Origin of the sequence: Thermodesulforhabdus norvegica (assembly GCF_900114975.1) — a bacterium.
GTDB lineage: Bacteria > Desulfobacterota > Syntrophobacteria > Syntrophobacterales > Thermodesulforhabdaceae > Thermodesulforhabdus > Thermodesulforhabdus norvegica.
In genome coordinates, this window is sequence record NZ_FOUU01000014.1 from 1 (window position 1) to 47,838 (window position 47,838).

Below are 47,838 nucleotides of genomic sequence, written 5' to 3' on the forward strand. Positions count from 1 at the left end.
GTTTATGTAAACTACGTAGAGATCATCCGTTCTGGGTTTGCCCTCAAGAACGATTGCCGCATAACCCAGCCGGGCCAGTACCTGAGCAGGCTGACCTCCCGCATTGGCTTCCTTGATTGTGCCCGTAAGAGGACTCTTGCAACCCACCGAGATCCTTCCCGTCATGGCTCCCGTGGTTCCACTAAGAAGCCCGGGGGCTATGACAAGCTTGTTTTCACCGCTCAAAGGATGACAGTCAGGCGGAACCTCCCGGGAAACAATCGCAGAAGTCAGCCCACGGCCACCAAAACCCTCATACTCCCCAAGACCGCTCTCCACAACCCTGGGTCCACCTTCCGCCCCCATGTCTATCCGTAAAATCTTCATGGCTACCTCCTCGTTTCCCTGTAAAAGTTCATGAAATAACGCACAGCCGACCAGTAGCCCAGAATAATTGATATTCCTACAAAAATCTGCCCCAGAATGACTAACTTTTCTTCCACGCCCGGTATCGACAATAATAGTAACAGCATGGCAATTGATTGGGAAACCATTTTGTTTTTTCCCAGACGGCTTGCATTTATGATCAATCCGTGAGATGCGGCCAGAGAACGCAGACCCGTGATAATGATTTCGCGGCTTACGACCATAAAGGTCATCCATGCCGGGATTCGTCCCAGGGGGATAAGCATGATAAAAACGGCGGACACGAGAAGCTTATCTGCCAGAGGATCCAGTAGTTTGCCCGTGGAAGTCACCCGATTGTGTCTTCTCGCGAGAATTCCGTCAAGGTAGTCGGTAATCAAGGCAAAAAGGCACAGTAAAAAGGCACAATTATAGGCTACAGGGCTGACGGGAGGGATCAGCAATAAGATTACCAGCGGGATGGCGCATATCCTAAGGCAGGTCAGGATGTTGGGAAGATTTAAAAACTCTGCTTTTCGCTCATTCTGTCTTGTCATCTCGGGTGTCGTTTTTACTCAACTTCACCTGTCGCGTCTCTTGTACTGAAGATAGTACTGTAGCACTCGCCTGACGTAATCCCGCGTTTCACTATACGGAGGTATCCCACCGTAGCGTTTCACAGCATTGGGACCCGCATTATACGCGGCGAGTGCCAGAACAAGATTGTTATTAAACTCCTGAAGCATTTGTTTCAGATACCTTACGCCTCCGACTATATTATGCACGGGATGATAAGGGTTGAACACTCCCATTTCTGCCGCAGTATCGGGCATGAGTTGCATGAGCCCAATGGCTCCTTTACGAGACACGGCATGGGGATTGAACCCCGATTCGGCTTTGATCACCGCTTTAACCAGTTTGGGATCCAATCCAAAGTAGCGGGATATTTGCTCGATATAACGTTCAAAGGTTTTTTCATAATAGGATACACGGGAAGGCGACAGGGGCTGTCTTTCTGGCTTGTAAGATCTTTTTTGAGGAGGTCTGATTGAGCTACTTCCCGGGACAGGAACATTTGTAAAGTGAATTACTCCGTTTTCGTCAACATATTGATATATTTCAGCACAGCAGTCACCGTAACACACCAGCCCCACTATCAGCATTGCCGTCACAAGCCAAGGGATCCTCATTGCAGAAACAGCCCCCTCTTCATGATTATTTGCACTCTTCCACCTTCTTCCAGTCACACATGAACTTTTCTATGCCTGCGTCGGTGAGAGGGTGCTTGAGCAGTTGCTCGATGACCTTAAAGGGTATGGTTGCAATATCTGCCCCCATTTTTGCGGCCTCCAGAACATGGAGAGGGTTCCGAATGCTTGCTACAATGATCTCGGTTTCTATCAGGTAGTTTGAGTATATGTCCACAACCTCTCTTATCAGGTTCATTCCCGGTGACGCTATGTCGTCAAGCCGGCCCACAAAAGGGCTTACATAGGTTGCTCCGGCTTTGGCTGCAAGAAGAGCCTGGAGAGGTGAAAACACAAGAGTTACGTTAGTTTTTATGCCTTTTTCAGAAAGAACCTTCACCGCCTTAAGACCTTCTTTGGTCATGGGGATTTTCACAACCACATGAGGATCTATGGCCGCAAGTTCTTCAGCTTCGGCAATAAGATCTTCTGCCCTTGTGCTTACGGCTTCTGCGCTCACCGGACCTTTAACCAGCTCGCAAATGGCCTTGATGTGTTTCTTGAAGCCCTCACGGCCAGATATGCCTTCTTTGGCTACAAGTGTGGGATTTGTGGTTACTCCGTCCAGAACTCCCAGTTCATGGGCAGCCCGAATTTCGTCCAGGTTGGCCGTGTCGATGAAGAATTTCATGGGAATCTGCCTCCTCAGCTTTTTTATCTCTCTTCGGAAGTGCCCGTGCGTGCAAGAAACGCCTTGCGGCACTCTTCACTGCAAAAGTAATAGGTTTCACCGTTAATATCGGTTTTAACTCCGCGATCCTTCACGAAGTAAACACCACACTGGGGATCCTGCACCAGCTCTGCACTTTCAAGAGGTTTCCTTCCTGACATGGTATCCCGAATTTCATCCTTTTTTCGCTTTGATTTCCACCATCTGAAGACCAGATAGGCGACTGCAAGATAAATTATCAGCCGAATCATAGATACTCCACCTTTCTTACTTCCTGTCCTTCTTCTGAAATTCCGGTAAGGAGTTCTTTAACCGTAATTCCCAGGACGGGGTGTCTGAGCTCGGGGACGAGTTCGCAGAGTGGTACCAGAACGAACCTTCTTCTGTGTAGCTCTGGATGAGGGATTGTCAGGCCCGGTAGTTCGACGATCTCGTCCCCGTAAAAGAGAATGTCCAGATCGACCGTTCTGGGTCCCCACTTGAAGTCCCGGACCCTTCCCATTTCGGACTCTATCTTCTGAAGGTTCTCCAGCAGTTGTAGAGGTGCGAGAAGGGTTGACCCTTCAGCCACTCCATTAACGAACCAGGCCTGTTCTCTATATCCTACCGGCTCCGTAAAGTACCAGGACGATACGCGCTTAAGCTGAAATCCCTCGAGCCCGGAAAGCCTTTCAACTGCTTCTTCACACATCCTGTGGGGGTTGTTCATATTGCTTCCTATGCCGATGTACACATCAACCAAGGTTTTTCAAACTCCCAGTTTTTTGATTCTCTCGATGGCTTCCTCAATTCGCTCCACCGGAACCGTAAGGGCAAACCTTACGTAACCTTCACCGGGTTCTCCGAAACCGTTTCCGGGGGTTGTTACTATCCCGGCTTCTTTCAAAAGCCTCATCGAAAAATCCGTTGAGGTCGTGTTTTCAGGTATTCGGCACCAGACGTAAAAGGTTGCCTTCGGAACTATTGGCTTAAGACCGGCCGATCGTAAACCGGCCACCAGCACATCCCGCCGCTCTTTGTAAATCCTGCAGTTTTCCTCAACACAGGTCTGATCACCTTCCAGTGCGGCTATGCCGGCCATCTGAACGGCATTAAAGGCCCCGGAGTCAATGTTGCTTTTAACCTGTCCCAGTCCCTGTATGACTTCGGCATTACCCACGGCAAATCCCAGCCGCCATCCCGTCATGTTGTAGGTCTTCGACAGGGAATGAAATTCAATTCCTACCTCCTTTGCTCCTTCTACCTGGAGAAAGCTCATAGGCTTATAGCCGTCAAAAGCGAGTTCGGAATAAGCCGCGTCGTGACACACGATTATGTTGTAGGTTCTGGCAAAATCCACCACTCTTCGGAAAAAATCCTCTTCTGCCACCGCACTCGTCGGATTGTTGGGATAGTTTATGAACATCATCCTGGCTTTTTCTGCCACATCTTCGGGTATTGCGTTCAGATCGGGCAGGAAATCGTTTTCTTCAAGGAGCGGCATAAAATAGGACTCGCCCCCGGCAAAAATCGTTCCCGTGTGATATACGGGATAAGCCGGAGTAGGGACGAGCGCCAGATCTCCGGGGTTTATAAAAGCCAGAGGAATGTGGGCGATGCCCTCCTTTGACCCTATCAGTACGATCACTTCCCGGGCAGGATCGAGATCCACTCCGAAGCGTTTTTTATACCATCGGGCTACACAGTCCCTGAAGTCGTTCATTCCGGAGTAAGACGGATACCTGTGCGTGGACGGATCTTCCACGGCCTTCTTCAGGGCTTCAACTATGTGATCAGGGGTCGGTAGATCCGGATCTCCAACCCCGAAATCGATTATATCGACACCCTGAGCTCTGACTTCATCTCTAAGACGATCCAGCTCTTTGAAAAGATAGGGAGGAAGCTTTTTGAGTCGTTCAGCCCTCTCAATCTGCATATGGAGCCTCCTTTCAGACAAGACCCAGGACATTTTGCATATCGTAGAGCCCTGGAGCTTTACCGACCACCCATCTAGCCGCTCTCAATGCACCACGGGCAAAATTGTCTCTGCTGTGGGCTCTGTGGGTTATCTCAATACGCTCTCCGAGGCTTGCAAAAAGCACCGTGTGTTCACCCACTATGTCGCCGGCCCTGAGAACCTGAATACCTATCTCCTCTGGCTTTCGTTCTCCAACTATGCCCTTCCGGACATAGACGGCCGAATTATCCCAGCTTCGTCCCGTTGCGTCAGCAAGGATCTGTCCCAGCTTTATTGCCGTTCCGCTTGGAGCATCTTTCTTGAATCTGTGATGGGCTTCGACGATCTCAATGTCGAAGTCCGGCCCGAGGAGCCTTGCAGCAAATTCCACAAGCCTGAAAAGCACATTGACCCCCACACTCATGTTAGGAGCCACAACCATGGGGATCTTTCTGGCACATTCCTCAAGGATCTTTCTGTCGGTTTCGGATAGCCCCGTTGTCCCTATGACGGCGCATATTCCCATGGATGCGCAGATTTTTGCGTGTTCTACCGTTGCCTCCGGGACCGTGAAATCGATAACAACCTCGGCATTTTCCACCGCCTTTTCGGGCGATTCTGAAACCATCAGGCCCTCGGGAGCCCAGGCTACGGCGCTTTTAAGGGGCTTGCCGACCAGAGGATGATCCTTACGCTCCCAGCAGCCGACCAGCGTCAAATCTTCCGCTTCACTGACCAGCTGGGCAATACGGCTTCCCATCCTTCCCGCAATTCCCGCAACGGCAACTCGTATCATTTCATCCCCCACGGTTAGCTCAAAAGACCGTATTGTTTCAGCACGCTTTGCAGTTTGTTTCGGTTATTTTCGGAAAGTGGGGCGAGGGGAAGTCTAACCTCGTCACTGGGGATCTTTCCCATCATGTGAAGTGCCGCCTTGACCGGAACGGGATTGGTTTCACAGAAAAGAATGTTGCAGAGGGGGAGTAGTTTGTAATGGAGACTGCGGGCTTCGTCCCATTTTCCTTCCAGAGCGAAATTGCACATGTCCGCCATGTCCCTGGGGGCTACATTGGAAACAACGGAGATGACACCCTTACCGCCGAGTGAAAGAAGCGGGAAGGTTATGTAATCTTCTCCGGAGAGAACATCAAAGTTCTCTCCACATCTCGCAATGATTTCCATAACCTGCTTTATCGAGCCCGACGCTTCTTTTACGCCAACAATGTTTTCAATCCTGGAAAGGCGTTCCATCGTTTCAGGCTCTATGTTCACGGCGGTTCGCCCGGGGATGTTATAAACGATTATGGGAATGTTTACGGAGGCTGCCACCTTTTCAAAGTGCCTGTATAACCCTTCCTGAGTGGGCTTGTTGTAATAGGGGCTGATCATCAACGCCCCGTCTGCCCCCACTTTCTCGGCATGCCTCGTAAGTCGTATTGCCTCCGCGGTGTTGTTTGAACCTGTCCCGGCAAGTACGGGAACCCTTTTGTTGACATGCTCGACCGTTATTTCAACGACCCGTTCGTGCTCTTCGAAGGACAGAGTTGCCGATTCCCCCGTGGTTCCGCAGGGCACAATTCCGTGTGTTCCCTGCTCAATCTGGTAATCTATGAGCTTTCTCAACGCATCTTCGTCAACCTTGCCGTCTTTAAACGGCGTTACTATGGCAACAAAAGCACCCTTAAACATGGTTTGCTCCTATTTGAACGGCTTTGGTTAAACTCTTTTATCGTACCGTTTCATCCCAGAGGCTACCCTCATAGACTACGAGGGCAGGACCCTCGAGGAACAGATTTTCGAACCGGCCGTCATCGTATTCAAAAAACACCCTGAGTATTTCTCCTCCGCGGGTTACCAGCGACACCGGTGGGTCGGTTAATCCCAGAGCAACCGTTATTGCCGCGGCCGCAATACTGCCCGTACCACAGGCCAGAGTTTCGTCTTCGACTCCTCTTTCGTAAGTGCGGATGACTACGGACTGCCTGTCTTGCACCCAGATGAAGTTGGCATTTGTTCCGGCAGGGCTGAAATTTTCGTGAAAGCGTATCCTTCTTCCGAGCCCCACCACATCCACCTTTTCCAGCTCTTCTTTTGTGTCCAGAATCCACACCACATGAGGCACTCCACTGTTTACGAAGTGCACCTTCGCCGTCCTGTTCTCGTCTAATCTTAAATCGATGTTTAGCTTCAGACCGTGAAGTTCCGGAATTTGAACCCTTACCCTTTCTCCTGCAACCTCCGCTTTAATCAGCCCGGCCAGAGTTCTGAAGGTCATGGATGGGGAGTCCACTATGCCTTTAAGCACGGCAAAGCGGGCGGCACAGCGCGCACCGTTTCCGCACATTTCCGCTTCGCTCCCGTCGGAATTGTAAAACCTCCAGGAAAAGTCAACTTCACCGTCTTTTTCGATCAGGATAAGGCCGTCGGCCCCAACCGAAAGCTTGCGACGGCAGACTTTTTTTGCAAATAGAGGGCCCTCTTCGGGTTTGATTAGGCCGTTGCGATTGTCCACGAGAATAAAGTCGTTACCGCTTCCCGTCATTTTTACAAAGGGGATGCGCTCAGCCCGTTCCATCACAAACCTCGCTAAAAAGACGGTATCCTTTCCAGTCTGACCAGATCTTCCCAGCTTTCCCGCTCCCTTATGACTTCAAAGCTGCTGCCTTTCACCATAATTTCTGCAGGCCGTGGTCGAGAATTGTAGTTGGAAGCCATGGTGAAACCGTATGCTCCTGCGCTCATTACCGCCAGAAGATCCCCCGAAGTGCTCTTCTGGATGGCCCGCTCCCGGGCGAGAAAATCTCCTGATTCACAGATAGGCCCAACGACATCCACCACTTCCTCGCCGGCTTCGTCGTTCTTTATTACGGGCCGGATGGCGTGGTAGGAACCGTAAAGGCTTGGTCTTATAAGGTCGTTCATCGCCGCATCCACTATGAGAAATTTTTTCGAGGGGGTCTGCTTCGTGTACAGCACTCGGGTGAGCAACACTCCGGCGTTGCCTACTATTACACGGCCGGGTTCAAGTATCAGGGTATAAGGGGTATTCCTGAGTTCGTTTATTAATGCCTCGGCGTATTCTCTGGGATGAGGAGGAGTTTCCGATTGATAGGGAATACCAAGTCCTCCTCCCAGATCCAGGTATTTTATGTGGATGTTTCGCTCTTCCAGCCTGGATATGAGCACCTTCAGTCTTCGCAGTGCATCCACAAAGGGAGCAAGTTCCGTTAGCTGGCTTCCTATGTGACAGTCAACTCCGACTATCTCGACGTTTTCAAGCTTCGAGGCTCTCTCATATTCCTTCAGAGCCAGGTCAACATCTATTCCGAATTTATTTTTCTTAAGCCCCGTCGATATGTATGGGTGGGTCTGCGGATCCACATCGGGGTTGACCCTTATGGCAACCGGAGCCTTTAAACCCAGAGCGCCCGCACGGCTGTTGATCAACTCCAGTTCTTCGGCAGATTCGATATTGAACATCAGAATACCTTCCCGGAGGGCATAGTCGATTTCTTCCACCGTCTTTCCCACTCCGGAATAGACGACCCTTTTTGCCGGAATGCCGGCTCTCCGTACCCTGAAGAGCTCTCCTCCCGAGACAATATCCATGCCCGCACCAAGGCGGCCCAGCAAATTCAGAACGCCGATGTTGGAGTTGGCCTTGACGGCGAAGCACGTCAGATGAGGAACGGAGGAGAAGGCTCCGTCAAAGACCTCGAAGTGCCTTGTAAGAGTGGCATAACTGTAAACATAACAGGGAGTTCCCACCTCAGCGGCTATCCTCTTTAAAGGAACCTCCTCACAATAGAGCTCTTTCCCTACGTAGTGAAAGTGATGCATAACCCGTTTACCTCTCTTCTTTGCCCGAAAAGACGTTGCGTATCTCAACCCAGGACGATACCAGTCCTTCCCTGTAAGGAGGGTAGGGCGAAAGTGATGAAACTGCATAGAAATATACGACGTTTTTTTTAACCCCTTTGTCAATAAAGGGAGGATGCTCCACGGGTTGTTGAGTAAGCCTCAGAATGGTTCCATCTTCGTACTTTCGATACACATGATACCCCTTTACGGGTTTTGTCACTTCAAGCCAGTGAATCTCGAGCCCCTCTTTGCCCGGAACAACCCATACAGTTTTCGGAGGAGGAGGCAGCATTCTATCCTCGGCGGCTATGGGAGGCAATACAAAGGGCGTTCCCCATACGGTTACCGCGCCCTTCTTTAGGTAGGGTGTAACGCGATACTCATAGGTCATTCCCGGTTTTACCTCTGTGTCCAGATAACTGGTATTGCCCAGATCTCCCGCATCCACACGCTTCCATTGTGATGCCTCGCTTCTTCTTTCCACAGCAAATCTGATCTCCCCGGCATTTTTCTGGACGCTGCCGTTGGCAGGCAAAAACCATGTTAAGAATATACCTTTTTCGTCGGATTTCGCATTACCCTTTTCAATGGAAACCGGTGGTTCGGAGACAACGAGATCGAAGGGAGAACTGTAAACAAGGGGTCTCTGAGTGCCCACGTCATACACGACCACGCGATACCGGTATGCATGTCCTCTTCTAACGTTCCCGTCCTTCCATTTCATCGTCCTTCCGTCAAAGGCTGCAGGGCCGGGAAATGCAGGGTGTAAGCACGTGGATTGTTCCCAGGGTAGATCGGGGCATTCCATACAAAGGGTCCCACCCCGTGAAATTTCGGCCTTTTCCACAACAAAGCAATAGGGATAGTTTTCAAATCTCCCGGTTTCGTTTTTATGCTTTTTACCAGCCGGCGATCGAATTTCACCGGTTTCCGGAAGCTTCCACGATATTACTATGCCTTCACCGGTAATGTCGGCTTTTTCTATGGATATCTCCGGGAGAACCTGCCGGACTTCCGGCAGAGGCAGAGTCTTTTTCCCACAGCCCTGGAATGCCAGAAAAAGAGGTATCCAAAGAATTGCTCCGATGCAAAAGGCGTAGCGATGCACCCGGCATATCTCCTTGTGATGTTACTCGTTGACCACTTCTCCCCATTCAGAAGGTATCTTTGATCTCAGACCGATTAGATCTTCCTTACGGATTGTGAGTTCCCTTCGCACTTCCTCTATTGCTTCTCTCACGCGAGAAAAAGCCGTTCCACCGATGGAAGTCCTTCGCGAGACGGCAGCCTTCACATCCATGACTTCTTTTACGTCTTCTTCAAAGGATTTGTGAAATTTCCTGAGTTCTTCAACACTGAGCCCCGTAAGCTTCTTGCCGGACTCGATGGCATACTTTACGATCTGGCCTACCGTATGGTGAGCCTTCCGAAAAGGTACTCCCTTGCATACCAGGTAATCTGCAAGCTCGGTGGCAAGGAGCCATCCATCTTCCAGCACCTTTGCCATCCGGTCAGTTCTGAAGGAAATTTCCGGAAGCAACATGGTCAGTATTCTGAGAGAGTTAATGATGGTGCTGGCGGTGTCAAAAACCGGTTCCTTGTCTTCCTGCAGGTCCCTGTTGTAGGTAAGAGGTAGACCCTTGAGGACGGTCAACAGGGTAACGAGGTTTCCGTAAATTCTGCCCGCTTTTCCGCGCATGAGCTCCGCAACATCCGGGTTTTTTTTCTGCGGCATTATGCTCGATCCCGTACAGAAGGCATCGCTCATCTCCAGGAAGCCGAATTCAGAAGAAGACCAGAGAACAAGCTCTTCCGCCAGACGGCTAAGATGCATGGCCGTTATTGCAGAACAGCCGAGGAATTCGACGGCAAAATCCCTGTCCGAAACCGCATCCATACTGTTCCGGGTTACCCTGTCAAAACCGAGATATCGGGCCGTCCACTCCATGTCGATAGGGAAAGTCGTTCCGGCAAGGGCAGCACTACCCAGAGGCAGGACGTTTACTCTGGTGAAGCAGTCCCGAAATCTTTCATCGTCCCTTGCAAACATTTCGCAGTAAGCCATCAGATGATGGCCGAGGCTAACAGGTTGAGCATGCTGGAGGTGGGTATAGCCCGGTAGCACGTCTTCCACGTGCTTTTCCGCAAGGTCGGTGAGAATCCTTATGACTTCCAGGATGTGTTCTCTTATGGAAAGTATGACATCCCGGAGATAAAGCCTCAGATCAAGGCATACCTGATCGTTTCGGCTTCTCGCCGTGTGGAGCTTTCCACCCACGTCACCTATTTTCTGGATCAGCCTGTGTTCAATTGCCATGTGAATGTCTTCAAAGGCAGGATCGAAGACAAACTCACCCCGTTCGATTTCTCTCTGGATTTCTCCGAGAGCCCCGACTATCTCAGAAGCCTCTTCGTGGGATATGATCCCGCATTCGGCAAGCATCTTACAATGGGCTATACTTCCCAGGATGTCGTACTTGTAAAGAACTCTATCAAAGCTCAAGGACTCGGTATACTTTTCCACTTCTCTGTGTGCGGATTTTTCAAAGCGACCCTGCCAAGGCTTGATTACCATCATTCCGGAAGCCCTTTCTGTTTCTTCAAAAGCGACGCTATCCTGAGCCTTAGCCCCTGAAGCCTTATAAATCCCGTTGCATCCTTCTGATCGTACACGTCGTCTTCTTCAAAAGTGGCAAAGCTGGGCTGGTAGAGTGAACGATCGGATTTGCGGCCGAGAACATAAACATTGCCCTTATAGAGCTTTAGCCGCACAGTTCCCCATACCGTCTCTTGAGCCATGTCCATAAGACTTTGAAGCACTCTTCTTTCCGGTGCAAACCAGAAGCCGTAATAGATAAGTCTTGAATATTCCGGTATCAGCGAATCCCTTATGTGGAGCACTTCTCTGTCCATGGTTATGGATTCTATCGCCCTGTGGGCTACGCGAAGAATGGTACCTCCGGGAGTCTCGTAAACGCCCCTTGATTTCATCCCAACGAACCGGTTTTCCACTATGTCAACACGCCCAATACCGTGCTTCCCTCCAAGTTCATTCAGCCGGGCGAGCAGATTTGCAGGACTGAGCCGTTCTCCGTTGATTGCCACCGGGTCGCCACGCTCGAACTCTATCTCGATGATCTCCGGCCTGTCGGGCGCACGCTCCGGGCTTACCGTCAGGGTAAACATATCCTCAGGGGGAGCCGCCCAGGGATCCTCAAGGATACCGCCTTCGTAGCTTATGTGGAGAAGGTTCCTGTCGGAGCTGTAAGGCTTTGCTTCCGTAACGGGGACCGGAATACCATGCTTTCTAGCGAAATCCAGAAGCTCCTTCCGGGATCTAAAAGACCACTCTCTCCAGGGGGCAATTATGGTAATGTCCGGGTCAAGGGCCATATAGGTCAGTTCAAACCTGACCTGATCGTTACCTTTGCCCGTAGCACCGTGACTTACGGCGTCTGCCCCTTCGGCATGGGCAATCTCTATCTGGCGTTTTGCTATGAGAGGACGGGCTATGGAGGTTCCAAGCAGATACTGACCTTCATAGATCGCATTTGCCCTGAACATGGGAAAAACGAAGTCCTTAACGAATTCCTCCCTGAGGTCTTCAATGATAACCTTGGATGCTCCGGTTTTGAGCGCCTTTTCTTCGAGCCCGGCCAATTCTTCACCCTGACCGATGTCAGCCGAAAAGGCAATCACTTCACATCCGTAGGTCTCAACGAGCCATTTCAGAATTATCGAGGTGTCCAGCCCACCCGAATAGGCCAGAACCACCTTTTTTACTTCAGCCATGAGCATCTCTCCCGTGTTCTTCCTTTAAGAGCCGATTAAAAGCCACTCAAGCAACGCCATCTGGGCAAACATTCGGTTTTCCGCCTGATCGAAGATAACACTGCCGTATCGTTCCATGACCTCGTCGGTTATTTCTTCGCCTCTGTGAGCCGGCAGGCAGTGCATAACGATTGCCTCAGGATGGGCGTGTTTCAGCAGACCTTCATTAACCTGATAGGGTCTGAAAACCTCCCTTCTTGCCTCTGCTTCGTCTTCCTGCCCCATGCTGGCCCATACGTCCGTATTTACGACCTGAGCACCTTCAACGGCTTTAACGGGATCGTTAAGCAGTTCAATGCGCCCCTTACCTTCCCGAAGAGCCCGTTCCACGATGGATTTATCGGGTTCGTACCCTTTGGGAGTGGCAACCCGAAGGGTTAAACCAAGGCGGGCTGAGGCCACAATCCAGGAGTGAGCCACGTTGTTTCCATCACCAACCCAGGCAATGGGGAAATCAAAGGAACCTTTTTTCTCCCAGACCGTCATTATATCGCTCAGGACCTGACATGGATGGTAGAGGTCCGTAAGGCCGTTTATAACCGGTATCGTCGAATACCGGGCCAGTTCCTCTACTTCATGGTGGCCGTAGGTTCTCACGACCAGTGCATCAATGTATCGCGAAAGGACTCTTGCCGTGTCCGAAAGTGGCTCCTTTCGTGCAAGCTGAGTTTCTCTGGAAGTCATGAATATGCACTGTCCGCCCAGACGATACATTCCGGCTTCGAAGGATACGCGGGTTCTCGTCGAAGGCTTTAAAAAAAGAAGCCCCAATACTTTGCCCCTTAAAGTCTGGATTGGAGAACCTTCTCTGCAGGCTTTCTTCAGCACCTGAGCCCGTTCAATAAGTGCCCATATCTCTTCTTCAGTCACATCCCAGAGTGTAAGAAAATGCCTTTTCATGCCTGCTCCTTAAAAACCCCGTCCAGTATTTCGACAAGCCAATCTATTTCTTCCCGTTCCACAATCAGAGGCGGGGTGAAACGCAGGATTTTTTCCTGAACACAATTTATTAACGCCCCCTTTTCGAGACAGGACTTTACGATCGGAGCCCCCGGAATATCGAGCTCCATTGCTACCATAAGCCCCCGCCCTCTAACATCTTTTACAAACGTGTATTTTTGTTCAAGTTTCTTCAACTTGTCCAGAAAATACCTTCCCATGGTCTTAACACGATCAAGGAAGGTCCGCTGGGCTATGGTTCGGACCGTTTCAAGGGCTGCAGCGGCTACCAGAGGAGTCCCGCCGAAGGTTGATGCGTGAGAGCCGGGGCCAAAAGAGGAAGCCACGTCTTCGCGGGCCAGCATTGCTCCCATGGGAAGACCGTTTGCAAGGGCCTTGGCAAGGGTCATGATGTCGGGTTCTACCTCCTCCTGCTCGTAGGCAAAGAGAGATCCGGTTCGACCCATTCCAACCTGAACTTCGTCGAAAATGAGCAGGAGTTTCTTTTCGTTGCATAACTCCCTTAGCCCTTTCAGGTAACCGGGAGAGGGGATGCGAACACCTCCTTCACCCTGAATGGGTTCGACCATGACGGCACAGGTCTTATCGGTAACGGCCGCTTCCACGGCTTCTATGGAATCAAAGTCCACATAGACAAAACCATCCACGAGAGGTTCAAACCCTTTATGAACCTTCTCCTGACCCGTTGCCGATAGGGTTGCGAGAGTTCTCCCGTGGAATGAGTTCTTCATGGTGATTACGTGAAACCGACCGGGCCCGAAGCGGTCACGGCTGTATTTACGGGCCAGTTTTATGGCCGCTTCGTTTGCTTCTGCACCGCTGTTGCAAAAGAAGACCCTGTCGGCAAAGGATCTCTTTACCAGTTCTGCCGCGAGCTCTACCTGAGGTTCTGTGTAGTAAAGATTTGATACGTGCACCAGTTTTCTTGCCTGATCGCATATAGCCTTTGCGACATTTTCAGGACAGTGACCGAGATTGCACACCGCGATGCCTGCAACGAAATCCCGATATTCGTTGCCTTTCTCGTCCCAGAGGCGGCAACCTGAACCGCGCACGAAGGTTACTTCTTCTCTTACGTAGGTGTTGCATATAACCGAATCGGCGAGTTGCTGAATTGGGCTTCTCATTTTCTCTTCCCTTCGTTCTCTACAATTTCCGTACCTATACCCGAGTCCGTGAATAATTCAAGCAGGACTGCATGGGGGATACGCCCGTCGATAATGTGGACCTTTTGAACGCCTGATTGAACCGCATCTACGGCACACCTGACCTTGGGGATCATCCCTCCGGTGATTGTTTCGTTTTCAATCATCTCCAAAGCTTCTGAAACGGTCATGCTGGAAATGAGGTTTCCGTCTTTATCAAGAACTCCGGGGACATCGGTCATGAGGATGAGTTTGCTTGCCCTGAGGGATGCTGCGATGGCTCCGGCCACAAGATCTGCGTTGATGTTAAAGGTTTCACCTGCAGGTCCCACTCCTACAGGAGCAATTACGGGGATTATCTGGCTCTGCTCGAGAATCCTGAGAATGTCCGTGTTTATCCTCCGGACTTCTCCCACAAGGCCTATGTCTATTATCTCAGGAGGTCGGTCATCACCCTGATAACGGAAAATCTGCATTTTTGTGGCTTCGATGAGCTGACTGTCCTTTCCGCTAAGCCCCACGGCCTTTCCGCCATGTCTGTGAATCAGCTGGACTATTTCTTTGTTAACCTGCCCGGCAAGAACCATTTCCACAATGTTCATGGTTTCTTCGTCGGTAATTCTCATGCCGTCTCGAAAGAGCGTCTTCTTTCCGATTTTTTTCAGCATGTTGCCGATCTGAGGCCCTCCGCCGTGGACTATAATCGGGTTGATGCCAATGTACTTCAGGAGGACCACATCGCTGGCAAAAGAATCCTTCAGGGATTCTTCCACCATTGCATGACCGCCGTACTTTATGACCACATTCTTGCCGTAAAAAGCCCGAATGTATGGCAGGGCCTCGCTTAAGACCTTCGCCCGATCCTGAGGAGAAATCTCTTCCATAATTTTTTACCTCACCTGATCGTTACAGGATGTATCTGCTGAGATCCTGATCTTCCACGATGTCTCTCAATGTTTCGCGCACATATTGCCTGGTTATGCGAATAGTCTGCCCCTGGAGATCGGGGGCATTAAAAGAGATATCCGATAAAAGTTTTTCCATTATTGTGTGAAGCCTTCTTGCACCGATGTTTTCTGTTCTGGTGTTAACTTCGTAGGCAATCTCGGCGATCTCTTCAATCGCATCGTCCTCGAACACCAGTTCCACGCCTTCTGTGGCAAGAAGGGCACGGTACTGAGTGATGAGAGCATTTTCGGGCTCCGTTAAAATCCTGACGAAATCCTCTTTGGTGAGGGGCTTGAGTTCCACCCTTATGGGGAATCTGCCCTGAAGTTCCGGAATTAGATCCGACGGTTTTGACATGTGGAAAGCGCCGGAGGCTATAAAAAGTATGTGATCTGTCCTGACCATTCCGTATTTTGTCATCACCGTTGATCCTTCCACAATGGGAAGGAGATCCCGCTGTACGCCCTCACGGGACACATCGGGCCCGCCCGTAGCTTCCCGACCCGCTATCTTGTCTATCTCGTCGATGAAGATAATTCCGGAATGCTCAACCCTTTCAATAGCGGTGCGTATGACCTTATCCATGTCTATAAGGCGCTGGGACTCCTCTTCGATTAAAATCTCTTTAGCCTCCGGTATCTTCACCTTGCGGCGTCGGGTTCGTCTGGGCATCATGCTGCTCAGCATCTCTCTGAGATTGTAATCCAGGTCTTCAAGACCGGCTCCGGCAAACACTTCTATCATGGGCATGGAGCGATCGGGTACATCTATTTCAACGTATCTTTCATCCAGCGCACCGTCCCTCAAAAGCTTCCTGAGCTTCTCTCTTGTGGAATCCACCTGCTGAACTTCAGATACCTCGGCCGAATCTCCCGCCGCCGGGGCGGCACGGTTCTTCCGTCTTGACTGCGGCAGAAGGATGTCGAGAAGCTTTTCTTCTGCCAGTTCCTCTGCCCTTGCCCGAACCCTTTCCATCTCTTCCGCCCTTACCATATTGACGGCGATATCGGTAAGGTCTCTAATCATGGACTCCACGTCCCGCCCCACGTATCCCACTTCGGTAAATTTTGTTGCCTCCACTTTCAGGAAAGGGGACTGGGCCAGTTTGGCAAGCCGGCGGGCAATTTCCGTTTTTCCCACACCGGTGGGACCGATCATAATGATGTTCTTCGGTGCTATTTCGTCTCGAAGATGCTCCGGAACCTGCTGTCGTCTCCACCTGTTCCTCAGCGCTATGGCCACCATCCGCTTTGCTTCCTGCTGGCCGATAATGTATTTGTCGAGCTCCCGGACAATCTCTGCCGGCGTAAGAGGCTTATCCATAATCACAACTCCTCAATCACGAATTCCCTGTTGGTATAAATGCATATGGATGCCGCAATTTTCATTGCTTCTTCAACTATTTCCCTGGGACTCAGTTGCGAATGCTTAATGAGAGCACGGGCTGCGGCCAGCGCATAAGGGGCACCGGAGCCTATTGCTGCAACGCCGTCGTCGGGTTCTATCACGTCTCCTGTTCCGCTGATAATAAAACAGTCGCTACGATCCATTGCAATAAGCATTGCTTCCAGCCGTCTCAATACCCGATCGGTACGCCAGTCCTTGGCCAGTTCTACCGCCGCTCTTTTGAGATTCCCGTTGTACTGTTCGAGTTTGGTTTCCAGCCTTTCAAAAAGCGTGAAGGCATCAGCGGTTGCTCCTGCAAACCCGGCAAGTACCCTGCCGTGGTACATGCGCCTTACTTTGCGGGCTCCGTGTTTTACAACCGTGTCCCCCAGCGTAACCTGGCCGTCTCCTGCCATAACGGCGCCGTCTTTGTGCCTTAGCGCAAGCACCGTCGTTGAGTGAATTTTCACCTGAGGCCCCATGCTTCAGAACTCCTTTCTCTTCCTTCCTCTGGGATGTGCTCGATCGTAAAGCTCCATTATTCGATCTATATGAAGATGTGCATATCTCTGAGTCGTTTCAAGTCTGCTGTGGCCCAGCATTTCCTGAATCACTCTCAGATCGGCTCCGGCGTTGAGCAGGTGGGTGGCGAAGCTGTGGCGTATTCCATGAGGTCCAAGACCGTCGCGTAAGCCGATGCCCGTTTCCAGGAGAGATCTTTCCAGGATGCGGTTTACGGACCGGGTGGTTAATCTTTTACCGAAACGATTTTTGAAAAGAGCCCTGCTGACGTGGCGCTTACGGGGCTCCTGAGCCTGGAGGGCAGAAAGATAATCTCTGACTGCTTCGAGGGCAATCGGCGTAGCCGGAACTATCCGTTCTTTACCGCCTTTACCTTTTATGCGCACGATTAAGTCCTCGTAAAATACGTCATCTTCGTCCAGCCCGCAGAGCTCGGAAACGCGAACCCCGGTTCCGTAAAGAGTTTCGAAGAGAGCCCAGTTTCTCACGATGCGCCAGCTTACGCCCGCTTTTTTCGCTTTGCCTTTCAACGCTTCAAGAAAAGCGTAAATCTCATCAACATCAAAATGAGGTGGACTGTTATAGCCTATCTTGGGAGATCGAATTACCTCTGCGGGGTTTTCTTCTATTATCGATCTGTCCTGAAGAAACCGGAAAAAGGTTTTTATGGCCGAAAGCTTTCTTGCTCTGGAGCGGGCTTTGAGCGCCCCAAGCCCTGCAAGAAAGCCGAGAACAGCCCTGTGATCGATTGATTCCGCTTCAGATCCTTTTGAGTTGCAGCAATTGTTTTTTCCGATCCAGTCGATGAACTGTTCAAGATCGGATCGGTAAGCTCTAACGGTCTCTGGGCTCAACCTCCGTTCACTGCGAAGATATTCTATGAACTCGTCCTTCCACTTCGACCACCGCTCCATGCACGATACCCCCCGTTATTTTGAGACCCGGCTCTACAAGTGTAAAATAGTTGTAGAGTTTTTTCCAAGCCCAAGTCTTCAGGCGGATCAATTTGTTCGGATCGGCTTTGACCAGGACAGGCGATTGAAATCAGGGAATACCCCCTTAAAAATCTCTGAATCTGTTCGAAGGCCGACAGGCTTACCATAATTACGAAAAGTTATACTACCAGCGATCTGGGTTTAAGGAAGATCTAATATTGTGTGGCATCCTTGAAAACGGATATGCCCTCGTCAGGGATCGGAGTAAAGTTAGCAACTCCTGCATTTCCATTTGAAGAATTTCCAAAATTTGTTTAATCATCCTTCGATTTTGACTGAGGTCGGAGGATTTATGAGGAAAATACCTTTTTACCAGGTTGACGCCTTTACCCTTAAGCCTTTCAGGGGCAATCCTGCTGCGGTTTGTATAATCGAAGAATGGCTGCCAGATCGTATAATGCAGCTTATTGCACGGGAGAATAACCTGAGTGAAACGGCCTTTGCTCTTGAGAGAAGAGAGGGCTTCTACGAACTCCGGTGGTTTACCCCCCTTGTCGAAGTGGACCTTTGCGGGCACGCGACACTTGCCACGGCCTTCGTCATCTACCGTGAACTCAGGCCCGGATACGACGGGCCAATCGAATTCAGCACCAGGAGCGGAATCCTTACGGTTTTTAAGGATCACGATGTTATCTACATGGATTTTCCGTCAAGAAAGGGGACGCCTGCCGAAAAGATCCCTTTGCTTGAAAGAGCTCTGGGTTCGGAGCCGGCAGAAGTTTACAGGTCAAGGGATCTTCTTGTCGTTTTTGACGACCCCGATGAGGTCATCAAGATGAAACCCGATTTTGCCGAATTGCAGAAGCTCAACGACGTTCTGGGGGTGATCGTCACGGCACCACACTATGAGTACGACTTTGTATCCAGGTTTTTTGCTCCCAGAGCGGGAGTCCCCGAGGATCCGGTTACCGGTTCGGCTCATTGCACCCTTATCCCTTACTGGTCGGCCCGATTGGGTAAGAAGTCTCTGAGAGCCTATCAGGCTTCGGAGAGAGGAGGAGAGGTCATCTGTGAAGATCGAGGGGAAAGAGTTTTGATCGGCGGGCATGGAGTGCTCTATGCGGCCGGGACGATATTCGTTGACGATGAGGAGGCTGAGATAGGATGAGCTCAAGCAAGGACGTTTTTTTTGATGAACCTCTGACGCCGGGTATGTTCAGAAGAATTCGGGCCAGGTCCATCTTGTATTCGGCCAATTCACCCTATCAGCAGATAGATGTTGTGGAAACCGAAGAGTACGGAAGAGTACTTTACCTGGATCGGCGATTCCAAACTTCCGAAGCAGAAGAATACTTCTATCACGAGAGCCTTGTCCACCCTGCTATGGTTATACATTCCGTTCCCCGCAAGGTGCTTTTGATAGGAGGAGGCGACGGAGGAGCCCTCGAGGAAATATTGAAGTACAGAACGGTTGAGCGCGTGGACATGGTTGAACTGGACGGGAAGGTTATAGAGGTCGCCAGAAGGTTTCTGAACAGGATTTGTGCCAATGCCTTTGAGGATCCCCGGCTGAATCTTGTCGTAGGTGACGGGAGGGCTTTCATTGAAAAGTCTTCCGATAGCTATGACGTTATAATACTGGATCTTACGGATCCAATGGGGCCCTCTAAGTACGTGTACACAAAGGAATTCTACGATCTCTGCAGGGATCATCTCAATCCCGGCGGCCTCTTATCCCTTCATAACGATTCCCCCTTTTTCTATCCGGAAGCCTTTGCCGTTATCGTCAATACTCTGAAGGCCGTATTCCCTCACATGGTCCAGTTTGTAACCTTCATTCCCGGCTATCTCCTCGATTTTGCCTTCTCCGTCTGTTCTTCATCTCCAATTCCCGAACGCTCGGGGGAGGAAGCTGAAGCCATTCTCAGGAGACAGGGGCTTGATGCGAGCTCTTTAAAATGGTATGAGCCCGAGCGGCATGGAGAGTTGCTTAAGCTTCCTGCATATGCCAGAGTTCTTTTGAAGCAGGAGGTAAGAATATCCACCGATGATGATCCTTACTCTATTCCCGAGATGTAAAGGGGCGTGAAATCTATGGGTAGAAAGCCTGACAGACCAAGCTATGGGGAACTGCCGGCAAAAAGCAAGTGCACGCGGTGCAGGGAACGGGCCGTCATCCATCTACCGGCTCATCACGCCAACTTCTGCGAGGATTGTTTTCTCCATTTTTTTCGCACTGCCGTAAAAAGAGCTATGAGGCTTTTCCCCTTCAGGCGGGGAGAAAGGATCATGGTCGCGGTGTCAGGTGGCAAGGATTCTCTGGCCACCTGGCTCGTACTGAGCGAACTGGGCTACGAAACGAAGGGAGTTCATCTGGACCTCGGGATCCCTGAATTTTCGGAAGCATCACGCCGGGCCGTGGAAAATTTCTCGGGTCGTTTTGGACTTCCCCTTTCTATCTTCAGTCTCAAGGACGAATTCGGTATGAGCCTTCCCGAGATCGAAAGACGATCCAGAAGAGTAATTTGCGCCGTCTGCGGGACTATAAAGCGGCATCTTCTGGGAAGAATAGCGGCCAGAGAAGGATTTCGCCACGTTGCTACGGGGCATAACCTAGATGATGAGGCGGCGAGGCTTCTCGGAAACATCGTCAGGCACAGGGATCAATATATTGAGAAAGCCTATCCTTACCTTCCTCCCATCGGTGACATGATTCCGGGAAAAATCAAGCCCCTCTTCAGGGTTGAAGCCGCTGAAATAAGAATATACTGCAGGGTACGGGGGATAGACTTCTTCGGTGGAAGCTGTCCCTTTTCCCGGGGCGCAACAAGTCACGTGTTTCAGGAAGCTCTGGAGTTTCTGGAAGAAAAAATGCCGGGCACCAAAAGAGATTTCTTATTAAACTACCTCAAAAAACGAACCTTCCCACCACCCGAAAACCCCCAGGCCAGATGCGAAGGTTGCGGTTATCCCAGCTACAGGTCTCTTTGCAGCCTGTGTAGCCTGAGGCAGCAGATGGGTTTGGCGGATCGGCGTTAACCTCCGGATATTTCTTCTCTTTTCTTCCAGGAAATCGGTCTTTGCTCATCTGCCTTCAAATGTTAGATTAAAAAATTAAAAGTTAAGATTGGAGAAGGGGGTCGGTAGAATTATGTTCAAGGAAGGAGATCTGGTGTTTTATCCCGCTCACGGGATAGGGAAGATAGAAGCAATTCAGGGTAAATCTATAGATGGGTCCAGGCAGGATTTTTATGTGTTAAGGATACTTGAAACGGATACCAGAATAATGGTTCCCGTCCAGAACGCCGAAAATGTTGGAGTCAGAGGACTGGTTGATCCTGGAGTAATTCCCAGGGTCTTTGAAATTCTGAAGAAAAAGGAGGTTTCGGTTAGTGCTTCTACATGGAACAAGAGGTACAGGGAATACATGGAAAAGGTTAAATCCGGGTCCATTCTGGATTTGGCTGAAGTTTTCCGTGATCTGAATTTGCTGAAGGAAGATAAAACTTTATCCTTTGGTGAGCGGAAGATGCTGGAGACGGCCAAGGCGTTTCTTGTTAAGGAGATCTCGATTGTTGTAAACGAACCGGAAGAGGAAATTGAAAGAAGACTTTATGAGTGCTTCAATAACGAATGATCGAAAGGGAAAAGAACCGGTAAAGGGGTGAGTTCATGGGAGTACGGTGGTTGTGGCTGTCCGTTAAGATTCTCATAGTGATCGTCTGTGCCCTTGGGGGATACTTCATTGCTTCTCAGATAAACGTCTTTTCCGGCTATACCTGGGCGAAATGGTGGGGTGCAGGGTTTGGTATTCTTTTCGGCGGTATTGTGCTGGCTTTAGAAAAAGTCATCAGAATGATACCCCTTAAGGTTATCCTGGGAGGCACTTTTGGTCTTATTCTCGGTCTTTTCGTAGCACGTCTTATTGGGGGAAGTTTCACGAGCCTGCAAAATCCAACCGTTCAGGTCAGTGTTTATGTGGTATTGTCCTGTATTTTCGGTTACATCGGAACGGTTCTGGGCAGTATTAAGTTTGCCGAACTCACGACAGGCCTTCCGTGGTTTGGCAGGATAACCGGAAAAGCCGCTTCGCCCAAGATTTTGGATACCAGTGTGATAATAGACGGCCGAATAGCCGATGTGGCAGAGGCCGGTTTTATCGAAGGGCCTCTTATTGTGCCGGAGTTCGTGCTTCAGGAGCTTCAGCACATTGCCGACAGTCAGGACCAGTTGAGAAAAGCCAAAGGGAGGCGTGGTCTTGAGGTACTGAAGCGTCTTCAGGATATGCCTCACATGGATGTGCGTATAGATAAACAGGCCGTGCAGAGCGGTCAGGACGTTGACAGCATGCTGGTGTCTCTTGCAGAAAAGCTGAATGCAAAGATTCTGACAAACGATTACAATCTTGCAAAGGTTGCAGAACTGCACGGTATTCAGGTGCTTAACATGCACAGGCTGGCCCATGCCATGAGGCCCCAGGTTCTTCCGGGAGAAACCCTCAGACTGCAGATACTTAAAGAAGGTCGTGAAGAAGGGCAGGGGATCGCCTATCTGGAAGACGGCACAATGGTGGTGGTGGAAAACGCCAGCAAGTATCTGGGGCAGGAAGTCGAAGCGGCAGTAACGAGCGTGCTTCAAACTCCCGGCGGCAGAATGATTTTTACAACTCTGAAGAGCGTGCAGGACGGACGGCAGCACTGATTGATGGCCAGCTCTACGGAAACCTTCAGGGTTACGCCCGAAGAAGCCGGCATTCGGCTGGATTCACTCCTGGTTGGACGGCTTGAGGGCTACTCTCGCGGCTTCGTTCAGAAGCTGATCAAGCAGGGTTTTGTCAGGGTTTGCGGTTCGGCCAGGAAATCGGCCTATTGCGTAAAACCGGGAGATCTGGTGGAGGTTGAAATTCCCGAGCCCGATGGTGCCGATGAACCGATAGTGGTCCCCGTTCCGGTTCCCCTTGATGTGCTCTATGAAGACGAACATATCGTCGTGGTTAATAAACCTGCCGGAATGGTAGTCCATCCAGGAGCGGGGAAGGAAAGTGTATCCCTTGTCCACGCACTGCTCTACCGTTATGGGAGTCTGGCCTCCGTAGGTGCACCGGAACGACCCGGGATCGTGCATCGCCTCGACGAAAATACCACGGGAGTAATGATCGTTGCGAGAACGGATAGGGCCTATTGGGAACTCGTAAAGCAGTTTGAAGGCCGAACCGTTCAAAAAGAATATCTCGCGTTGGTCTGGGGTGTTCCTCCGGAAGAAACCGGAACCGTGAGTACTCTTATAAACAGGCATCCCCGGGAAAGAAAAAAAATGGCCGTAACCCAAAACGGCCGTGAAGCGGTTACTAAATGGAAGGTTTTAAAGACATGGAAGGAGGTATCACTCCTTTCGGTAAAGCCCATTACGGGGAGGACTCATCAAATAAGAGTCCACATGGCTTACATACATCACCCCATTGTAGGGGATCCTCTCTACTGCCGCCATGAAAGAAGGGTTAACCGACTGACTGACTTCGCATTCAAGGATCTTCTGAAGGACATAAAAAGGCAGATGCTTCACGCTCGAATGCTCCGATTGAAACATCCGGTTTCCGGAGAGATTCTCGAATGGCAGGCACCTTTGCCTCCCGACATGGAAAGGCTGCTGAAGTCCCTGGATGCACTGGAGGGTGTGACGAGTTAACCCTTGAAGGCCGGAAGGATCTCTCTTATCGTCTCCAGTAGTTTATCCACGGTGAAAGGCTTTGAAAGACATGCCGACGCTCCATAGGCCCTGTAGTTTTTTATCACATCATGGGATATATACCCGCTGGCGACAATTACCGGAATATCCGGGTATTTCGTTTTCAATATGTTCAGGCATTCTCGCCCTCCCATTCCCGGAAGACCGAGGTCCAGTATTATGAGGTCGGGCTTCTCTTCAGAGTTTTCCAGGAATTCAAGAGCCGATTCCGCTCTGGGATAGTAGTGAACCTTGTGCCCCTTCTGTTCAAAGAATTCTTTCACGAGTGATCCAAAAATCTCTTCATCGTCTATCATAAGCAACGACAAGGGTTTCGTTTCGTGAGAAGTTCCTTCTTCTCGATCTTCTTTGTCTTTTTCCGTCTTCTCTGTTGCCTCCTTTTCCGCAGAAGGCAACAAAACCGTGAAGGTAGTGCCTCTGCCGACCTCGCTTTCGCAAAAGATTCTTCCTCCCAGGCTTTCAACAATACCCAGTATAACCGAAAGACCAAGCCCCGTTCCTCTTCCCACTTCTTTGGTGGTGAAGAAGGGATCGAATATTCTCTCTTTCACGTGAGGCGCCATACCCGGGCCATCATCTTCCACGTCTATACGAAGGTAAAAGCCCTGAGTTGAAAGACCGAAGGTTTGTGGTCTGTCGAGAAAGATGCGCCTGGTTTTGACCGCTATGCGGCCCGATCTGTCCCCAATGGCATCCTTTGCGTTGCTGACCAGATTCATCACTATCTGCTCCACCTGGCCTGTTTCTGCAACAATTCGATCATCTTCGGCGTCGAGATGTTCTTCCAGGGCAATATTTTTAGGGAAGGAAGCCCGGGATATGGTCATAATTCGACGGATTTCGTCGTGAGCGGAGACTATTTCCCGGTCTGCTCTTTGCTTTCTGCTGTATGTAAGAAGCCCCCGAACCAGTTTCGAGCCTCTCCTGGTAAGATGATAGAGGTTTTCCAGGTAGTCTTTGAATTCAGGCCGATCTCTAAGGCGGCTTTTCAGTATATCGACGTTCAGGACTATTCCGTGCAAAAGGTTGTTGAACTCGTGAGCAATACCCCCCGCCAGAACTCCAACGGCTTCCAGGCGCTGCATATGCCGGAATTTCTTCTCGTACTCGAATTTCTCTCTAACGGCCAGGACCTGGGAAGTTACATCCACGGCTACAAGAAGACCGGCGGGACGGCCTGAGACCTCAACAGACCCCACGGACACACGAAACCACTTCATATCGCCATCTTTAACCACCACCGGTAACGCATCATAATGAATGGGAGCCGCCTTCATGGTCTGGCGTATTAAAATCCTTTCTTTTACCTGCTCTCTGTAGTCGGGATGTACCAGTTCCCAAACTTCGATATTTTGCAATTCTTCAGGTGTGTAACCGGTCAGTCTCTGGGCTTCTGTGTTAGAATATATAAAGACGTTATCCTGGAAAATTCCAAGAGCTACCGGGGCGTGCTCGGCTATTGCACGAAATCTTTCTTCACTTTCCGCCAGAGCCTGCTCCTGAAGTGTTAGCCGTTCCACCGTAGAAGCAATTGTTCTGAAGCAGATGTCTATTTCTGAAATGGAGCTGTAGCGGCTTTCTCCTTCACCTACTCGTTCCAGCAAATCCTCCCGTGTGCTTGTCATGGACCTTACTTCCCGGGCCAGGTTTTCTACGGGCTGTACGACCGTTTTGAGCAACCACCGCCTTGTTAAGTAGAAAATCGCGGTACAGAAGGTTACGCAGGCAAACAGGATGATGAGCTGCATCTTCAAATAGGGCAAAAGGATAGACGAAAGCGGAGTTGCCGCAAAGCACCACCATCCCGAGAAGGCATCCGTGAGACCCGCAATTATATACCATCGCCCCTGATGTATGGCGATATGCACTCCCCTGGGATCTTTCTTTGCACTGCGAAACCATGCTTCATGGGCGAAGTTCTCACGTCGTTCCACAAGTTTTATATCCGGATGCACTATCACATTTCCGAATCTGTCGGTAATGAAAAGCAGGGTGTCCTTAAAGGCATGAGAAAGAACGTTTATCTTCAGCATCTGTTCAAGCTTTGCTTCTCCTATGACTATATCGCTTCCGTTCCTTGATGCAAAAGCCACTGTGACAGATCCCGAATAGGGCGAATAATAGGGTGGTGATACATAACATACCCCATCAAGACCTCTGCTTTTTACTAGTCTGGAAAAGTGGTTGACCGCCGGAAGGCCGTAAACTCTGGCAGAATAGACGGGATAAATCCGGCTCGCCCGGTCGTTGGCAGGATCGTATATAATAACATTTCTTAAAACCTGCTGAAACTCCAGAAATTTATTGGTGTAAAGATATCCCTCTATATCACCTTCTGCCGATTGTCCTGATATCGATGCCAGTAGCCTGCAGATGCTGTTGATGTGCTCCTGTAAAAAGCCTATTCCTATTGTGGTCAGAATAATGTGCTGTCTTCTGAACTGTTTGTAGGCCAGGGCGAAATAGATGAGGTTTGCAAGAATCGATAATAATATGAGGGGAACAAATACGTTGGCAAAAAGCTTTTTTCTGACTATCGACTCCAGAGTTTGCCTCTTCTGTATTCCCTCCATGAGTTTTGGTTCTACACTCCTTCCTCACAGAATTTTCCGCGGCAAACGGAATATATGAAAGTAGGTCTCCGGGCGTCTCCGTATTCGTCTATCGAGATAGGCGAAAGGAGGCCGGGGAAGTTTTCTATTTTTGAGAGTTCCGTTTCTAATTCGGAGCCTCGAGTTCGCGATTGCATCACTGCAGCGGCAACGACTTTCATGGTGTCGTAACCCTGCACGGCCGCAAAGGATGGCGGAAATCCATAGCGGGTTTCATAGCGAAGCAGAAATTCTTTTAAATCCGGGGATTGGTTACCGGGTTCGATATCTTCAAAGAATATCTTTGAGTCCGAAAGACCGAAGGCCGACAAAAAGGCACCGGTTTTGGCCCAGAGAGGAGCGGCTATAACGACCTGAGGCAGATTGTCTATAAGACTTCTCGCAACAATTGCCGTGTCCAGCGCCGATGTGGCAAGGAGAACTGCATCGGGGTGGTAGGGGATTAGATGATTCAGGATTCCTATAACGCTGTTGGTATGTAACGAAGGGTGCTCTTCAAGTCTGTACAAGCACGGGTGGTTCTTCAATTCCAGGCCAAGAGCCTTGAAGAAGTGACGGGCAAAGTCTTCCGTGTAGGTCCTGTTTCCCTGGTCTATGACCACACAAAGGCGCACAGGTGAAAATCTCTTCTTTATGTATTCGGCAAGCTTTGTTGCTCTGGTTGAAGAGTCAGAAATGGTTCTGAAGAAGCAGTCTTTCTGTCCGGTAAACTCTGAAGACGACACCACAGGGCTTATCCATATCGTATTCTGCTTACAGACCCGGGGTATGATCGATCCGGTCAGGGTGCTCAGGACGGGACCTATTATGACCCGCACATTCCTTCTGATGAGCAACTCGGCGGCTTTCCGTACCCCCTCCTCGGTACCTTCATCGTCGATGTAATAGACCTTTACTTTAAAGCCGTAACGTTTCGCGTCGGCGTTTATTTCCTCTTCGGCAAGTCGGACCCCGTTTCGAACCTCAACCCCCAGATCAGAATAGGATCCGGAGTAAGTGCCCACACATCCGACTTCCACGACTTCTTGAGAGCACGAATAAAAAAATGCTATCGGCAGAAACAGGCAAACGTATATTTTGTTATACCAGATACTTTTCATCATACCCTCTGGGGGTAACCATCCACCCCCGCCACACATAAGTGCGGGCGTTTCCTATAATAAGAATGGTTTGCATGTCAATATCTTTTGTGACAATTGATTCAAGTTTTGTAATAATTCTCTCCTGTCCATCTCTCATGGCTCTCTTTACAATTCCTGCCGGGGTTTCCGGTGATCTGTACTCAAGAACAATCGAAAGGGCTTTATCCAGAAGCTTCGGCCTGGTTTTGCTCCGGGGATTATAAAAAACTATAACGAAGTCTGCCATTGCAGCAGCGTGAATCCTTTTTTCTATTAAGGACCAGGGCGTAAGATGGTCGCTCAGGCTTATAGTTGCGAAGTCATGCATCAGCGGAGCGCCTAGGACGGCGGCGGCAGCATTAAGGGCCGATACCCCCGGAACAATTCTCACGCTTAATTCCCACTCCTGAGACTCTCGATCCGTCTCCGGGTATCCGAAAGGAGCCACCGCTATGTCTTCTTTCCTGCATACGTCAAATACCAGCCCGGCCATCCCGTATATCCCGACATCCCCTCCGGAAACCAGAGACACCCGCTTTCCCTTTCTGGCTTCTTCTATGGCCATCAGAACTCGTTGAAGCTCCTGCCGCATTCCCTTGACCAGGAAGGTTTTGTCGGGATAGAGGGGCTTTATAAGGGATACGTAAGTTGAATAACCCACTATGAGATCACTTGAGTCAAGAGCTTCCCGGGCTTCCGGTATCATGTACTCCGGAAATCCGGGACCCAGACTCACCAGATAGAGCTCGCCTTTCCGATCGCTACCGTTACGTTTCCCCTTTTTTTCTTCGTGACGATCAGACGAGCCCGAGGGTTTGATGCCAGAACCGATGCTTCGCATACGCTTGACACTCCTACGTAACGTTTAACCACTTCAGATGGATTGGGTACCCGTATCCTTTCAAGAAGCTCAGGGCCGTGAAAAAGGATGTCCCGCCCGAAAAACCTTACCGCATCTAGCAGGCCCGGTTCCCGGGACTTAAGATCAACGGAGGCAAAATAAAGTATCGCCGAGAGTGCGAGGCGGTGCTCATCGAAGACGTCCGTTACGGCTTTTATGATCTCCTCGGCAGAAGTGCCTCTATTACACCCTATCCCCACAATTAAGTTTCGAGGATAAAGCGCAACACAGGCCGCATCTTCCGGTGGTTTTTCCTCGCATACCCAGATTCCATACGACGAACCACCGCCCTCAAGGGAATCGACTTTTACCAGATTTGGATAATCTGCTGAAAGTCCGGGATAAATCCTGTCCTCCGGATCAAAAATCCATACCCGCTCTCCATCAAGCAACCTGACCATAAGGGTAGGCAACAATTCTTTCCTGTCGATCTCAAGCCCCTTCTCGATAGCCGTCAAGTCCAGAGACCTTTTGCCGGAAACATCGGATGCGGTTGTGATCACCGGTGTGGCGCCGATAAGGTCGGCGATCTCAACCGTCCATCTGTTGGCTCCGCCTACGTGACCGGAAAGAAGACTTATTGCATAGTTACCCGCTTCGTCCACCACAATTACGGCGGGGTCCTCCATTTTCGATCTCAAAAGCGGAGCAACCGTTCTCACCACGATACCTGTTGCCATTATGCAGACGATAACCTCGAAAGAGTTCCATACTTTATTAAAGACCTCGCGGAAGTCGTCGAAAAAGCTAACCCCCTGGGTCTCATCTACTAGCACCTCTCCGGATAACCTTTCAGGAATGAAACACGTGGCTCCGTCAATTAGTCTGCTTATGCGGAGTGCCAGCTTTGCTCCCCTTCGGGTAAGCGACAGAACGGCAACGGAGGCTTTACCGGATTTACTCATGCCGAAGAGCCTCTCGACTTTCTGAATCCGTGTGAAAAATCCGGAGCATAAAGGCGGGAACGCTTTCCGGGGCGTTCTTCTGCAAATGATTCACCTACCAGTATGAGAGCCTGCCTGCGTATCCCGGCTTTTTTTACCCTCTCGGCAATGTCGGCCAGGGTGCCGAAAATAAAGGATTCGTCTGGCCAGCTAACCCTGTGAGCCACTACCACCGGCGTGTTTTCGGGGTAATGCTTCAAAAGCTCCGCTACAACGTCCTCTATGGCATGAACGCTTAAATAAAGAGCCACGGTGGCGCGGTGAGAAGCCAGAGACGCGAGAGATTCCCTCTCCGGTACGGGCGTTTTCCCGCTTTTTCTTGTTATTATGAGGGTCTGGGATATTTCCGGAAGGGTCAGTTCCCTTTTCAATGCCGCCGCTGCGGCAAAGACGGCCGATACACCGGGGACAACCTCATAGGGAATGCCCTCGGCATCCAGCAATACCATCTGCTCGTGTATCGCCCCGTAAAGACCGGGATCTCCCGAATGAAGCCTTGCCACCATAAGACCTTTCCTGTAACCTTCCACGAGTAGGCCGTGAGTTTGCTCCAGCGTCAGGGGCGCACTGTCTATGAGTTCAGCCCCGTCTTTTGCCCACTTAAGCATTTCTGCAGACACCAGAGATCCCGCATAAACGATTCGGTCTGCCGTCTCCAGAATGCGTTTTCCTTTCACGGTTATGAGCTCCGGGTCTCCCGGGCCTGCTCCAATGAAGTAAATGGGATGTGCTCTCACTACGCCTCCTCCACCCTTTCGGGTTCCGAATCGGACATAATTGTATTCCCGTCCCAATATACGCTGGCCCGTTGAGGCTCCATACGAAATTCACAATCATATTTCCGACATATCCTGCAATCGGGCGATTTACAGGGATCCAGATGAATTACCACGTCAACAGGGTAGGGTACATTATCCTTAAGGAGTTTTTCTACCGTAAGGGCTTCCATGTGAGCCTGCCATAAATGGAAGTTTCTGGGAAGAATCAGGTGCAAATCTACAAATACACGGTTTCCAACCTTTCGAAGCCTTAACCTGTGTACGTCAATCCACCATTCCTTGCGATGTTCTTTGAGTAACTCCGCAATATATTCCACGAGAGAACGGTCGGTTTCGTCCATTAGGCCGGAAAAGGCATGTCCTACAAGACGGAACCCGGTTATGAGGATAAAACATGCGACCCCGGTAGCCACGACCGCATCCCAGATCGGTTTTTTTAATGCGCTTGCTACCGAAAAGCCGACCAGTACGGCCGCGGTCGTGAATATGTCGGAAAGAATATGATGGCCTTCCGCCCTGAGTACGGCAGAACCCGTTTTCCGGGCTACGGCAAATAGCCCTACCACGGCACAGGACTGTACCAGCATGGACCCCGTCAATACCCACATCCCAACGGCGGGTTCTTTAAGGGACTGTGGATCGAAGAGCCGAGGGACGCTTTGACGCAGGATAAGCAAAGACGCACAGAATATCAGGGCTCCTTCAAAGCCAACAGAAAAATATTCTATCTTTCCGTGGCCATAGGGATGGGACTTGTCAGGGGGCTTTTCGGAAAGCCACAAACTGAGTAACGCAAAACAACTGGCAAGAACGTTTATAATTCCCTCAAGAGCATCGGAGAGAATTGCCTGTGAGCCCGTCTTCAGATATGCATAGCCTTTAAGGCCGATTACGATAACATGAACTGCAATTACGGGAATCATGATCATGAGGTAAGTTCTGAAAGAGGAGACCGGGGAATGCATCCGTCAGTGCCGCTTTCTCTTCAGTAATATCCCTTTTGTCAGGAGGACCATTTCGAATAAAGCAAGCCCTGCCGTGTTAGCCGCCAGATCAACCACAGAGGCTTCACGAAAGGGCAGCAGGCTCTGAATAGCCTCTATCAATATACCGTAAAAGGTCAGAAATATCCATATCAGGCCGTGACGTACCGGAGGATAGGCCCGGGCCATAACGGCGGCGAGGTAGAGAAAGGTTAGGGCATGCTGAGCAAAGTCGTCGATGCTGAAAAGGATAGGCGGGATTTCGCTGGGGTTTCTGGTAGCCATCCAGATTATTACCAGCAGACTGACCGAAAAAACAAATCGCCACGCAATAAGGCGCTCCCGTGACATCAATCGCTCAAATCAAAGGGAAAAAAGTTTTATGAAAATAGGCGTGAGAAGGGCCGTAACAACACCGTTGAGGCATATTGCAAGGCCTCCTGCCGCACCTTCAACCTCTCCCTCCTCAATAGCCCTTGCGGTACCTATTCCGTGAGATGCAGATCCCATGGCAAGGCCGAAGGCAACGCCTTTCTTTATCCCAAGAAGCCTCAGGAAAGCAGGCCCGATCACGGCCCCAAGAACCCCTGTGGCGATGACTATGGCCGCCGTGAGAGACGGTATGCCCCCCAGTTTTTCCGATATACCCATCGCAATGGGTGTCGTTACGGACTTCGGGGCAATGGAGACAATCACCTCCCTGCTTCCGCCGAGAATAAGGGCAAGTCCTGCAGCACTCACAATTCCAGACACACTCCCGACAAGAATTGAAACCAGAATGGAGGTCCCCCTCTTTTTTATTTCCTCGAGCTGCAGATAAAGCGGAACCCCAAGGGCAACAACCGAAGGTCCCAGAAAAAAGCTGATAATTCTGCCCCCCTCGAAGTACGTCTTGTACGGAATTCCCGTGACTTTCAGGTATAGAATCAAAAAAATAATCGAAAGCATTACGGGATTCAGCCAGAAATATCTAAAGCGGAGGTATATTTTCTGCGCAAAAAAGAACACTGCAAGGGTTATAAAAACGGAAAAGGCGTGAGTTTCCAGGAAGTTAACCATCTCGTTCCTTTCTCTCTTCGAGCCTCTTTTGTAAAAAGCCCACAACGGCGAGCACGACCAGCGTGCTCAGAAACCAGGAAACCGCAATTGCAAGCCACTCTTTCCTGAGAAGATCAAAGTAAACCATCAGCCCCACTCCGGGCGGGACAAAGAGAAAGGCCATATTTTTGACGAGAACCTCGGCGACTCCTCTAACCCTTTCAAGACTTACCCAGCCTCTGGTAAGGGCAAAGGTAAGGAGCACCATGCCGATTACATTTCCGGGAACGGGCAACCCGGCCGCTTTTGAAATTGCTTCTCCTATCACAAGAAAAAGAAATATGAAAAACAGCCCCTCTATCATCACTCGGATTCCGCCAAACTGCTCGTGGGTCTCCTGGCGAAGTAATCCCTTACGAAGGTTATGTGCCGCCTCATAGCTTCTTCCGCCTGTTCCGGATCACGGCTCTGAATGGCTTCGAAGATGGCTCTGTGCTGGGATATTATAATTTCGATGTTCTCCGGGTTTTTGTAGAGACCCTGCAGATTCTGCTTAATGCCGAAGAACAGAATGTCGTACATATTCCGCATGATCCTTACCTGAACCGGATTCTTGGTTGCGTATGAAATGGCCATGTGAAAGGATACGTCTGCCTCATGTCCCAGCCCGCCAGATGCCACGTCTTTCTTCATCTCTTCCAGGCTCTCTTTCAGGAACTCGAGGTCTCTTTCATCGGCCCTCAAAGCCGCCAGAGACGCCGCATTGCACTCAAGCCCCATTCTTACTTCCAGGATTTCCACAAGCGATGCGTTGTCCACATCAAGAGCCTCAAAAAGGGGATTCCGCTCCGCTTTGGCAGGATGACGAACGAAGGTTCCCTGCCCCTGCCTGTGCTCAAGGAGTCCCATCGTAACAAGTTTGTTTATGGCCTCCCTTACCGTCGGACGACTTACTCCCAGAACCTCGGCGAGACTTCGCTCCGGCATCAGCTTCTCACCGGGCTTTAAGTACCCGCGGTATATCAACTCCATTAGCTGATCGCACACCTGATCTGAAATCTTCTTGGGTTTTATGGGCTTAAGTGGTATCGACGATGGTGTCATAGGCTCTCCGCATATAGTTCTACAACGTGTTTTACCTTTTTACCTTTTCCCGTTCTCGATAGCATATCGGCCAGTTGAATCATGCAGGCAGGGCAGGCCGTCGCAACCACATCGGCTCCCGTGTCGATAATCCTCTGAGCCTTTTTCAGCCCGATTTTTTCTGAAAGCTCCTCGTGTTCGAGCCCGAAACTTCCCCCGAGACCACAGCAGGAGTCGGCTTCCACCATTTCGATGAAGCTGTATCGATCCAGAGATTCCAGAATCCTGCGAGGTTCCTTCCATATCCCGAGAGACTTCTTGAGATGGCAGGGATCGTGGTAGGTAACCTTTAGCGGACCCGCCTTTTTCTCCGAGCTTTTCATATGCCCGTATTTAAAGAGAAACTCCGTGACATCCATGGTCTTCTCCGACAGGCTCTTTGCTTTACCGGAGATATTAACACCTTCTCCCTCCATCATAACAGGCCATAGCTCTTTTATCACAGCCGTACAGGTGGCACAAGCCGTGACGAGCACGTCGTATCCTTCTCCTGCAAAGGACTCAAGGTTTCTCCTGACGAGGCTTTTAAAGGTGTTCAAATCCCCGGCAGAAAGGGCGGGAATGCCGCAACAGGATTGTCCTTCGGGAAGATGTATTCCCATTCCCTCCTTTTCCAGAATTCTGATTAAAGCTTCCGCAACGGAAGGGAAAACCCTGTCGATCAAGCATCCCGTAAACACCGCAACCGTGATGCCCCCGGTTGCCGGGCGATAAAGTGCCGGGACCTTTTCGTGAAAAGGCACAGCGGCGAGGGGGGTTATGTGCCTTTTGCCTAAAGGGGGGACGGGAATTCTGGAGCAGGAGGTCCCGACAACGGGATCCAGGTCTTTAAAGAAAAGTTTCTGACAGCGGGCCATAATATCGAGAAGCCTATGAAATCGCTCCGGTACCGCAAGAATCTTTCGAAGTATCAGGCGCTTTAAGGGCGAAAGACCTCTGTATTCCGAAATAATGGCCCGGGCTTTAAGAAAAATTTCAACTGATTTTACTCCACTCGGGCACTGAGCCTGACAGGACCCGCAGAGCAGACAGCGATGCAACCTCTGGGCAACACCGTCGGGCTTTTCGAAGAGGGATTTCCTCAGCCCGTCGAGAATCGCCAGCTTACCACGGGCTACGTCGGTCTCAAGCCGGGTTTCCCTGTAAAGAGGACAAACGGACTGGCACATTCCGCATCTCATGCAGACTATGAGGTCGTCCTCAAGGCTTTCCAGCATTTTAATCAGTTTGCCTATTGACGCCATCTGCTACTCCCCACCTGAACCTTCAAGCCACAAAATTTTTCCGGGATTGAGTATATTCCGTGAATCCAGAGCTCGCTTTATACGCCTGCTGTATTCGATGGACCCCCTTCCCACTTCTTTGTGGAGGAATGGCGCTTTGGCTATACCAATACCGTGCTCACCGGAAAGGGTTCCCCCGAGCTTAAGGGCAGCCTCAAAGATGGCTTCCACGGCCCCTTCGACCCTCCTCCATTCATCATGATTTCGCCTGTCTGTAAGAATCGTTGGATGCAGGTTGCCGTCTCCTGCGTGTCCGAAGGTCCCGATCTGTACTTTATACTCCTGTGCTATATCCTGTATAGCCTGAACCATCTCGGGGATTTTGCTTCTGGGAACCGTTGCATCTTCAAGAACCACAGTGGGTCTCAGTTTTGCCAGTGCCGAAAGGGCGCTGCGTCGTGCCTCCCAGACTCTGTTTCTTTCTTCCTCATTTTCCGCAACGCGAACCTTCAGGGCCCCACAGTCTCGGCAAATCTTTTCGACTTTTTCGGCTTCATCTTTCACCTGAGCCGGATGGCCGTCAACCTCGATGAGTAGCATGGCTTCGATGTCCCCCGGAAGGCCGGCGCGGCTGAATCTTTCCACCGCATCGATGGTAAATCTGTCCATAAACTCCAGCGTTGCAGGGATCACTCTTGCGGCTATGATGGCGGCAACGGTCTCGGAAGCTGAACGGAGATCGGAAAAAAGGGCCATCATGGATTTTTTTGCGGCAGGGTAGGGGATAAGCCTGAGAATAATCCTGGAGATAACCCCCAGTGTGCCTTCCGATCCCACCAGCAGCCCTGCAAGGTTGTAGCCGGATACGCACTTTACGGTTCTCGATCCCGTCCTGATCAGGTCTCCTTCGGCACTGAAGAATTCCAGACCCAGGACATAGTCCCTCGTTACCCCGTATTTAAGCCCTCTGAGGCCGCCTGCGTTCTCGGCGACATTTCCTCCCAGGGTCGATACGGCCTGACTTCCGGGGTCCGGAGGATAGAAAAGCCCCTCTTTCTCAACGGCTTTTGCGAAATTTGCCGTGATCACTCCGGGCTGAACAACTGCATACATGTCTTCAGGGTTGAGTTCCACGATTTTATCCAGCTTGCCGGTCAGGATTACTATGCCCTTTTCGTGAGGCACCGTTCCACCGCTGAGATTGGTTCCGGCGCCACGAACCGTAAGGGGGATGCCCTGGCGGTGGCAGTAGGCCACTACTTTACCCAGCTCCTCTTCCGTTTCAGGCCGTACTACCGCAAGTGGTAAGACCGGTTTTACGACGGCAGCATCGTAGGAGTATGCGGCCCTGTCTTCGGGTTCGGTAAGGACCTTACCCGCTCCGAGAAGGGCCTCAAGGTCGCCTATCAAAGCCCTCTTTGCCATCTTAACACCTCTCAAAAGGTATAATCCCCTAATGGTAAAACCATCGTAATTTCTTCTTGACACTTTCTCATCATATAGGCTATTCAATTTAACCGCAACCTGATTTTGCGAATTCTGGGAATGTCATCTGGCCAATGTCCATAAGCTTCCCCGGGGATTGGCCCATCAGGGGGGTATCATAAAGCCTAAACCATAAGGAGGATTGGTCATGAAGAGGTTTTTATCTTTGGCGACGGCCCTGGTCCTTGTTTTGGTCATCGGTTTGAACCCTTCTATGGCGGGAAAAAGAGAAAAGTTCGGTGTCGATGAGCGTCACGAAATTGCAAAGAGAATTAAATTCGAACCCTCCGACAAGAAATTCAGATGGAAAATGGTCATGCCATGGTCGAAGGGGCTTCTCTTCTACGACATCGCCGTTCACTTCTGTGACAGCGTGCGTCTGGCATCGGCAGGTCGTCTGGACATAAAGCCCTATTCGGCAGGAGAGCTCGTCCCGGCGATGCAGACCTTTGACGCCGTTGCCCAGGGCACCGCTGAAGTGGGCCACGATTGGCCCGGCTACTGGAAGGGTAAGAACGAGGCCTTCGTCGCTTTCGGATCCGTACCCTTCGGCCTGGACGGGGAAGGTTACAACATCTGGCTCTACGAAAAAGGCGGACTCCAGCTGATGCAGGAACTCTACGGCCGCTATGGGCTCTATGCTCTTCCCTGTGGACAGCTCGGGCAGGAAATGGGCCTCTTCTCCAACAAGCGGGCAGAAAAAATGGAAGACTTCAAGGGACTCAGGATCCGAACCGTGGGCTGGTACATGGACATACTCAACATGCTTGGAGCATCGGTAAGTCCTCTCCCTGGAGGTGAGGTGTATCTTGCTCTGGAAAGAGGCGTAATTGATGCGGCAGAGTTCTCATCTCCTGCTATTAACTACCCCATGGGATTTGACGAAATTACCAGGTACGCAATTCAGCCCGGCGTTCATCAGCCCGGCATTCAATGTGCCGTGTTCTTCAACAAAAAGGCCTGGGACAGCCTGCCTGAAGATCTGAAATGGATTGTTGATATCGCCGCCAAAGAAACGCAGCTCTGGGCCTACAACTGGATAAACAGCCTGAATGCCGAAGCCATCAGAAGATTCAAGGAAAAGATAGAAATAGTGAAGATGGACAAAGAGGCTTTGATATCCTTCAGAAAGACCACCAAAGAGTATCTGGATTCTCTCAAAGAAAAATACCCCGACGTGAAGAAGGTGCTGGAAAGCCAGGAGGCTTTTATAAAAGAGTTTGCCGACTGGCGTGATGCCCGAAGCGGTGCCACTCCCTGGCCCTATGATGTTTACGTGTCTGGACGAGTAACCGAATAAGGCTTCACAGGGGAGAAGGTCGGTCCTTCTCCCCGGGTAATTCTCTAATCGGAGTCCGGTTATGAAAAAGAATCAGGGCGTTTCGGATAGAATTCTAAAATGGCTGGTATGGGAAGGGGAGATTTCTTCTCTTTTGATCATCCCCCTTGTTGTGGTCGTCGTTCAGGAAGTTGTTCGTAGGTATTTGTTTAATGCTCCCAGTATCTGGGGATTTGAAGCCACAACTTTTCTTTACGGAATTCATTATATGTTGGGGCTCGGTTATACTGAGCATTACGAAGGTCACGTCAGAGTTGACATCATAACCTCACGTCTTTCCGAAAAAACCCAGGCACTTTTTGGAATGCTCACCTACGGTCTGATGTTTATTCCCGTGATAACCCTCTTCACGATATGGTCCTTTAAATTCGCCTATATTTCGACGCTTCAGCGGGAACTCAATTCTACGAGCTGGGCTCCTCCGATTTATCCCATAAAGATTCTTATGGCCCTCGGTTTCTTTTTTCTTTGGCTTCGTGGAGTCTTAAGGTTTCTTGAAAATCTTCGAAAATACCGAAAGCTATCCAGGGAGTAAGGTTAATGAGTCCTGAAGTACTCACCCTTCTTATGTTTGCTACCCTTATTGTCGCTATCGTTTTCGGCCATCCGCTGGCTTTCACTCTGGCGTGGGTCGCTGCGGTATTCGGCCTGATAGATAACGGCTTTAATGTCCCGGCGCTTTTTGACATGTTCGTCAATAATGCCTGGGGCATCATGAACAATTACGTTCTCGTGGCGATCCCCCTTTTCATTTTCATGGCTCAGCTTCTGGATAAGTCGAGGGTTGCGGAAAAACTTTTTGATGCCCTTTACGTTGTTCTCGGGAGTCTCAGAGGTGGTCTCGGGCTTGCGGTAGTCGTGGTCTGCACGGTTTTTGCCGCCACAACGGGCATAATCGGGGCATCGGTAGTTGCCATGGGCCTGCTGGCCACTCCAGCCCTTTTGCAGAAGGGATATCAGAAGGAGCTTACAAGCGGCATTATATGCGCCACCGGGACCCTCGGTATTCTCATTCCCCCGAGTATCATGATGGTGGTTTACGGAGGTCTGACGGGGCTTAAGGAAACCTCCGTGGGAAACCTTTTTGCCGGTGCGGTAATTCCGGGCCTGATCCTGTCGTCGCTTTATTTCATTTACATATTCATACGCTGTGCTCTCAATCCGTCACTGGGACCCCCTATATCAAAGGAAGAGGCGTCCAGATATACGACGGCTCAGAAGTGGGCCATGACTCTTAAGTCCATGGTCCCGCCTCTGGCCCTTATCTTTCTCGTAATGGGCACGATCCTTCTCGGAATTGCCACACCCACGGAAGCGGCAGGTATGGGGGTCCTGGGGGCTTTCCTGCTGGCCCTTTTCAATAGAGCCGTGAACTGGAAGATGCTGAAAGATTCCTCTGTAGCCACTCTTCGTACAACCTGTATGGTTATGATGCTGTTTATCGGGGGTAAATGCTTCAGCACCGTTTTCCTGAGCATGGGTGGTGGAGATGTCGTTGCGGATTTTCTCATAGGGAGCGGTCTTAACAGGTGGGTGGTTCTTTTCATAATGATGGCAATCGTCTTTATCATGGGCATGTTTATCGACTGGGCAGCAATTCTTCTTGTAACCGTTCCCATTTTTATGCCCATAGCTATGGAGCTTGATTTTGACCCCCTTTGGTTTTCAATGCTCATGTGCGTCAACCTTCAGACCTCCTTCCTTACTCCGCCCTTCGGATATGCGCTCTTTTATTTTGCAGGAGTAGCCCCAAAGGAATATAATATGATGACCATTTATAAGGGAATTCTGCCTTTCGTGGGATTGCAGATCCTGGGGTTGATTGCGATAATCCTTTTTCCTCAAACCGTTACCTGGCTGCCTTCTCTGTTCTTCCACTAAAGACCGCAACAAGGAGCAGGCCATGGCAGGAACTTCTTTGATTGAAAGGTTTGTATCGAGGGCAGGGGCGGTTCAGTGTGAGGTGTTGGTTACCGGCAGTCTGATTGAGGCCTGTGATAAATTGGTCGATTGTATAGGAGAAGCCGCTCCTGTTGTAATCAGCGGCTTTGATGGCGAGACCACGAGTTTAATCGAGCGACGTCTCTCCGACGAAGGTATAAAGTGCCATGTCGGTTCTGTAAGAGATCTTTTGCCCGGGTTTTCGGTTGCAGTAACGCCGGGTCATGCGGGCATCTCCGAAACGGGTACCGTCGTTATTGAAAGCACTTCCGAGGACGTGAGGCTGGCATCCATGCTGGCCGATCGTCATTTCATTCTTATGCCTTCTTCCACCCTCTATTCGGAACTTCCCGAAGTCGAATCCTTGTTGGAAGAGATGCTGCAAAGACCCGGTGCCTACGTTGCTTTTATCACCGGGCCCAGTCGGACGGCTGATATAGAAAGAGTCCTTACAATCGGGGTGCACGGCCCCAGAGAGGTCACGGTAATCCTGTACGGGGAGTAGTCTGGCATGGAAAGATCGCCCAGAAGCATTAAAAAATACCGAAGTGATTTAGCGAAAGCCTTGGAAAATGAATATCTTCGAACAACCCTGGATAACTTTGCTCTTTCCTACAGAGAAGCCCGGGGGCGCGCCTTTGAGGGTATTGATTTTGAAGGGCTGAGGCTTGAACTCGGCTCTTCCAGACAGTCGGCTGTGGAGAAGCTGGAAGAGCTGTACGCCCGTTTCAAGGAGAAAGCCGAAGAGAAAGGTGCCGTGGTTTATCGGGCCCGTACTGCTCTTGAGGCCAATGAGATTATCCACAGGATAGCTCAGGACGCCGGAGCGCGGAAAATTGTCAAGTCAAAATCCATGACCGCCGAAGAGATTTTTCTCAACGCCTATCTGGAAAAAAGAGGCTACCGGGTGGTGGAAACCGATCTGGGCGAGTGGATTATTCAGCTCTGCGGTCATGGTCCTTCTCATATGGTTATGCCGGCCATTCATCTTTGTCGCAGGGATGTGGCCGAGATTTTTCAGAAATATACGGGTCAGCCGATAGATCCGGAAGACATTGGAGCAATGGTTGCCCTTGCGAGGAGAGAGCTGAGGAAAGAATTTATTGAGGCTCATGTGGGCATATCAGGGGCCAACTTTGCCGTTGCCGAAACGGGGACGCTGGGCATAGTTACAAATGAAGGCAATGCACGCCTCGTGACGACCCTTCCTCCCGTACACATTGCCCTTGTAGGTCTGGATAAGCTTGTGCCTGACACAGGAACGGCTCTTCGTATTCTCAGGCTTCTTCCACGCAACGCAACAGGTCAGCCCATTTCTACCTACGTTACCTGGATATCCGGTGCGGTTCCATGGAACGGAGACGAAGGCGGGCAGAAAAGACTTTACATTGTGTTTCTGGACAACGGAAGAAGTGAGATTGCGAAGGACCCGATCTTCGGTGAAGTACTTCGATGTATCCGCTGTGGTGCCTGCGCTAACGTTTGCCCGATCTACAGGCTGGTGGGCGGTCACAATTACGGTCACGTTTACATAGGAGCCATAGGGCTTATTCTGACCTACTTTTATCACGGAGCCGAAAACGACGAGGCCCTGGTGCGCAACTGCCTTAACTGCCAGGCCTGCAAAGAAGTTTGTCCGGTGGGTATTGACCTTCCGTACCTGATTAAGGAAACCTACGGGAAGGTGCTGGAATACAGGGGAAGAAAACCGGTAAAAAACCTGGTTCTTGCAAAGGTTCTCAAGAATCGCCGGCTTTTTCACTTTCTTTTAAGGCGGGCAAGGTTAATCCAGAAACCCATTGCCGACTCCGATGGGATGATCAGGCATCTACCGTTCTTTTTCATGAAAGAACACTCCTTTCGTAGCCTCCCGTCAATAACGGCTCATCCCTTCAGAGACAGATGGCCTTCTGTGAAGCCTGAACCCGGGGCTGAAAGGGAAAAGGTCGGTTTTTTTGCAGGGTGTTTGATTGATTTTGTTTATCCGGAACAGGCCGAAAGTGCCATGAAGATCTTTGAAAGGCTTGGAGTCTCGGTAACCTTCCCGGAAGGTCAGACTTGCTGTGGCCTGCCGGCCCTGATGGCCTCCGAAAAAGAGACCGCCCGCCTTGTGGCGCTTCAAAACATTGGGGCCTTTGCCAGAGATGCTTCCGACTGCCGTTACATTGTGACCCTCTGTGCCTCCTGCGGCTCTCATATGAAGGAAAATTATCCCAGGCTTTTTTACACACCGGAGGAACGGAGCAGGGCGGTTGAGTTCTCTAAAAAAATCGTGGATTTTAGCTCCTTTGTGCTGGGCTTAATGGGAGATGACGAAAAGTCCTTTTTTTCGTCATCAGGGGAAACTGTGACCTATCATGCCCCCTGCCATCTATGCCGTGGTCTTAAGGTCAAGGAGGCTCCGAGAAGGCTCATCTCTGTTGCCGGTTATGTTTATGCGCCCTGCCCGGAAGAAGAGGTTTGTTGCGGTCTGGGAGGCTCTTATTCTCTGGAGTTCCCGGAGATCTCACGGGAGCTTCTTTCAAAAAAGCTTGATGATGTGCTGTCCGCGGGCGCCAGGTATCTCGTTACCGATTGCCCGGGTTGTTTGCTTCAGCTTCGCGGCGGTATGGATCGAAGGGGTAATCCCGTTAGGGTCCTTCACATGGCAGAGTTGCTTGCTAAGGCATTAAGATAATAAATTTTTCATTCCACGGCGATGGAGTCTTTCCTGTTTCTGACCCACCATGAATCGTTATTGTCGAACCACCAGGAGGTCCAATCGGTTTGGAGAATGGCCTCTGCGAGTTTTAAGGCCTCATCGGTGTGCAGGCGTTTTAACACGTATTTAATCCACCTGGAGGCATAGCGATTGCCGAGATCCTGCTGTTCCTTGAGTTCCACCAGAAGGTCGAGCTGGTCTGCATCATGAGCAAGTTTTGAAGCTATTGTCTGCTCCTCCTGATATTCGTGCCAGAGCTCTCGATACAAACCCTCCCAGGGCAATTCTTTTACGGCATCGGAAAAAGCCTTCGCTTCATCTGAGCTTACGTACTGCTTGTTAACGTAGTTATGGTCGCCGGTTCTTGCTTCCGCAAGATCGTGAATGAGACACATTAAGACCACCTTTTCGGGATTCTCGTAACCCTGGATCAGGGCAAGTGCGTGCCCTATCAGGGCCGTGCGGAACGAGTGGTCTGCCACGGATTCTCCGCCCGATCCCAGAAAGGGATAACCGGTACGACGGATCTTTTTCAGCATGCCCGTTTCAAAAAGAAAGCGTGCAACCCTTTTGAGATCATCCATGGTATTTCTCCATCCTGCTGGCCCTGCGGTTTATGAATTCTTCAGGAGTAGCCCACCTGACCTCCTCCACGGTCACTTCTATGAAAGCGGCTTTTTGCGGGTTTCCCGCCAGAGGTACGGCAATTACGTGGTCTGGAAGCACATCGATTATCTTCATAAGCCAGGAAGACCCTTTGTCGTCGATTACGGATACTGTGTCTCCGGGACTTACAGGCCGGTCCGGCAGGAAATCTCTGGGCACGAGTTCTTCCTTAAGCTCACCGCCTTCGAAAATCCGGTCTTCAACCGGTATCGTTATGGTGTCCCCCCTCCTTTTGCCTATCAGGTGTTCTGAAAGGAACTCAGGTATATCATCACCCTCTATCATTCCTTTTCCATAGAACCACCTGCCTCTGTGAAGAGGTCGTCCTTTTCGGTCGAAAAATCTGTACCGAAATGCTACAATTGTATTGGCTTTTACTTCCATCCGGCCGATACCTCTTGCAAGTTCTAGATTTGCAAGAAGTAATTAGCCCGAACCCGTGAAAAAATCAAAGGGTGTGCAAAATTTATTGACATAGGCTTAACAAATTTTCATGCTAGTAATGCTTTTTGGTCCGGGTTTCCGTAGGTTTAAAGCCCTTGAGAAGTAAGGTGGTTCTTCCGAATTTTTAATTTTTCTTCAGGTCTGTGAGTGAGGCAGATGCCCGAGCTTTTTGTCAGCAATGCCGAGTACGGGGTTTACGCAAAGGAAAGGCCACCTCTCCGAATTCTCGTAGTGGACGACGATGAAAATATACGAAAGCTCCTCCTGGATCACCTTACCAGAAAGGGCTATCATGTCAGAACTGCATCGGACGGAATGGAAGCAATCCGAATGTTCTCAGACACTCCCTTCGACATAGTCATAACGGACATGCACATGCCGGGGCTTGATGGTCTGGAGCTTATCCGCAGGATTAAGTCGGTTCCCAGAAATGTCGACATAGTGGCCATAACGGGGTACATCAGAAATTATCGTTATGCCGACATCGTGAGAGCGGGTGCAGCGGATTTTTTAATAAAACCCTTCGGCATCGAAGAGCTGGACGCCAAGATCGAGCGCATTGCAAGAGACAGAGAAGAACGGGCTCAGATGGCAGAACTCCTCCTCAAGGATGCCCTCACCGGAGCGTACAATCGGTATGCCCTCAGCTTTATGCTGAAACGCGAAATCATAAGATCCATAAGGTATCTGCAGCCCCTTAGCCTGCTTTTTTCGGATATCGACCGCTTCAAGCAATATAACGATACCTTCGGTCATCTGGCAGGTGACGTCTTGCTGGAAAAGGCTGTGAGGATTATGGATGAGTCCGTGAGGAAAGACGTTGATTTCGTTTTTAGATTTGGAGGAGATGAGTTCATTATTCTTCTTACAAATACTGAGCAAAAAGCTGCGGAAGATGTTGCCAGAAGAATAATAAAAAAATTTAAAAAGCTTACTCCGGGACATGTTGGCCTTTCCGTAGGCATAGCCGTTTTGCTTCCGGAGTGTAAGAAATTGGAGAATAAGTCGGAAGAGGCGTTGATGCACCTTTTACTTCAGGAGGCCGATAAAGCTCTTTATGAGGCAAAGAGAAGTCCCGAAAATTGGTTTTTAAAGGTTCTGGCCTGTAATAACAAATCCTGAAAATCTCGTGAAAAGAAAGGATAAAAAATGCGTTCGTTCCTTGTTGTACTGGTTATCGCCTCCTTAGTTGGAGGAGGTATCTTTTTTCTTTATGTGTACCAGAAGAACAGTATCATAGAGTCAATAGAAGATGACCTGATGAACATTTTGTCCTCTCAAAAGGTCGTGGTTACAGATGTGCAGATCGATCCTGATAAGGTTCACCTAAATCCAATGTCGGTTTTTCCCGACTGGGCGGTTGATGTCGTTGCAGAAGACGTTAAAGCGAGCATTAAGAGTTTAAGCGGCGAAGGCGTCCTTAAAGTCGGGAATATAAAGATGGAATACCCTCTTTTTAGATCCGGTGATCTAAGGTTCTGTTCCGCTGATGATACTTCGCTTGTATATGGAGATGAGAAAATCGATTTGAATTTTTCCCTGAAAGACGTGACCTTCGAGCCCTGTAGCGCTCTTAACGGCGGACTGTCCCCGATGTCGGTAAGTTTACGGAATATAGTGGTGGAGCTCAAAGACGGGAAAGAAGCCGGAGGCATGAATGTAATCGATGCCAGGGCAGATTCTCTTCTGTACTCCATCAGAGGAAACTGGCAGAGCATGCCCGTGGTTGAGGACACCGACAATCTGGATTCCCTGGTTAACAAGGTAAACAAGTGGCGCCTTACGGCTAATTTAGATAAGAATTACCGTGACTTATGGGTGTTAAATTGGGAAATGGCCAATTTTTCCCTTGATATGGTGGGGCCCGATGAAAAGGCAAACTGTAGTATTAACAGGACCTCCGTAATGAGTCGCGGGTTTCTTGATGAAAAACGAAAGATATGGCTGGAGTTAACCTATAATCTGCAGGATCTTGTTGTGGACGGGTGGGGTATCAAAGAGCAGCTGGAGCAGGCCGGGTTGAGTGCTTCAGATCTATGGCCCTTGAAAAGCAGCTTTAAGGCAAGTGTCAGTGATCTTCCTTCTGAAGTACTTGCGGCCGGGCTCATACTGCAGCGAGAGGCCAGAAAGAGTGAGCCCGATCAGATGATTCTTGGTTATGTGACCATGTATCTTGTCGGTTTGATGACTCAAAAGCAGTTGCCGATATATTTGGAGGCCTCTTTTGATTTACCCGGAGACACAGGAGGGGTGGCTAATATCGACGGAAGCTTCTCCGCAGGATCCTTCACCGGGTCTGGAACACTCATGTTCAAAGGGTTGGATCGGATAATGCCCAGGCTTCGAGGGGCTGACAGGGATAAGGTTGAACTGCTGGTTTCTGAAAATTTGAAATGTGATGAGACGCTGGAGATATGCTCGGGTAGGCTGGAAATATCTGGAGGTAGTGTCCGGGTATATCCGGAAAAGGTCGGGCCGGGGTTTAAGGAATAATTTTGACAGAAGGCGAATATTGTGCTTAATTTTAGACGAAAGCGCGCCTGTAGCTCAGGTGGACAGAGCAGCGGACTTCTAATCCGCGGGTCGGGGGTTCGAATCCTCCCAGGCGCGCCAGTGATTTTCAATAAATTATCCAATTTCATAAAAGGACGAAATTGATGGTGCGTCCTTTAAGAACTGTTTCCCCCTTTTCCATGGAATAAAAAACGATAAGCAAAACAAGGGAACAGATACACGCAGACCTCATAGACTCAAGTTTTCCAGAACGCCCCATTTCAATGGTTTAACTATGCGTAATTGTTATTAAAAAAATGTAATGCTATATTTTATTCAAGTGTACTATCCAGGCCGTAGATCTGGAACAGCTTCTTCTGGACGGTGGACATGTGGGAGATGGTTCTAACGGCCCGCCTGTTGGGGTAGACCAGGATGACTTCCTTTATATCCTGAAGCTCTTCTATGAGAAGGGTCGTGGTGACTTCCATTCCTTCCCGATTTGCAATCAGACAGAGAAGCTTTATCAGAAGAAGGGCAAGAACGCACACAAAGGCATGAACCCTTATCTTCGAATCGGTCCAGTGGTATGCGGGATAGCAGGATACGAGATCTCGATCTTTGAGATGCCGGAAGGCATCCTCTATTCTGTGAGCCGAAAGGTTGCATAATCCGTATCTAGCTTCTCATTGGGCTCATAGCCCCTTTTGACCTTTTCTTCCTTTATTTCCCGTTCACTTATTATCCTGTCAAAAACCCTCCAGAAAGCCTTGCTGGAAAGTTTTTTCGCCTTGATTTTTTGAAACCTCTCCAGGGAGACCGTCTTATACCATCTTCCGATTTTTGCCCTGCTGTAATGATTTCCAGCGCGGTTTATGGCGGCTATGAGCACGAAATCCCCCGGCGTAATCCCGCAGACCTTCCCGGGAACCACTCTGTTTATAATATCCCTCAGCCCAATTCTTTCTGACACCTCAAAAAGTGCCATGGGAAGGCCGAATTGCCGGGAGCTTACCTTTTTGGGCTCCTGATGCTTTCGGGCTTCTTCAATCAGCTTCAATATATCTTCTGCAGTGCCCAGGTAAACCTGCCGGGTCACAACCTTGCTCTTTCCCGATCCCCTGGTCTTTCCCGTAGCATTGGGATCGACCTTTACACGGTAGGATCGGGAGTAATAGTAATATTTCCTGTTGCCCCGTTTTCTTGCTATTATTGTTCCGGTTCCTTTTGTTTCCATGGCAATTACATTTTACAGATTAATTTCTTGTCTGTTATACTATGTGGAACAATAAGCATTTAAAAACCCTAGAACTTCCGGTAGGCATTCCCAAAAAATGGAAACTTGAGCCAGAATGGAGCCGAAGGACAAAAAATAATACCAGGGAGGTTGCCTCCTGCAATAATTTAGTTTATATTTGCTTTTGTAATAAAGTTTATAGAGGGACAATAATTTTTTTTGGAATTGACTATGAAATATTTTAACAAAATTTGCGATAAAAATTATTTGATAATTAGACACGATGTTTTATTTTCAAGACTTCGTGAGTTATTGAATAGGCTCATACTGTGATAAGGAGGTAAATATGCCTATTGCTAAGATTACCAGAAAGGGTCAGGTTACGATACCTGCAGAGATAAGAAAAAAGCTCGGAACAGACCTCGTGGAGATAACCATGAAAGAAGGGGAGGTGGTGATAAAGCCGGTCAAGAAACTCGGAGGAGTTCTGCTCGAGTACGCTATTAAAGGAAAGCCTATAGAAGAGGTCATGAAGATGGAAAAGGAGGCAATAGCTGATGCCTTCAGAGAAAAGCATAACTCTGGTTGATGCGAATGTAATACTCAGGTACCTGTTGAAAGACAATAAAGAGCTTTATGCAAAAGCGGAAGAAGTGTTCAACGCAGTATTTGATGGAAAGGCTAAAGTTCTTCTTCTTGAGTCAGTCCTGGCGGAAGTCGTTTATGTTCTTCAGAAGCTTTACAAGGTAAGCAGGTCGGAGATATCGGAGGTTTTGAGGGAATTGATTGAACTCAAAGGCATAAAGGCTTTGAACAAATCCCATCTTCTTAAGGCTCTTGAAATCTTTGAAAATAAGAATCTTGACTTTGTGGATTGCCTCTTGTGTGCCTACGGCAAAGAGAGGGAGGTCATCACCTTTGACAAAAACTTGCAAAGGTGCTTAAAAAGTATCCCTTAGTCCATCCATACCCCGACTCAAGTTTTCCAGAACGCCCCATTTTAATGGTTTAACTATGCGTAATTGTTATTAAAAAAGTGTAATGCTATGTTTTGTTCAGGTGTACTTATCCAGGCCGTAGATCTGGAACAGCTTCTTCTGGACGGTGGACATGTGGGAGATGGTATAGTGACCCCCAACTGGACTGGACCAGTAACAAGAGGTAAATCTGGTTCTGGAAAGGGGGAGCGTGATGGAAGGGAAAGTCGTCAAGCCGTTT

At 49.9% G+C, this 47,838-nt stretch carries 51 protein-coding genes and 1 tRNA gene; 16 read left to right on the top strand and 36 right to left on the bottom strand.

The genetic code is table 11. From position 1 onward, the window contains the following. From BM091_RS13035 to BM091_RS13130, 20 genes are all read right to left on the bottom strand, one after another. Positions 1–366 (bottom strand): aldehyde ferredoxin oxidoreductase N-terminal domain-containing protein (locus tag BM091_RS13035; protein ID WP_281243993.1); only part of this gene is annotated, 366 nt, incomplete at its 3' end. 2 nt (positions 367–368) lie between these two features. After that, complete coding sequence (gene pgsA, locus BM091_RS13040; protein WP_093396398.1) at positions 369–941, bottom strand: CDP-diacylglycerol--glycerol-3-phosphate 3-phosphatidyltransferase; 573 nt, start codon at positions 939–941, stop codon at positions 369–371. 24 nt (positions 942–965) lie between these two features. After that, positions 966–1,574 (bottom strand): lytic transglycosylase domain-containing protein, encoded by a 609-nt coding sequence (locus tag BM091_RS13045; protein WP_093396399.1) that lies wholly within the window; start codon positions 1,572–1,574, stop codon positions 966–968. Between the two features lie 25 nt (positions 1,575–1,599). Beyond that, positions 1,600–2,262, bottom strand: coding sequence for a fructose-6-phosphate aldolase (fsa, locus tag BM091_RS13050; protein WP_093396401.1), 663 nt, complete (start codon positions 2,260–2,262; stop codon positions 1,600–1,602). A gap of 23 nt (positions 2,263–2,285) precedes the next feature. Next, positions 2,286–2,552 carry a YHS domain-containing protein gene (locus BM091_RS13055; RefSeq protein WP_093396402.1) on the bottom strand — a complete coding sequence of 89 codons (267 nt, stop codon included), beginning with the start codon at positions 2,550–2,552 and terminating at the stop codon, positions 2,286–2,288. Further along, a complete protein-coding gene (gene folK, locus BM091_RS13060; protein ID WP_245735380.1) occupies positions 2,549–3,034 on the bottom strand; it encodes a 2-amino-4-hydroxy-6-hydroxymethyldihydropteridine diphosphokinase in 486 nt (161 codons plus the stop codon). The genes BM091_RS13055 and folK overlap by 4 nt, the downstream gene beginning before the upstream one ends. 15 nt (positions 3,035–3,049) lie before the next feature. Further along, positions 3,050–4,216 (bottom strand): LL-diaminopimelate aminotransferase, encoded by a 1,167-nt coding sequence (locus BM091_RS13065; RefSeq protein ID WP_093396405.1) that lies wholly within the window; start codon positions 4,214–4,216, stop codon positions 3,050–3,052. A 13-nt stretch (positions 4,217–4,229) separates the two neighbouring features. After that, positions 4,230–5,033 carry a 4-hydroxy-tetrahydrodipicolinate reductase gene (gene dapB, locus BM091_RS13070; protein WP_093396407.1) on the bottom strand — a complete coding sequence of 268 codons (804 nt, stop codon included), beginning with the start codon at positions 5,031–5,033 and terminating at the stop codon, positions 4,230–4,232. A gap of 14 nt (positions 5,034–5,047) precedes the next feature. Continuing rightward, a complete protein-coding gene (dapA, locus tag BM091_RS13075; RefSeq protein WP_093396409.1) occupies positions 5,048–5,926 on the bottom strand; it encodes a 4-hydroxy-tetrahydrodipicolinate synthase in 879 nt (292 codons plus the stop codon). Between the two features lie 37 nt (positions 5,927–5,963). Continuing rightward, the gene (gene dapF, locus BM091_RS13080; protein ID WP_093396411.1) at positions 5,964–6,812 is read right to left on the bottom strand and encodes a diaminopimelate epimerase; all 849 of its coding nucleotides are present in this window, start codon (positions 6,810–6,812) and stop codon (positions 5,964–5,966) included. A gap of 11 nt (positions 6,813–6,823) precedes the next feature. After that, positions 6,824–8,077: a diaminopimelate decarboxylase gene (gene lysA / locus BM091_RS13085; RefSeq protein WP_093396412.1), complete on the bottom strand. Its 1,254-nt coding sequence runs from the start codon at positions 8,075–8,077 to the stop codon at positions 6,824–6,826. A 7-nt stretch (positions 8,078–8,084) separates the two neighbouring features. Continuing rightward, positions 8,085–9,206: a fibronectin type III domain-containing protein gene (locus BM091_RS13090; protein ID WP_093396414.1), complete on the bottom strand. Its 1,122-nt coding sequence runs from the start codon at positions 9,204–9,206 to the stop codon at positions 8,085–8,087. Positions 9,207–9,227: 21 nt separating this feature from the next. Then, positions 9,228–10,673: an argininosuccinate lyase gene (gene argH / locus BM091_RS13095; protein WP_093396472.1), complete on the bottom strand. Its 1,446-nt coding sequence runs from the start codon at positions 10,671–10,673 to the stop codon at positions 9,228–9,230. Continuing rightward, on the bottom strand, positions 10,673–11,890 hold the full coding sequence (locus tag BM091_RS13100; protein ID WP_093396415.1) for an argininosuccinate synthase: 1,218 nt from the start codon (positions 11,888–11,890) through the stop codon (positions 10,673–10,675). The genes argH and BM091_RS13100 overlap by 1 nt, the downstream gene beginning before the upstream one ends. Before the next feature lie 24 nt (positions 11,891–11,914). Beyond that, the gene (gene argF / locus BM091_RS13105) at positions 11,915–12,829 is read right to left on the bottom strand and encodes an ornithine carbamoyltransferase (protein ID WP_093396417.1); all 915 of its coding nucleotides are present in this window, start codon (positions 12,827–12,829) and stop codon (positions 11,915–11,917) included. Beyond that, positions 12,826–14,016 (bottom strand): aspartate aminotransferase family protein, encoded by a 1,191-nt coding sequence (locus tag BM091_RS13110; RefSeq protein WP_093396418.1) that lies wholly within the window; start codon positions 14,014–14,016, stop codon positions 12,826–12,828. The genes argF and BM091_RS13110 overlap by 4 nt, the downstream gene beginning before the upstream one ends. Continuing rightward, complete coding sequence (gene argB / locus BM091_RS13115; protein ID WP_093396420.1) at positions 14,013–14,918, bottom strand: acetylglutamate kinase; 906 nt, start codon at positions 14,916–14,918, stop codon at positions 14,013–14,015. Before argB ends, BM091_RS13110 begins: the two co-directional genes overlap by 4 nt. Positions 14,919–14,940: 22 nt before the next feature. After that, positions 14,941–16,305 carry an ATP-dependent protease ATPase subunit HslU gene (hslU, locus tag BM091_RS13120; protein WP_093396421.1) on the bottom strand — a complete coding sequence of 455 codons (1,365 nt, stop codon included), beginning with the start codon at positions 16,303–16,305 and terminating at the stop codon, positions 14,941–14,943. Positions 16,306–16,307: 2 nt separating this feature from the next. After that, the gene (hslV, locus tag BM091_RS13125; RefSeq protein WP_093396423.1) at positions 16,308–16,850 is read right to left on the bottom strand and encodes an ATP-dependent protease subunit HslV; all 543 of its coding nucleotides are present in this window, start codon (positions 16,848–16,850) and stop codon (positions 16,308–16,310) included. A gap of 3 nt (positions 16,851–16,853) precedes the next feature. Next, positions 16,854–17,804 carry a tyrosine-type recombinase/integrase gene (locus BM091_RS13130; RefSeq protein ID WP_093396424.1) on the bottom strand — a complete coding sequence of 317 codons (951 nt, stop codon included), beginning with the start codon at positions 17,802–17,804 and terminating at the stop codon, positions 16,854–16,856. Positions 17,805–18,177: 373 nt separating this feature from the next. Between BM091_RS13130 and BM091_RS13135 the strand changes: the two genes are divergently transcribed. From BM091_RS13135 to BM091_RS13160, 6 genes are all read left to right on the top strand, one after another. Continuing rightward, positions 18,178–18,993, top strand: coding sequence for a PhzF family phenazine biosynthesis protein (locus BM091_RS13135; protein WP_093396425.1), 816 nt, complete (start codon positions 18,178–18,180; stop codon positions 18,991–18,993). Then, entirely contained in the window at positions 18,990–19,904 is a 915-nt protein-coding gene (gene speE, locus BM091_RS13140) for a polyamine aminopropyltransferase (RefSeq protein ID WP_093396427.1), read from the top strand. The genes BM091_RS13135 and speE overlap by 4 nt, the downstream gene beginning before the upstream one ends. 15 nt (positions 19,905–19,919) lie before the next feature. Further along, entirely contained in the window at positions 19,920–20,864 is a 945-nt protein-coding gene (locus BM091_RS13145; protein ID WP_093396428.1) for a PP-loop family protein, read from the top strand. A 112-nt stretch (positions 20,865–20,976) separates the two neighbouring features. Then, positions 20,977–21,462, top strand: a complete 486-nt coding sequence (locus BM091_RS13150) for a CarD family transcriptional regulator (RefSeq protein ID WP_093396430.1) — start codon at positions 20,977–20,979, stop codon at positions 21,460–21,462. Between the two features lie 35 nt (positions 21,463–21,497). After that, positions 21,498–22,526 (top strand): PIN/TRAM domain-containing protein, encoded by a 1,029-nt coding sequence (locus BM091_RS13155; RefSeq protein WP_093396432.1) that lies wholly within the window; start codon positions 21,498–21,500, stop codon positions 22,524–22,526. A 3-nt stretch (positions 22,527–22,529) separates the two neighbouring features. After that, complete coding sequence (locus BM091_RS13160; RefSeq protein ID WP_093396433.1) at positions 22,530–23,510, top strand: RluA family pseudouridine synthase; 981 nt, start codon at positions 22,530–22,532, stop codon at positions 23,508–23,510. Here BM091_RS13160 and BM091_RS13165 read toward each other — a convergent pair. Genes BM091_RS13165 through BM091_RS13220 form a run of 12 tightly spaced genes read right to left on the bottom strand, consistent with a single transcriptional unit; the run spans position 23,507 to position 35,739 of the window. Beyond that, positions 23,507–26,143 (bottom strand): hybrid sensor histidine kinase/response regulator, encoded by a 2,637-nt coding sequence (locus BM091_RS13165; protein WP_093396435.1) that lies wholly within the window; start codon positions 26,141–26,143, stop codon positions 23,507–23,509. The two genes, BM091_RS13160 and BM091_RS13165, sit on opposite strands and share 4 nt — an antisense overlap. 11 nt (positions 26,144–26,154) lie before the next feature. Continuing rightward, positions 26,155–27,282 (bottom strand): ABC transporter substrate-binding protein, encoded by a 1,128-nt coding sequence (locus BM091_RS13170; protein ID WP_177193659.1) that lies wholly within the window; start codon positions 27,280–27,282, stop codon positions 26,155–26,157. Beyond that, a complete protein-coding gene (gene cobJ, locus BM091_RS13175) occupies positions 27,263–28,039 on the bottom strand; it encodes a precorrin-3B C(17)-methyltransferase (protein ID WP_093396438.1) in 777 nt (258 codons plus the stop codon). The genes BM091_RS13170 and cobJ overlap by 20 nt, the downstream gene beginning before the upstream one ends. Then, positions 28,036–29,109 carry a cobalt-precorrin 5A hydrolase gene (locus BM091_RS13180; RefSeq protein WP_093396439.1) on the bottom strand — a complete coding sequence of 358 codons (1,074 nt, stop codon included), beginning with the start codon at positions 29,107–29,109 and terminating at the stop codon, positions 28,036–28,038. Before BM091_RS13180 ends, cobJ begins: the two co-directional genes overlap by 4 nt. Continuing rightward, positions 29,106–29,885, bottom strand: a complete 780-nt coding sequence (gene cobM, locus BM091_RS13185; RefSeq protein WP_093396441.1) for a precorrin-4 C(11)-methyltransferase — start codon at positions 29,883–29,885, stop codon at positions 29,106–29,108. Before cobM ends, BM091_RS13180 begins: the two co-directional genes overlap by 4 nt. Beyond that, positions 29,885–30,892 carry a cation diffusion facilitator family transporter gene (locus BM091_RS13190; protein WP_093396442.1) on the bottom strand — a complete coding sequence of 336 codons (1,008 nt, stop codon included), beginning with the start codon at positions 30,890–30,892 and terminating at the stop codon, positions 29,885–29,887. The genes cobM and BM091_RS13190 overlap by 1 nt, the downstream gene beginning before the upstream one ends. A 3-nt stretch (positions 30,893–30,895) precedes the next feature. Further along, positions 30,896–31,261, bottom strand: coding sequence for a VanZ family protein (locus BM091_RS13195; RefSeq protein ID WP_093396444.1), 366 nt, complete (start codon positions 31,259–31,261; stop codon positions 30,896–30,898). Positions 31,262–31,273: 12 nt separating this feature from the next. Beyond that, positions 31,274–31,969: a CidB/LrgB family autolysis modulator gene (locus BM091_RS13200; RefSeq protein ID WP_093396445.1), complete on the bottom strand. Its 696-nt coding sequence runs from the start codon at positions 31,967–31,969 to the stop codon at positions 31,274–31,276. Then, positions 31,962–32,312 carry a CidA/LrgA family protein gene (locus BM091_RS13205; protein ID WP_093396447.1) on the bottom strand — a complete coding sequence of 117 codons (351 nt, stop codon included), beginning with the start codon at positions 32,310–32,312 and terminating at the stop codon, positions 31,962–31,964. Before BM091_RS13205 ends, BM091_RS13200 begins: the two co-directional genes overlap by 8 nt. Further along, on the bottom strand, positions 32,312–33,052 hold the full coding sequence (locus BM091_RS13210) for a FadR/GntR family transcriptional regulator (protein ID WP_093396448.1): 741 nt from the start codon (positions 33,050–33,052) through the stop codon (positions 32,312–32,314). Before BM091_RS13210 ends, BM091_RS13205 begins: the two co-directional genes overlap by 1 nt. Beyond that, positions 33,049–34,335 carry a (Fe-S)-binding protein gene (locus BM091_RS13215; RefSeq protein ID WP_093396450.1) on the bottom strand — a complete coding sequence of 429 codons (1,287 nt, stop codon included), beginning with the start codon at positions 34,333–34,335 and terminating at the stop codon, positions 33,049–33,051. The genes BM091_RS13210 and BM091_RS13215 overlap by 4 nt, the downstream gene beginning before the upstream one ends. A 3-nt stretch (positions 34,336–34,338) precedes the next feature. Beyond that, entirely contained in the window at positions 34,339–35,739 is a 1,401-nt protein-coding gene (locus BM091_RS13220) for an FAD-binding oxidoreductase (RefSeq protein ID WP_093396451.1), read from the bottom strand. 208 nt (positions 35,740–35,947) lie between these two features. On the opposite strand from BM091_RS13220, the gene BM091_RS13225 reads away from it, so the two are divergent. The 5 genes from BM091_RS13225 (at position 35,948) to ldhH (ending at position 41,756) form a co-directional block, all read left to right on the top strand. Further along, complete coding sequence (locus tag BM091_RS13225) at positions 35,948–37,099, top strand: TRAP transporter substrate-binding protein (protein WP_093396453.1); 1,152 nt, start codon at positions 35,948–35,950, stop codon at positions 37,097–37,099. 61 nt (positions 37,100–37,160) lie between these two features. Further along, entirely contained in the window at positions 37,161–37,673 is a 513-nt protein-coding gene (locus tag BM091_RS13230) for a TRAP transporter small permease subunit (RefSeq protein WP_093396454.1), read from the top strand. Between the two features lie 5 nt (positions 37,674–37,678). Continuing rightward, the gene (locus BM091_RS13235) at positions 37,679–39,019 is read left to right on the top strand and encodes a TRAP transporter large permease (RefSeq protein ID WP_093396456.1); all 1,341 of its coding nucleotides are present in this window, start codon (positions 37,679–37,681) and stop codon (positions 39,017–39,019) included. Positions 39,020–39,041: 22 nt separating this feature from the next. Beyond that, complete coding sequence (locus BM091_RS13240) at positions 39,042–39,584, top strand: LutC/YkgG family protein (RefSeq protein ID WP_093396457.1); 543 nt, start codon at positions 39,042–39,044, stop codon at positions 39,582–39,584. A gap of 6 nt (positions 39,585–39,590) precedes the next feature. Next, positions 39,591–41,756, top strand: coding sequence for an L-lactate dehydrogenase (quinone) large subunit LdhH (gene ldhH / locus BM091_RS13245; RefSeq protein WP_093396459.1), 2,166 nt, complete (start codon positions 39,591–39,593; stop codon positions 41,754–41,756). Positions 41,757–41,764: 8 nt separating this feature from the next. On the opposite strand, the gene BM091_RS13250 is transcribed toward ldhH, so the two are convergent. Continuing rightward, positions 41,765–42,364 (bottom strand): HD domain-containing protein, encoded by a 600-nt coding sequence (locus tag BM091_RS13250; RefSeq protein WP_093396461.1) that lies wholly within the window; start codon positions 42,362–42,364, stop codon positions 41,765–41,767. Beyond that, positions 42,357–42,830 carry a peptidylprolyl isomerase gene (locus BM091_RS13255; protein ID WP_093396462.1) on the bottom strand — a complete coding sequence of 158 codons (474 nt, stop codon included), beginning with the start codon at positions 42,828–42,830 and terminating at the stop codon, positions 42,357–42,359. Before BM091_RS13255 ends, BM091_RS13250 begins: the two co-directional genes overlap by 8 nt. 216 nt (positions 42,831–43,046) lie before the next feature. On the opposite strand from BM091_RS13255, the gene BM091_RS13260 reads away from it, so the two are divergent. From BM091_RS13260 to BM091_RS13270, 3 genes are all read left to right on the top strand, one after another. Further along, positions 43,047–44,012 (top strand): GGDEF domain-containing protein, encoded by a 966-nt coding sequence (locus tag BM091_RS13260; RefSeq protein ID WP_093396464.1) that lies wholly within the window; start codon positions 43,047–43,049, stop codon positions 44,010–44,012. A gap of 27 nt (positions 44,013–44,039) precedes the next feature. Continuing rightward, positions 44,040–45,383 carry a hypothetical protein gene (locus BM091_RS13265; RefSeq protein WP_093396465.1) on the top strand — a complete coding sequence of 448 codons (1,344 nt, stop codon included), beginning with the start codon at positions 44,040–44,042 and terminating at the stop codon, positions 45,381–45,383. 43 nt (positions 45,384–45,426) lie between these two features. Next, positions 45,427–45,503 (top strand) — tRNA-Arg (locus BM091_RS13270). A gap of 212 nt (positions 45,504–45,715) precedes the next feature. Here BM091_RS13270 and BM091_RS13275 read toward each other — a convergent pair. Then, on the bottom strand, positions 45,716–45,934 hold the full coding sequence (locus tag BM091_RS13275) for a hypothetical protein (RefSeq protein WP_093396467.1): 219 nt from the start codon (positions 45,932–45,934) through the stop codon (positions 45,716–45,718). Between the two features lie 92 nt (positions 45,935–46,026). Further along, the gene (locus BM091_RS13280) at positions 46,027–46,620 is read right to left on the bottom strand and encodes a hypothetical protein (protein WP_093396469.1); all 594 of its coding nucleotides are present in this window, start codon (positions 46,618–46,620) and stop codon (positions 46,027–46,029) included. A 346-nt stretch (positions 46,621–46,966) separates the two neighbouring features. On the opposite strand from BM091_RS13280, the gene BM091_RS13285 reads away from it, so the two are divergent. Continuing rightward, a complete protein-coding gene (locus BM091_RS13285) occupies positions 46,967–47,209 on the top strand; it encodes an AbrB/MazE/SpoVT family DNA-binding domain-containing protein (protein WP_093396470.1) in 243 nt (80 codons plus the stop codon). After that, the gene (locus tag BM091_RS13290) at positions 47,178–47,579 is read left to right on the top strand and encodes a type II toxin-antitoxin system VapC family toxin (RefSeq protein ID WP_218148903.1); all 402 of its coding nucleotides are present in this window, start codon (positions 47,178–47,180) and stop codon (positions 47,577–47,579) included. The genes BM091_RS13285 and BM091_RS13290 overlap by 32 nt, the downstream gene beginning before the upstream one ends. The last annotated feature ends 259 nt before the right edge of the window (positions 47,580–47,838 follow it).

Bases quoted from the DNA above. Each gene is read 5' to 3' on its own strand.
- pgsA (WP_093396398.1), bottom strand. From the start codon at position 941: ATGACAAGACAGAATGAGCGAAAAGCAGAGTTTTTAAATCTTCCCAAC.
- BM091_RS13045 (WP_093396399.1), bottom strand. From the start codon at position 1,574: ATGAGGATCCCTTGGCTTGTGACGGCAATGCTGATAGTGGGGCTGGTG.
- fsa (WP_093396401.1), bottom strand. From the start codon at position 2,262: ATGAAATTCTTCATCGACACGGCCAACCTGGACGAAATTCGGGCTGCC.
- BM091_RS13055 (WP_093396402.1), bottom strand. From the start codon at position 2,552: ATGATTCGGCTGATAATTTATCTTGCAGTCGCCTATCTGGTCTTCAGA.
- BM091_RS13065 (WP_093396405.1), bottom strand. From the start codon at position 4,216: ATGCAGATTGAGAGGGCTGAACGACTCAAAAAGCTTCCTCCCTATCTT.
- dapB (WP_093396407.1), bottom strand. From the start codon at position 5,033: ATGATACGAGTTGCCGTTGCGGGAATTGCGGGAAGGATGGGAAGCCGT.
- dapA (WP_093396409.1), bottom strand. From the start codon at position 5,926: ATGTTTAAGGGTGCTTTTGTTGCCATAGTAACGCCGTTTAAAGACGGC.
- dapF (WP_093396411.1), bottom strand. From the start codon at position 6,812: ATGGAACGGGCTGAGCGCATCCCCTTTGTAAAAATGACGGGAAGCGGT.
- lysA (WP_093396412.1), bottom strand. From the start codon at position 8,077: ATGCATCACTTTCACTACGTAGGGAAAGAGCTCTATTGTGAGGAGGTT.
- argH (WP_093396472.1), bottom strand. From the start codon at position 10,673: ATGGTAATCAAGCCTTGGCAGGGTCGCTTTGAAAAATCCGCACACAGA.
- BM091_RS13100 (WP_093396415.1), bottom strand. From the start codon at position 11,890: ATGGCTGAAGTAAAAAAGGTGGTTCTGGCCTATTCGGGTGGGCTGGAC.
- argF (WP_093396417.1), bottom strand. From the start codon at position 12,829: ATGAAAAGGCATTTTCTTACACTCTGGGATGTGACTGAAGAAGAGATA.
- BM091_RS13110 (WP_093396418.1), bottom strand. From the start codon at position 14,016: ATGAGAAGCCCAATTCAGCAACTCGCCGATTCGGTTATATGCAACACC.
- argB (WP_093396420.1), bottom strand. From the start codon at position 14,918: ATGGAAGAGATTTCTCCTCAGGATCGGGCGAAGGTCTTAAGCGAGGCC.
- hslU (WP_093396421.1), bottom strand. From the start codon at position 16,305: ATGGATAAGCCTCTTACGCCGGCAGAGATTGTCCGGGAGCTCGACAAA.
- hslV (WP_093396423.1), bottom strand. From the start codon at position 16,850: ATGGGGCCTCAGGTGAAAATTCACTCAACGACGGTGCTTGCGCTAAGG.
- BM091_RS13130 (WP_093396424.1), bottom strand. From the start codon at position 17,804: ATGGAGCGGTGGTCGAAGTGGAAGGACGAGTTCATAGAATATCTTCGC.
- BM091_RS13135 (WP_093396425.1), top strand. From the start codon at position 18,178: ATGAGGAAAATACCTTTTTACCAGGTTGACGCCTTTACCCTTAAGCCT.
- speE (WP_093396427.1), top strand. From the start codon at position 18,990: ATGAGCTCAAGCAAGGACGTTTTTTTTGATGAACCTCTGACGCCGGGT.
- BM091_RS13145 (WP_093396428.1), top strand. From the start codon at position 19,920: ATGGGTAGAAAGCCTGACAGACCAAGCTATGGGGAACTGCCGGCAAAA.
- BM091_RS13150 (WP_093396430.1), top strand. From the start codon at position 20,977: ATGTTCAAGGAAGGAGATCTGGTGTTTTATCCCGCTCACGGGATAGGG.
- BM091_RS13155 (WP_093396432.1), top strand. From the start codon at position 21,498: ATGGGAGTACGGTGGTTGTGGCTGTCCGTTAAGATTCTCATAGTGATC.
- BM091_RS13160 (WP_093396433.1), top strand. From the start codon at position 22,530: ATGGCCAGCTCTACGGAAACCTTCAGGGTTACGCCCGAAGAAGCCGGC.
- BM091_RS13165 (WP_093396435.1), bottom strand. From the start codon at position 26,143: ATGGAGGGAATACAGAAGAGGCAAACTCTGGAGTCGATAGTCAGAAAA.
- BM091_RS13170 (WP_177193659.1), bottom strand. From the start codon at position 27,282: ATGAAAAGTATCTGGTATAACAAAATATACGTTTGCCTGTTTCTGCCG.
- BM091_RS13180 (WP_093396439.1), bottom strand. From the start codon at position 29,109: ATGAGTAAATCCGGTAAAGCCTCCGTTGCCGTTCTGTCGCTTACCCGA.
- BM091_RS13190 (WP_093396442.1), bottom strand. From the start codon at position 30,892: ATGCATTCCCCGGTCTCCTCTTTCAGAACTTACCTCATGATCATGATT.
- BM091_RS13195 (WP_093396444.1), bottom strand. From the start codon at position 31,261: ATGTCACGGGAGCGCCTTATTGCGTGGCGATTTGTTTTTTCGGTCAGT.
- BM091_RS13200 (WP_093396445.1), bottom strand. From the start codon at position 31,969: ATGGTTAACTTCCTGGAAACTCACGCCTTTTCCGTTTTTATAACCCTT.
- BM091_RS13205 (WP_093396447.1), bottom strand. From the start codon at position 32,312: ATGATAGAGGGGCTGTTTTTCATATTTCTTTTTCTTGTGATAGGAGAA.
- BM091_RS13210 (WP_093396448.1), bottom strand. From the start codon at position 33,052: ATGACACCATCGTCGATACCACTTAAGCCCATAAAACCCAAGAAGATT.
- BM091_RS13215 (WP_093396450.1), bottom strand. From the start codon at position 34,335: ATGGCGTCAATAGGCAAACTGATTAAAATGCTGGAAAGCCTTGAGGAC.
- BM091_RS13220 (WP_093396451.1), bottom strand. From the start codon at position 35,739: ATGGCAAAGAGGGCTTTGATAGGCGACCTTGAGGCCCTTCTCGGAGCG.
- BM091_RS13225 (WP_093396453.1), top strand. From the start codon at position 35,948: ATGAAGAGGTTTTTATCTTTGGCGACGGCCCTGGTCCTTGTTTTGGTC.
- BM091_RS13230 (WP_093396454.1), top strand. From the start codon at position 37,161: ATGAAAAAGAATCAGGGCGTTTCGGATAGAATTCTAAAATGGCTGGTA.
- BM091_RS13235 (WP_093396456.1), top strand. From the start codon at position 37,679: ATGAGTCCTGAAGTACTCACCCTTCTTATGTTTGCTACCCTTATTGTC.
- BM091_RS13240 (WP_093396457.1), top strand. From the start codon at position 39,042: ATGGCAGGAACTTCTTTGATTGAAAGGTTTGTATCGAGGGCAGGGGCG.
- ldhH (WP_093396459.1), top strand. From the start codon at position 39,591: ATGGAAAGATCGCCCAGAAGCATTAAAAAATACCGAAGTGATTTAGCG.
- BM091_RS13250 (WP_093396461.1), bottom strand. From the start codon at position 42,364: ATGGATGATCTCAAAAGGGTTGCACGCTTTCTTTTTGAAACGGGCATG.
- BM091_RS13255 (WP_093396462.1), bottom strand. From the start codon at position 42,830: ATGGAAGTAAAAGCCAATACAATTGTAGCATTTCGGTACAGATTTTTC.
- BM091_RS13260 (WP_093396464.1), top strand. From the start codon at position 43,047: ATGCCCGAGCTTTTTGTCAGCAATGCCGAGTACGGGGTTTACGCAAAG.
- BM091_RS13265 (WP_093396465.1), top strand. From the start codon at position 44,040: ATGCGTTCGTTCCTTGTTGTACTGGTTATCGCCTCCTTAGTTGGAGGA.
- BM091_RS13280 (WP_093396469.1), bottom strand. From the start codon at position 46,620: ATGGAAACAAAAGGAACCGGAACAATAATAGCAAGAAAACGGGGCAAC.
- BM091_RS13285 (WP_093396470.1), top strand. From the start codon at position 46,967: ATGCCTATTGCTAAGATTACCAGAAAGGGTCAGGTTACGATACCTGCA.
- BM091_RS13290 (WP_218148903.1), top strand. From the start codon at position 47,178: ATGCCTTCAGAGAAAAGCATAACTCTGGTTGATGCGAATGTAATACTC.